At 40.1% G+C, this 57,671-nt stretch carries 53 protein-coding genes and 2 pseudogenes (1 of these 55 running past the window's edge); 41 read left to right on the plus strand and 14 right to left on the minus strand.

What is annotated here, in order from left to right; genetic code table 11:
- Nucleotides 1–77: 77 nt before the first annotated feature.
- Nucleotides 78–431 carry an IS66 family insertion sequence element accessory protein TnpB gene (gene tnpB / locus DBR39_RS24610; protein WP_123865847.1) on the minus strand — a complete coding sequence of 118 codons (354 nt, stop codon included), beginning with the start codon at nucleotides 429–431 and terminating at the stop codon, nucleotides 78–80.
- A gap of 3 nt (nucleotides 432–434) precedes the next feature.
- Nucleotides 435–671, minus strand: coding sequence for an IS66 family insertion sequence element accessory protein TnpA (gene tnpA, locus DBR39_RS24615; protein WP_410494263.1), 237 nt, complete (start codon nucleotides 669–671; stop codon nucleotides 435–437).
- 288 nt (nucleotides 672–959) lie between these two features.
- Between tnpA and DBR39_RS18245 the strand changes: the two genes are divergently transcribed.
- Entirely contained in the window at nucleotides 960–1,586 is a 627-nt protein-coding gene (locus DBR39_RS18245) for a putative quinol monooxygenase (protein ID WP_124535528.1), read from the plus strand.
- Between the two features lie 76 nt (nucleotides 1,587–1,662).
- Nucleotides 1,663–2,526: a helix-turn-helix domain-containing protein gene (locus DBR39_RS18250; RefSeq protein WP_123865845.1), complete on the plus strand. Its 864-nt coding sequence runs from the start codon at nucleotides 1,663–1,665 to the stop codon at nucleotides 2,524–2,526.
- Nucleotides 2,527–2,530: 4 nt separating this feature from the next.
- Here the strand turns inward: DBR39_RS18250 and DBR39_RS24620 are convergent, their stop codons facing one another.
- The 4 genes from DBR39_RS24620 to DBR39_RS18275 form a co-directional block, all read right to left on the minus strand.
- Nucleotides 2,531–2,842: an IS110 family transposase gene (locus DBR39_RS24620; RefSeq protein WP_124535531.1), complete on the minus strand. Its 312-nt coding sequence runs from the start codon at nucleotides 2,840–2,842 to the stop codon at nucleotides 2,531–2,533.
- The gene (tnpB, locus tag DBR39_RS18260; RefSeq protein WP_124535533.1) at nucleotides 2,800–3,102 is read right to left on the minus strand and encodes an IS66 family insertion sequence element accessory protein TnpB; all 303 of its coding nucleotides are present in this window, start codon (nucleotides 3,100–3,102) and stop codon (nucleotides 2,800–2,802) included. The genes DBR39_RS24620 and tnpB (DBR39_RS18260) overlap by 43 nt, the downstream gene beginning before the upstream one ends.
- Before the next feature lie 313 nt (nucleotides 3,103–3,415).
- Nucleotides 3,416–3,700, minus strand: a complete 285-nt coding sequence (locus DBR39_RS18270) for a DUF6602 domain-containing protein (protein ID WP_123865842.1) — start codon at nucleotides 3,698–3,700, stop codon at nucleotides 3,416–3,418.
- Nucleotides 3,701–4,324: 624 nt separating this feature from the next.
- Nucleotides 4,325–4,927, minus strand: a complete 603-nt coding sequence (locus DBR39_RS18275) for a Crp/Fnr family transcriptional regulator (protein WP_228447866.1) — start codon at nucleotides 4,925–4,927, stop codon at nucleotides 4,325–4,327.
- A gap of 482 nt (nucleotides 4,928–5,409) precedes the next feature.
- Between DBR39_RS18275 and DBR39_RS18280 the strand changes: the two genes are divergently transcribed.
- The 6 genes from DBR39_RS18280 (at nucleotide 5,410) to DBR39_RS18305 (ending at nucleotide 16,281) form a co-directional block, all read left to right on the plus strand.
- Nucleotides 5,410–6,252, plus strand: a complete 843-nt coding sequence (locus DBR39_RS18280; protein WP_123865840.1) for an RteC domain-containing protein — start codon at nucleotides 5,410–5,412, stop codon at nucleotides 6,250–6,252.
- A gap of 239 nt (nucleotides 6,253–6,491) precedes the next feature.
- Entirely contained in the window at nucleotides 6,492–6,791 is a 300-nt protein-coding gene (locus DBR39_RS18285; protein WP_061084772.1) for a helix-turn-helix domain-containing protein, read from the plus strand.
- A gap of 71 nt (nucleotides 6,792–6,862) precedes the next feature.
- A complete protein-coding gene (locus DBR39_RS18290) occupies nucleotides 6,863–8,248 on the plus strand; it encodes a DUF4099 domain-containing protein (RefSeq protein ID WP_123865839.1) in 1,386 nt (461 codons plus the stop codon).
- A gap of 5 nt (nucleotides 8,249–8,253) precedes the next feature.
- On the plus strand, nucleotides 8,254–10,338 hold the full coding sequence (locus tag DBR39_RS18295; RefSeq protein ID WP_124535537.1) for a type IA DNA topoisomerase: 2,085 nt from the start codon (nucleotides 8,254–8,256) through the stop codon (nucleotides 10,336–10,338).
- 176 nt (nucleotides 10,339–10,514) lie between these two features.
- Nucleotides 10,515–10,952 (plus strand): DUF1896 domain-containing protein, encoded by a 438-nt coding sequence (locus tag DBR39_RS18300; RefSeq protein WP_123865838.1) that lies wholly within the window; start codon nucleotides 10,515–10,517, stop codon nucleotides 10,950–10,952.
- Nucleotides 10,939–16,281 (plus strand): N-6 DNA methylase, encoded by a 5,343-nt coding sequence (locus DBR39_RS18305; RefSeq protein WP_124535539.1) that lies wholly within the window; start codon nucleotides 10,939–10,941, stop codon nucleotides 16,279–16,281. Before DBR39_RS18300 ends, DBR39_RS18305 begins: the two co-directional genes overlap by 14 nt.
- A 50-nt stretch (nucleotides 16,282–16,331) precedes the next feature.
- Here the strand turns inward: DBR39_RS18305 and DBR39_RS18310 are convergent, their stop codons facing one another.
- A complete protein-coding gene (locus DBR39_RS18310; protein ID WP_123865836.1) occupies nucleotides 16,332–17,033 on the minus strand; it encodes a hypothetical protein in 702 nt (233 codons plus the stop codon).
- 279 nt (nucleotides 17,034–17,312) lie between these two features.
- Nucleotides 17,313–19,292, minus strand: coding sequence for a conjugal transfer protein MobC (gene mobC, locus DBR39_RS18315; protein WP_027374796.1), 1,980 nt, complete (start codon nucleotides 19,290–19,292; stop codon nucleotides 17,313–17,315).
- A 181-nt stretch (nucleotides 19,293–19,473) separates the two neighbouring features.
- Between mobC and DBR39_RS18320 the strand changes: the two genes are divergently transcribed.
- Together DBR39_RS18320 and DBR39_RS18325 are read left to right on the plus strand one after the other, a co-directional pair.
- Nucleotides 19,474–19,728, plus strand: a complete 255-nt coding sequence (locus tag DBR39_RS18320; RefSeq protein WP_027374797.1) for a hypothetical protein — start codon at nucleotides 19,474–19,476, stop codon at nucleotides 19,726–19,728.
- A gap of 199 nt (nucleotides 19,729–19,927) precedes the next feature.
- Nucleotides 19,928–20,614: a hypothetical protein gene (locus tag DBR39_RS18325; protein WP_027374798.1), complete on the plus strand. Its 687-nt coding sequence runs from the start codon at nucleotides 19,928–19,930 to the stop codon at nucleotides 20,612–20,614.
- A gap of 183 nt (nucleotides 20,615–20,797) precedes the next feature.
- Here DBR39_RS18325 and mobB read toward each other — a convergent pair whose 3' ends face one another.
- A complete protein-coding gene (gene mobB, locus DBR39_RS18330) occupies nucleotides 20,798–22,069 on the minus strand; it encodes a conjugal transfer protein MobB (protein WP_027374799.1) in 1,272 nt (423 codons plus the stop codon).
- The gene (mobA, locus tag DBR39_RS18335) at nucleotides 22,066–22,494 is read right to left on the minus strand and encodes a conjugal transfer protein MobA (RefSeq protein WP_027374800.1); all 429 of its coding nucleotides are present in this window, start codon (nucleotides 22,492–22,494) and stop codon (nucleotides 22,066–22,068) included. The genes mobB and mobA overlap by 4 nt, the downstream gene beginning before the upstream one ends.
- A 711-nt stretch (nucleotides 22,495–23,205) precedes the next feature.
- Here mobA and DBR39_RS18340 point away from each other — a divergent pair.
- The 7 genes from DBR39_RS18340 (at nucleotide 23,206) to DBR39_RS18370 (ending at nucleotide 27,903) form a co-directional block, all read left to right on the plus strand.
- Nucleotides 23,206–23,973, plus strand: coding sequence for a P-loop NTPase (locus tag DBR39_RS18340; RefSeq protein WP_027374801.1), 768 nt, complete (start codon nucleotides 23,206–23,208; stop codon nucleotides 23,971–23,973).
- A 1-nt stretch (nucleotide 23,974) separates the two neighbouring features.
- The gene (locus DBR39_RS18345) at nucleotides 23,975–24,382 is read left to right on the plus strand and encodes a DUF3408 domain-containing protein (protein ID WP_027374802.1); all 408 of its coding nucleotides are present in this window, start codon (nucleotides 23,975–23,977) and stop codon (nucleotides 24,380–24,382) included.
- 1 nt (nucleotide 24,383) lies between these two features.
- Complete coding sequence (locus DBR39_RS18350; protein WP_051585161.1) at nucleotides 24,384–24,680, plus strand: DUF3408 domain-containing protein; 297 nt, start codon at nucleotides 24,384–24,386, stop codon at nucleotides 24,678–24,680.
- Between the two features lie 217 nt (nucleotides 24,681–24,897).
- Entirely contained in the window at nucleotides 24,898–25,299 is a 402-nt protein-coding gene (locus tag DBR39_RS18355) for a hypothetical protein (RefSeq protein WP_124535541.1), read from the plus strand.
- Between the two features lie 46 nt (nucleotides 25,300–25,345).
- Nucleotides 25,346–25,747: a hypothetical protein gene (locus tag DBR39_RS18360; RefSeq protein WP_027374804.1), complete on the plus strand. Its 402-nt coding sequence runs from the start codon at nucleotides 25,346–25,348 to the stop codon at nucleotides 25,745–25,747.
- A gap of 28 nt (nucleotides 25,748–25,775) precedes the next feature.
- On the plus strand, nucleotides 25,776–26,981 hold the full coding sequence (locus DBR39_RS18365; RefSeq protein ID WP_124535543.1) for a hypothetical protein: 1,206 nt from the start codon (nucleotides 25,776–25,778) through the stop codon (nucleotides 26,979–26,981).
- A 127-nt stretch (nucleotides 26,982–27,108) separates the two neighbouring features.
- On the plus strand, nucleotides 27,109–27,903 hold the full coding sequence (locus DBR39_RS18370) for a hypothetical protein (protein ID WP_124535545.1): 795 nt from the start codon (nucleotides 27,109–27,111) through the stop codon (nucleotides 27,901–27,903).
- A 119-nt stretch (nucleotides 27,904–28,022) separates the two neighbouring features.
- Here the strand turns inward: DBR39_RS18370 and DBR39_RS18375 are convergent, their stop codons facing one another.
- Complete coding sequence (locus DBR39_RS18375; RefSeq protein ID WP_123865829.1) at nucleotides 28,023–29,603, minus strand: Na+/H+ antiporter; 1,581 nt, start codon at nucleotides 29,601–29,603, stop codon at nucleotides 28,023–28,025.
- 181 nt (nucleotides 29,604–29,784) lie between these two features.
- Nucleotides 29,785–31,725: an excinuclease ABC subunit UvrB gene (gene uvrB / locus DBR39_RS18380; protein ID WP_228447871.1), complete on the minus strand. Its 1,941-nt coding sequence runs from the start codon at nucleotides 31,723–31,725 to the stop codon at nucleotides 29,785–29,787.
- Nucleotides 31,726–32,151: 426 nt separating this feature from the next.
- On the opposite strand from uvrB, the gene hxlB reads away from it, so the two are divergent.
- The 12 genes from hxlB to DBR39_RS18445 all read left to right on the plus strand — a co-directional run bounded on the left by hxlB (nucleotide 32,152) and on the right by DBR39_RS18445 (nucleotide 46,149).
- Nucleotides 32,152–32,715, plus strand: a complete 564-nt coding sequence (gene hxlB, locus DBR39_RS18385; RefSeq protein WP_070564632.1) for a 6-phospho-3-hexuloisomerase — start codon at nucleotides 32,152–32,154, stop codon at nucleotides 32,713–32,715.
- A 38-nt stretch (nucleotides 32,716–32,753) separates the two neighbouring features.
- A complete protein-coding gene (gene hxlA / locus DBR39_RS18390) occupies nucleotides 32,754–33,383 on the plus strand; it encodes a 3-hexulose-6-phosphate synthase (protein WP_027374807.1) in 630 nt (209 codons plus the stop codon).
- A gap of 131 nt (nucleotides 33,384–33,514) precedes the next feature.
- Nucleotides 33,515–34,912 carry an NADP-dependent phosphogluconate dehydrogenase gene (gndA, locus tag DBR39_RS18395; RefSeq protein ID WP_124535547.1) on the plus strand — a complete coding sequence of 466 codons (1,398 nt, stop codon included), beginning with the start codon at nucleotides 33,515–33,517 and terminating at the stop codon, nucleotides 34,910–34,912.
- Between the two features lie 11 nt (nucleotides 34,913–34,923).
- Nucleotides 34,924–36,444 (plus strand): glucose-6-phosphate dehydrogenase, encoded by a 1,521-nt coding sequence (gene zwf, locus DBR39_RS18400; protein WP_070564624.1) that lies wholly within the window; start codon nucleotides 34,924–34,926, stop codon nucleotides 36,442–36,444.
- Nucleotides 36,437–37,165 (plus strand): 6-phosphogluconolactonase, encoded by a 729-nt coding sequence (gene pgl / locus DBR39_RS18405; RefSeq protein WP_027374810.1) that lies wholly within the window; start codon nucleotides 36,437–36,439, stop codon nucleotides 37,163–37,165. Before zwf ends, pgl begins: the two co-directional genes overlap by 8 nt.
- A gap of 14 nt (nucleotides 37,166–37,179) precedes the next feature.
- The gene (locus DBR39_RS18410; protein WP_034722848.1) at nucleotides 37,180–38,055 is read left to right on the plus strand and encodes an AraC family transcriptional regulator; all 876 of its coding nucleotides are present in this window, start codon (nucleotides 37,180–37,182) and stop codon (nucleotides 38,053–38,055) included.
- Between the two features lie 63 nt (nucleotides 38,056–38,118).
- A complete protein-coding gene (gene pgi, locus DBR39_RS18415; protein WP_124535549.1) occupies nucleotides 38,119–39,765 on the plus strand; it encodes a glucose-6-phosphate isomerase in 1,647 nt (548 codons plus the stop codon).
- Between the two features lie 290 nt (nucleotides 39,766–40,055).
- Complete coding sequence (locus DBR39_RS18420; protein WP_027374813.1) at nucleotides 40,056–41,207, plus strand: iron-containing alcohol dehydrogenase; 1,152 nt, start codon at nucleotides 40,056–40,058, stop codon at nucleotides 41,205–41,207.
- A gap of 148 nt (nucleotides 41,208–41,355) precedes the next feature.
- Nucleotides 41,356–42,249 carry a bestrophin family protein gene (locus tag DBR39_RS18425; protein WP_124535551.1) on the plus strand — a complete coding sequence of 298 codons (894 nt, stop codon included), beginning with the start codon at nucleotides 41,356–41,358 and terminating at the stop codon, nucleotides 42,247–42,249.
- Nucleotides 42,250–42,266: 17 nt separating this feature from the next.
- Nucleotides 42,267–44,831 (plus strand): excinuclease ABC subunit UvrA, encoded by a 2,565-nt coding sequence (gene uvrA / locus DBR39_RS18430; RefSeq protein WP_112376461.1) that lies wholly within the window; start codon nucleotides 42,267–42,269, stop codon nucleotides 44,829–44,831.
- Nucleotides 44,832–44,874: 43 nt separating this feature from the next.
- The gene (locus tag DBR39_RS24625; protein ID WP_172957744.1) at nucleotides 44,875–45,006 is read left to right on the plus strand and encodes a PQ-loop domain-containing transporter; all 132 of its coding nucleotides are present in this window, start codon (nucleotides 44,875–44,877) and stop codon (nucleotides 45,004–45,006) included.
- A 411-nt stretch (nucleotides 45,007–45,417) separates the two neighbouring features.
- Nucleotides 45,418–46,149: a helix-turn-helix domain-containing protein gene (locus DBR39_RS18445; protein ID WP_124535553.1), complete on the plus strand. Its 732-nt coding sequence runs from the start codon at nucleotides 45,418–45,420 to the stop codon at nucleotides 46,147–46,149.
- Nucleotides 46,150–46,264: 115 nt separating this feature from the next.
- Here DBR39_RS18445 and DBR39_RS24525 read toward each other — a convergent pair whose 3' ends face one another.
- Together DBR39_RS24525 and DBR39_RS24530 are read right to left on the minus strand one after the other, a co-directional pair.
- The gene (locus DBR39_RS24525; RefSeq protein ID WP_262697080.1) at nucleotides 46,265–46,918 is read right to left on the minus strand and encodes a zinc-binding dehydrogenase; all 654 of its coding nucleotides are present in this window, start codon (nucleotides 46,916–46,918) and stop codon (nucleotides 46,265–46,267) included.
- A gap of 105 nt (nucleotides 46,919–47,023) precedes the next feature.
- Nucleotides 47,024–47,464, minus strand: a pseudogene (locus DBR39_RS24530) (alcohol dehydrogenase catalytic domain-containing protein); the annotation flags it as partial.
- A 564-nt stretch (nucleotides 47,465–48,028) separates the two neighbouring features.
- Between DBR39_RS24530 and DBR39_RS18455 the strand changes: the two are divergent.
- From DBR39_RS18455 to DBR39_RS18510, 12 genes and pseudogenes are all read left to right on the plus strand, one after another.
- Entirely contained in the window at nucleotides 48,029–48,337 is a 309-nt protein-coding gene (locus DBR39_RS18455) for a DUF4134 domain-containing protein (RefSeq protein WP_002981486.1), read from the plus strand.
- Nucleotides 48,338–48,378: 41 nt separating this feature from the next.
- Nucleotides 48,379–49,203: a DNA adenine methylase gene (locus tag DBR39_RS18460; protein ID WP_027374818.1), complete on the plus strand. Its 825-nt coding sequence runs from the start codon at nucleotides 48,379–48,381 to the stop codon at nucleotides 49,201–49,203.
- A 1-nt stretch (nucleotide 49,204) separates the two neighbouring features.
- Nucleotides 49,205–49,561, plus strand: a complete 357-nt coding sequence (locus DBR39_RS18465; protein ID WP_034722851.1) for a DUF4133 domain-containing protein — start codon at nucleotides 49,205–49,207, stop codon at nucleotides 49,559–49,561.
- A gap of 8 nt (nucleotides 49,562–49,569) precedes the next feature.
- Nucleotides 49,570–52,145, plus strand: a pseudogene (locus DBR39_RS18470) (TraG family conjugative transposon ATPase).
- Nucleotides 52,146–52,166: 21 nt separating this feature from the next.
- The gene (locus DBR39_RS18475) at nucleotides 52,167–52,799 is read left to right on the plus strand and encodes a DUF4141 domain-containing protein (RefSeq protein ID WP_027374821.1); all 633 of its coding nucleotides are present in this window, start codon (nucleotides 52,167–52,169) and stop codon (nucleotides 52,797–52,799) included.
- Nucleotides 52,800–52,814: 15 nt separating this feature from the next.
- Nucleotides 52,815–53,840: a conjugative transposon protein TraJ gene (gene traJ / locus DBR39_RS18480; RefSeq protein ID WP_027374822.1), complete on the plus strand. Its 1,026-nt coding sequence runs from the start codon at nucleotides 52,815–52,817 to the stop codon at nucleotides 53,838–53,840.
- A 2-nt stretch (nucleotides 53,841–53,842) separates the two neighbouring features.
- On the plus strand, nucleotides 53,843–54,466 hold the full coding sequence (gene traK / locus DBR39_RS18485; RefSeq protein ID WP_123865814.1) for a conjugative transposon protein TraK: 624 nt from the start codon (nucleotides 53,843–53,845) through the stop codon (nucleotides 54,464–54,466).
- 55 nt (nucleotides 54,467–54,521) lie between these two features.
- The gene (locus tag DBR39_RS18490) at nucleotides 54,522–54,803 is read left to right on the plus strand and encodes a hypothetical protein (RefSeq protein WP_002981471.1); all 282 of its coding nucleotides are present in this window, start codon (nucleotides 54,522–54,524) and stop codon (nucleotides 54,801–54,803) included.
- Complete coding sequence (gene traM / locus DBR39_RS18495) at nucleotides 54,784–56,118, plus strand: conjugative transposon protein TraM (protein ID WP_027374824.1); 1,335 nt, start codon at nucleotides 54,784–54,786, stop codon at nucleotides 56,116–56,118. Before DBR39_RS18490 ends, traM begins: the two co-directional genes overlap by 20 nt.
- A 45-nt stretch (nucleotides 56,119–56,163) precedes the next feature.
- Nucleotides 56,164–57,024 carry a conjugative transposon protein TraN gene (gene traN / locus DBR39_RS18500; protein ID WP_262697078.1) on the plus strand — a complete coding sequence of 287 codons (861 nt, stop codon included), beginning with the start codon at nucleotides 56,164–56,166 and terminating at the stop codon, nucleotides 57,022–57,024.
- Nucleotides 57,025–57,098: 74 nt separating this feature from the next.
- Nucleotides 57,099–57,593: a conjugal transfer protein TraO gene (locus DBR39_RS18505; RefSeq protein WP_228447868.1), complete on the plus strand. Its 495-nt coding sequence runs from the start codon at nucleotides 57,099–57,101 to the stop codon at nucleotides 57,591–57,593.
- Nucleotides 57,594–57,608: 15 nt separating this feature from the next.
- Nucleotides 57,609–57,671: the start of a DUF3872 domain-containing protein gene (locus DBR39_RS18510; protein ID WP_027374827.1), read on the plus strand. The gene runs 414 nt beyond the window's last position; 63 of the gene's 477 nt are visible here — the first part of the coding sequence; it begins with the start codon at nucleotides 57,609–57,611; its stop codon lies beyond the right edge, outside the window.

Raw genomic sequence — 57,671 nt, forward strand, 5'->3', positions numbered from 1 at the left:
AAAACCCAATGCGCAAGGGGGACTGTATTATAGTTAATTTATAGACGAAAGATACGGATTTTTCTGCACTCCTGCAATCAAAAAGACTGTTTCCCGGGCAAAGAATAACGTTTTTTCTGTATGCTTTTCACAACCGGGACGCCCTCTACGAGCAACACCAGATCGCTCCACGACAGCTCACCTTTTTTAAGTGCAGATGTACCAAAAGTACACTGTTCCAACCGTTTGTAATAGAGTACAAAGCCTCCGCGTTCGCAGTGCAGCAGTTTGGTATGCGTACGGCTACGGTTCAGGAACACGAACACCTCGCCACTGGTCGGCTGGCGTTGCATCACCGAAACAACCAAGCCGCAAAGCCCATCGAATGATTTTCGCATATCGCAATGGCCCTCGTAAAGATAGAAACGGTGCGAGGAACCTAAAGAGAACATCGGCTACAGGCGGATTAGTTGAGCGATTAAAGCCAGATTAGCCTCTACGCGAAGACGAACGCCTGTGGGGTAGATAATCTCTATCTGTTCCCCTTTCACAGCTGATCCGGAGGGCATCTCAATAAAACCTCTGTTACCGGCTTCCTGTTCCTTGGACTTGGCGACCCAGTAACCCAAGGTCGCAACGTTGATCCCGTACAATAAGCCAAATGCCTTTTGGTCAATCCGCTCGCTTTCCAATCCTCAACCAGCGAAAGCATCCTCTCTCTTTTTTCTTCTGTGCTCATGACACAAAGATCCGCCTCGTATTCAGAATAAGCAATATGCACTTGGTCCGGCGGATACTGGAAAATTGTCCATGCTTAAGTCTCTTATCTCCATTCCAAGGCCCCTTATTTAGTTCCATATTTGCAGTGTAACAAAAATAAGTCAAAAATGAAATGCAAAAGTTTAATCAAATTAAGTAGCCTAGTTCTAATTCTAGGGATAACAATTCAAGCATTTTCTCAATCTAAAAAAAGTAATATTATGGACAATACAAAAAATGAAAAAATCGGATTATTAGTAATCATGAAAGCGAAAGAAGGTAAGGAGCAAGAAGTGAAAGAGTTTCTTCTAGGTGGTTTATCATTGGTAAATGCAGAGCCAAAAACTGAATCTTGGTTTGCATTTCAAATAGATGAACAAACTTTCGGAATTTATGACACATTTGAAGCTGAAGAAGGCAGACAGGCACACTTAAAAGGAGAAGTGGCAAAAGCCTTATTGGCCAATGCAGGAGATCTTTTAGAAGGTTTTGATGCTAGCAGAGACATTAAGGCCGTTGATGTTCAAGCAAGTAATCATAAAGTGGGTAATCAGAATAAGGGATTGTTGGTGATTATGAAAGCCAAAGAAGGAAAGACATCTGCAGTGGAGGATTTCTTACAAGCGGGCAAGTCATTGGTAAGTTCTGAGCCTGCAACTTTATCATGGTATGCTTTTAAAATTAATGAAGAAACATATGCCATTTTCGATACGTTTGCAGATGACGCTGGCAGAGATGCTCATTTGACAGGGAAAGTAGCAGCAGCGTTGATGGAGAATGCGCCTGTAATTTTGGAAGGCTTTGATGCTTCAGCAATTCAGAAAATTAACATTCTAGCTTCAAAATAAATATTTGATTTAAGAAAGGAGTGCTTTTGGTACTCCTTTTTTTTTAAATTTGAATGAGCTAAAAAATAAAATTAGTATGGCCCAAATAATTATAGACAAACAAAACGGGGAACTTGCGTTTAGATTAGAAGAGTTGAACGACCTAAGCCAGTTTGATCATTTACAAAGAAGAAATTATTATTCTATCGTTTTGTTATGTGGAATTAGCTATGAACTAAGCGTTGATTTTCAAAGCTTTGAATTGCAAGGAAATCAAATGATTTGTTTGGCTCCGTATCAACCTTTCATGATACGTTCTGAAGAAAAGTGCCAGGGTTATTTATTGAATTTTCATCCCGATTTTTTTTGTACATATAGACATCAAAACGAAATAGAGACAGAGGGATTCCTTTTTAATAATTTCCATGGTTTACCCTATTTTACTGTAGACGAACAAAGCCTATTTCTTAATTTGATTGATCAAATTTCGAAAGAGATGGACAAAGAATCAATCGCTCAACATGAAGTTCTTGTGGCATTTTTAAAAGTGTTTTTAATAGAAGCGGTCAGAAATAAGAAACAATTTGATCAACAATTAACTCCCAGATTGTCAGATTCAAAAATAGAAATTTTACAAAATTTAGTCGATGCAATTGAGAGTAATTATTGCAAATTCCATTCTCCCCAAGAATACGCAGATGAACTATGTGTAAGTCCTAAAACTTTAGCAAGTATCGTCAAGAAATATCTCAATCAAACGACTTCATCCTTAATTTCAAATAGAATCATTATTGAGGCGAAACGACAACTTTATCTAACTTCTAAACCAGTGAAACAAGTTGCTGCTTTTTTAGGTTTTGACGATGAATTCTATTTCAGTCGTTTTTTTAAAAAGAAGGTAGGAGTATCGCCTGATATTTATCGTAAGACAGTTGGTTTTGCTAAACTAGAGTCAAATTAATTGCTCAACTGATCCGCCTGTAGCCGATGTTGTGCCTGTTTGTAATGATGTACTCTGCAATGCGATAGGCGTCTTTGGCGTCGCTTTCATCTCTTTGGATACCTATAGGCCTCTTGATTTCCAATGGGTTGAGCAGATAAAAAGTGTATCCTTGCTCACTAAGCAACTTAACAAGACAGGTACCATAATGCCCGGTATGTTCTAATGCAAATAGGCTATCTCTTGATATTGAAAGCTCACTTAACCACTTTTTTATCGCCTTTTCATGGCTTTCTATCTGTATCCGCCCTCTACGAGCAACAGCAGATCGCTCCACGACAGCTCACCTTTTTTAAGTGCAGATGTACCAAAAGTACCCTGTTCCAACCGTTTGTAATAGAGTACAAAGCCTCCGCGTTCCCAGTGCAGCAGTTTGATATGCGTACGGCTACGGTTCAGGAACACGAACACCTCGCCACTGGTCGGCTGGCGTTGCATCACCGAAACAACCAAGCCACAAAGCCCATCGAATGATTTTCTCATATCGCAATGGCCCTCGTAAAGATAGAAACGGTGAGAAGATCCTAATGAAAACATGGTACTACAATCGGATAAGCTGCGATATCAGAGAAAGATCGCGCGGTACTTTCAGCCTCACCCCTGTAGGGTAGATAATCTCTCTTTGTTCCCCTTTCACAGCTGATCCGGAGGGCATCTCAATAAAACCTCTGCTACCGGTTTCTTGTTCCTTGGACTTGGCGACCCCGTAACCCAAGGTCGCAACGTTGATCCCGTACAATAGGCCAAATGCTTTGGGTCAATCCGCTCGCTTTCCAATCCTCAACCAGCGAAAGCATCCTCTCTCTTTTTTCTGCTGTGCTCATGACACAAAGATGGCCCCGTATTCAGACTAAGCAATATGCACTTGGTCGGGCGGATACAAATTTTCAGCATTTGGTACTCCAGGCGAAATGATGTAACCGGCTGTAACACCATACCGCTTTGGTAAAAATTTGGTGAGCCATTTGCGGAATGCTGATTCTGCTACGTTACCGTGACCTGTATTTACCTGCCGTTTATTGGAATGCTCCTTTGCATTATCATATGCGGAAAGCATTTCATCCCTTGCTATAAGAAATTGTTTCCAACCTTGATTAGGAATTTGGCTTTTTAGTGGAGAATTATCATGTGCCATTTCTAAATATTATGCTATCTAAATTACAAATTTTGTTTCTTGAATTTGAAAAATCTTGTGTACCTCTTGTATGGCATGTTTTTAATTCTTGGTAGTATATAAGGAATTTATAGAGTTGGCAAAGGACCAACTCTATATTTTGTTTTATCTTCAAAAATTGTGGATCATATTTCAATTGTTTATCCATATATTTTTAAATTTTTGCAAATTGCTTATTAGGTTCGGGTGTAGTTGAGATTAACAGATTTGTGGGGCATTACTGTTTTGAATTTTCTCCTCTACGGGGATTGAGCAACTAAGGTGGTGGTCGTTTACGTCTTTTTTTCATCTTCTTTAATTTTAGTTTAAGATTTTGGTTTGGGTAAGTGAACAGGTATAACGTATTTCTCGCATCTCACAAGTTAGCTGTCCAACTTTCATGTTACTAATTTGATAAATAGTTTTAAGTGAATTCGTTAGAATAAATATTTGGAGGATAAAAAATAATATCCGTTCTGTTTTTAGAAATAATTGCTATACTACAAAAGTCACAAACTAGATCGGCCTGTGATAGTTAACCTAACCTATCTTTTCCTAGAGTGTACTAAAAAAAATTTAGCGAACAAAATTAATGTTCTAAATATGTTAAAGTACCGTTTTTGAACGAATTCTGCTTAATGTAGACTGCGTTATTCCGAGGTACGAAGAAATCATACCTAAAGGGACGCGGGCAACGATATTCGGGTATTTTCTTATTAAATGCTGATAGCGTTCTGTTGCACTAAAAACACGTAATTCATTGGCCTTCTCTTCTGCTTTTATATAATAGGTCTCAGTAAGAATTCTTCCGATATAATTGAATTCGGGAAACTGCTGATAGAGCTGCATCAGCTTCTCATGGCTAAGTACAAGAAAACTTGTTTCTTCTATAGCTTCCAAAACTTCAAAAGATCGTTTCTGACTGAAAAAGCTATATACAGAAATTGCTAGATCCCCTTCAAAGAGTAGCCAAGACGTCATATCCTTTCCAAAACTGTCAAGGTAGTAGGAGCGTACTAAACCTTTGACAACAAAGAAAAGTGACTTCTGGATTTCATCGATATTAAGTAGAATATGCTTCTTGTTTACTTTTTGCAAATATGTATTTAAGAATAAAGCGTCTCGGAGTTCTGGCGACATGGAATGAATACTATCAAGAAACTTTAAAAGAGTTTCTTTTGCTGAATTTTCTTCCAATGTACTTACCATATTTTTCATTTACACTTTGTAGAAGTTGGATTGGTGGTTATTAATGATAAAGGTAATTTACGATTAAAATTTCAATTAAACCTGATTTTTTTTTGCTTTTTGTCAAAAAAAATGGTGAGAAATAGTATTTAATTTGTTATTATGAAAACCACACTGCAATTTTTGACCTATGAAAAAGATCTGTTAGAAAAAGTACACTGTATTTCTAGAATTAATACAAATACGCTATATGTATTTCTTTATAGTATTATTATTTTTTATTGTAATACCTAAAACTTATCTGCCAAATTAAGCAACTTCTGTTATGTACTCAAATCTTAGTTAGATGCGAGCGGATAATAATTAACTTACTGCGAATAATTAAACCCCTTCATAATCAATGATTAAGAAATAAATTATAGTGTATATTTATTTTTGTTTTATCTCAACACAGCGGGATATATTTTAAAGTGTGGGGCATAATCACTTTAAAAAACAATCATATGAAACAGGCATATAAAAACATTTTATTAACTATTGAAAAGGAAGAGATAAATATATCAAGGAGCACAAAAAGTGCAATTGATGAAGCTTTTCACATGGTTTCATTTCTTGATAAAACTCTATCTGAATTAAAAGCACAAATCAATCAGATAGGTTTTGAAAGTATTTTGGACGAAATTACTTTCTTTAAAAGAGTAAAGCCCGAAATTCTGGGCAGGCTTATGTTTTACAATAAGGTAGTAAAAATTGAAGCATATAGCCCTTTAAATTCGGAATTGACCGAAGCTTACTATACGGAGCAGCTTAAGTTACTCAACAAGGAATATAAAAAAAATATAGCTTCTTCGGATTTCTACAGTTATTACCGTACCGGTAGGTCAGACAAAGATGAGTTCTATTATAGACTAGGAAATATAAACTACTTTGATGGAGTAGATAGCTTCTTCTTTGAGGTTGACAGGGATTTCTCGACTTACTACGATTATAAGGTCGCGCAGATCAAGGCTTACGATCTTTATCATTCTTACCTTTCGGGAAAATTTGGCAGAGTTGAACCTACAAATAACGATGATTTCGATATCAGTGAAGATGCCGAATTTTCTTGGACTGATTCAAAGAATGCTCTTATTGAGCTTATTTATGCGCTTCACATTTCAAGAAGTGTTTCAAATGGCCGTGTTGGAATTCGAAAGATCAGCCAGCTTTTTGAGGATATATTCGAGGTAAGTCTCGGTGACATTCATCATGCGTTTTACCAGATGAAATTTAGAGCAGGTCAAAGAGCTCGCTTTTTACATTCGCTAAAGTACAATCTTGAACAATATATGGACAATGATTTATAGATTGAAAGAGAATTAATATATAAAAAGGGTAATCCAACGGGTTATCCTTCTTTTTTTTACCCATACCTAGTCATATCTTACCCATGTAGATGTTTCTAATCCACTCTCCCAGGGAACAGTCACACAAAGAAAGCCTGCAAAAAAAACTATTTCTGACTAGCATATGGGTATGTGCACTGTTAGATTTTGCCGGAAAAACAAGGCCAATTTTGGCTCTGTAAACCAAACAGCATAAGGCTATGAATATTGACAGAGTTGAATTTTTGAATTGGATGGAACGAATCATGAAAAGATTCGACGTCCTTGCCGGTGATATCGAAAATAGAGAGAAAAAAAGGCTCAGCATCGACGGCGAAGAATTATTGGACAACCAGGACGTTCTGCAAATGTTAAAGATAACCTACCGTTGTCTGCAACGCTATCGTACCATTGGTAAGATCAAATACTTTACAATAAGCGGAAAAGTTTTCTACAAGAGTTCTGACGTCCACCAGTTTATCCGTGACAGTTACCATGGCGGAAAGTTTACGCCTATGTAGGAAAGTAAAAGAGAGCGGAATTCCTTCTTAGAATCCTTCCAATAATTTCAATCACTTAAAGACTTTCTATTATGAACGAACAAACTATTTCTAAAGAAAACCAGCCGCAGCAAGTACTTGAATCTCTTTCCGATATTCTTTTAGTACTTGATAAAAAAAAGAATCGTATCGAGGCGGTAAAGGGTGTGGATGAGGATGGGAATCTGCAAACCTCTACACCTAAGAAGTCAAATCTTCTGGATTTTATGCGTGTGGATAAGGGGGACGCTATAAGCAATTTTTTTTCGAACTTCTGGCGCCGGCTCAATGATCCATTATCATTCCGGTTTTTCAGGTCACCTGAAATTAATCTGGATGAAGTTGCTAAGAAGCTACAGAAAGCCATTGACAATCCCACTCCCGAGGGTAATAAGCTTCTTGATGCGCTTGAAATCAAATATGACAATAAGTTAAATAATAAAAATATGGAAACAAATCAAACATCGGAGGGCACAGCACCTACAACAGAGAGTAGACCTCAAAAGTACAATGCCCAGGAGATCGACTGGACATCACTTGAAAAACTGAATTTAAATCGTGAACTGCTTGAAAAAAACGGACAACTTGAGAAACTGCTGAAAGGATATAAATCTGATGGGATTTACCGAATTGAAGGGAATTTTGATGGTGTTGTGATGAAAGGAGATGCACGTCTCTCATTACGTAAAGTACAGGACAAAGTTGTCGTGATGGCTCATGGAGTCCGAGTGGAACCAGATCTTAAAAATCAGTTTTATGGCCATTCTTTTACAGCTGAAGATCGGGATAATTTAAAGAAAACAGGAAACATGGGGCGCGTTGCGGAACTTACAAATTATTCCGACGGCTCGAAGGTGAAGGCTCTCATCAGTATTGACAAATTAACCAATGAGGTTGTGTCCTTTCCAGTAGATCTGATCAAGATCAGTGAAAAATTTGGTGGTGTGAAACTCAGTCCGGAGCAAAAAACTGAACTGCTGGAGGGTAAACAGGTCCTTGTGGAAGGTATGGTAAACTCGAAAACGGGAGAAGTCTTCAATCAGCATCTACAATATAACGCCGACGCGAAAAAACTTGTTTTTGTCGGACAGGGGGAGAGCCAACAGCAGGCGCAGGTTGAGGGCATCCCTGATGAATTTAGAGGTAAAGTTTTGGATGAAAAGGAAAAGAAGCTTTTGCAGGATGGTGAAGTGATCCATGTGAAAGATATTGTCAATAAAGAAGGCACAAAACTTTACTCGGGCTATGTCTGGCAAAATAAAGAGAGCGGAAGATTAGAATTCGATTTTGATCATCCCAATCAGGAGAAATCTCAAAAACAGACAGAGATACAGAAACAGGGGCAGGGGCAAGAAAAAGAGGGGACTTCTACGAATAAAAATGCGGTTCAGAACGGTACTGTGAAGAAGGAAAATACCAGAAAACAAAAAATGAATTGATCTTGATGAAAGCAATTATTGCGGAAAAGCCCTCAGTAGCTTATGAGCTTGCACGTATTGTAGGTGCAACAGATAAAAAAGACGGATATTGTGAAGGCGGAGGTTTTCTGGTAACCTGGGCGCTGGGACATCTGGTAGGTCTTGCTATGCCGGAAGATTATGGGATTAAGGGATTCAATAGGGAGTCCCTTCCCATTATTCCATCAAGATTCAAATTAATAGGAAGAAAAATAAAGTCGGGTAAAGGCCTTATTGATGATGAGGGATCAAAACGGCAGCTTGCAGTAGTTGAGTCTGTATTTAAGCGGTGCGAAAGTATAATCGTGGCGACTGATGCAGGGCGTGAGGGCGAAGTTATCTTCCGGTTTATCTATCAATACCTCGGCTGCACAAAGCCCTTTGAACGGCTTTGGATTAACAGCCTTACCGAAAAGGCGATCATCGATGGATTCAAAAATCTCTTGCCGGGAAGCGATTTCAATGGTCTTTATCTGGCCGGTAAGCAGCGGTCTGAATGCGATTGGCTTGTTGGAATAAATGCTACGCAGGCGCTGACCGTTGCCTTAGGTGATGGACTTTTTTCTCTTGGAAGGGTACAGACGCCCACTCTTGCACTAATTTGTCAGCGTTTTCTAGCGTGTGAATCATTTGAGGTTAAAAACTATTTTCAGCTTGAACTTTCTTCTATAAAAGAAGGTACTCGTATTAAGAGTCTTTCGACAGATAAGTTTGAAGATAGAGAAAAAGCTGAATCAGTAAGGAGGACCTTGGAACGTGTCGGAGTGGCAGAAGTAAAACAGGTAGAACAGAAAGCTGGCACAAGTCAAGCGCCACTGCTATTTGATCTGACAGGACTGCAGAAAGAGGCGAATAATAAGCTCGGTTATTCTGCTCAGCGAACCCTGGAAATTGCCCAGCAGCTTTACGAAAAGAAATTTATAACCTATCCTAGAACGGGATCCAAATATATTCCCGAAGATGTCTGGCCCGAAATACCTGCACTGATTCTAGCCTTAGGTTCACGATCTTCCTGCAAAGATTCTCTTGCCAATATCAAGTGGGAACGCTACAACAGACACATTGTAAATGATGTTAAAGTCACAGACCATCATGGTATCCTGATTACGGAAAATATTCCGACCCGATTGAACGCTGATGAGGATGCTCTCTATGATATGATCGCCAGGCGCGTGCTTGAAGCTGTTTCGCCTACATGCCATAAAGAAATCACAGATGTGAAATTTGGTATTCTCCATTATGATTTCAATTTGAAGGTTGTCAAAATTGTTTCTGCAGGATGGAAAGTTGTTAACGGTGATTTTGATGAGGAAGGTGATGATCTGGTTACTGATTTTCCCTATCTGCAAGTAGGAATACAGGTTAAAATAGACAGTTTAGAGGTACTTTCAAAGAAGACCAAGCCTCCAACACTATACACGGACGCCGATTTGCTTCTTAAGATGGAAAATATTGGCGCTACGGTAGAAAATGAACAGGAGCGCAAGATGCTCAAAGGCTTAGGTATTGGAACGCCGGCAACAAGGGCTGCCGTGATTGAAACCTTAATTGACCGCGGGTACGTCAGAAGAGAAAGCAAGGCTATTGTCCCTACAGATAAGGGAATGCTTGTTTACGAAATTGTAGCCGATAAGAAAATTGCTGACGCGGCAATGACTGCGCAGTGGGAAATTGCATTTGAGAAAATCGAAAATGGAGAACTGGATGCTGGGATTTTTCATACTGAGGTAGAGCTGATGGTACAGCAGGTTACCAATGAGCTGCTGAATATTAAAAGAAAATCAGCGAATACCGTTCATCTCAACTGCCCAAAATGCAGCTCCTCAGTAATTCTCGGAGAAAAAATAATCAGATGTACAGATCAGAAATGTGGCTGGAAATTATTCCGGAACATTTGCGGTGTCCAGTTGCAATACAAAGAAATTGAAGCGCTTTTAACAAAACGGCGGACACCTTTAATAAAAAAAATGGTGGGTAGAAATAAGAAACCATTTAGTGCTTATATCTTACTGGACGGATCTGGTTCGACCACTTTTGAATTTGAAGAAAAAAAGAAACATAAATACAAATAGTTCATGATGTGATTTGGTTAGTGAAGCCTGGAGCCTTAAATGGTTCCGGGTTTCTTTTTTTTTATAAGGTTTTAGGAATATCGATGCAAGAATAGGAACGGATAGGACACAATGCCAACAGTGCAGCTCAACCAAGCTAGGTTTACCGCTATAAAACTTATAAAAATTATAGCGATATGAAAAAGCATAACCAGGACTATTCCTATTACAAATTAAAGTTGCAGGATCACATTGATTCAAGTTTTCCAGAAAGATCTGCTGATATAAATTTTATTGAACAGCGCGCCAGGTGGGCAGCAAACGCATACGATGGCGCATTTAGGGCAGGCAATCCTATTAACGAATGTAATGAGATCGCTAACGGTATTCTTTATGAGGGATTGCACTTTTCTAAATTTGATTCTCTGTTTGAGGTGCTGTCCTACGAATTTTCTGATGTTTTTGATGAACTCGATTATCGCGATTTTGCACTGAAGATCCTTCCAAAATGCCAGGAATGCTTTGAGCATTATGAATTGACTGATGATTTCGCCTATACAACTGATTACGATCTGCTGTATACGGAGCTAACAGGTTTTATTGCTATTTGGATTGAGCAAAATGGTATTCGATAAGAAACGCCATTTACGGCAGAACATTGATGCCATCAGAACAAGTTTCAGTATTGAAAAGGAGGGGCGGGAAGCAACTGAGCACGAAAAACTGCTGCTACGTAATTTTGCGGGATTTGGAGGCTTGAAATTTATCTTAAATCCCGTCTCATTACCGGATGACATCAATGGCTGGAAGGCTACTGATCGGCCTTATTTTGCGATGACGCAGGAATTATTTACGCTCATCAGAGAAAATACAGAAGATCAAAGTAAGTATGCCGACTATGTGGCAAAAATTAAGGGTTCTATCCTAGATGCATTTTACACACCGAAAGAGATTACCGGCAGCATAGCAAAGGCAATACTGGAAACGGGATTAGATATTGGTAGCATGCTTGAGCCATCGGCCGGTGTAGGAGCTTTTATTGAACCCTTTAGAGAACTGGATCATGTAAAAATTTGTGCTTATGAACAGGACTTAATAACGGGGGAAATCCTGAAAAATTTGTATGGTTCCCATGTTGATATCAGAATAGACAGCTTTGAGAATATTGGCGAAGGAGATACAGGATATGATCTCGTTATCGGTAATATTCCGTTCGGAACCACTTCAATATTTGATCTAACTTATTCAAGGGGTACAGATAAGGCCCGGAAATTTGCTGCACAGAGCGTCCATAATTATTTCTTTTTAAAAGGTACCGATAAACTGCGCGAAGGAGGGTTGCTAGCATTTATAACTTCGCAGGGTGTTCTGAACAGTCCCTCCAACTATCCGATCCGTGAAGCATTGATGCATGAGCACAATCTCGTGGCTGCGCTACGGTTACCGAATAATCTATTTGAAGAAAGTGGCACATCTGTGGGCACAGATCTCATTGTTCTGCAAAAAAATACACAGCCTCGTTCGTTATCTATGCGTGCAAGGGATTTTATGGGGACCACAGAAAATTGCAACCTCTTATTTTATAATCCAAACCACATTATTGCTACAAGTTCTTTTCAGGATACTGATCAATATGGGAAGCCGACAACGGTGCATGTGCATGATGGTGGAGTTGCTGGAATTGCAAAGGATGTTCATCTAACGCTTTCAGAGGCTTTCCTGCAGTATTTCAACCGCGAGCTTTATGATGAACACAGCATGAAAGAGGTTGTTAATAAATTGACATCAGAACGAATTCTAAATACTCCAGTAAGCGTAAATCCTGATGCTAGTAATTCTGAAATAGTGATCCAACTAAGCCTTTTTTCCGATCAGGTTATTGATGACTTATCGGTTAAAAAGGCAAAGAAAAGTAGAAAAAGCACAAGCCAAAGTAAGGTTACAAATTTTCAGCAGCAGTTGTCCTTTTTTGATGCAGATGAAGTCAATACAAGTCATAATAAACCGCGGCGGGCAAGTAGATCGGATCAGAAAGAAAGTGTGCAAAAAAAGCCTCTATCAACAAACTTAACGAAACCTACAGAGGTCGCATCGTTATTCCATGAACTACCAGATGATTCGGTGTTTAAAAATGAGGTAAGAGCCTTTGACGGTGAAGTGAAGCCGTTTTACCGCGAAGATACTATAATTGTTTCGGGTAGCAGTATCGGGAAACTAAAAATTAACCGTCGTGATGGGACCTATATTTTTCATCCACTTGAATTATCCAAAAAGGATCAGGAGCGAATCCAGAGCTATATCAACCTAAGGGATAGCTACCATTCGCTATATGAAATTGAAGCTAAAAGTAGAGCGGAGGATAAAGAGGGGCGCCAGCTTTTAAATAGGACCTATGATGAGTTTATTGGACGGTATGGAACTTTAAATACAGCCGAAAATATTAGATTCATTAAAATGGACTCTTCCGGAAATGAAGTTCCTTTTCTTGAGCGGGTGGTTGGTGGTGTCATCCATAAGGCAGATATTTTTACACATCCAGTTAGTTTCTCCACGGCAGAAGTTGCTGTAAGCAGCGCTTCAGAAGCTTTGTCGGCTTCACTTAATCAAACGGGCTCCGTAGATCTTGCTTTTATGATTCAGGTGAGCGGCCTTTCCGAAAACGAATTACGGAAAGATCTCCAGGGCCAAATTTTCTTGAATCCGTTATCTGGTGAATTGGAAGTATCTCAGAAATTTCTTGCTGGAAATGTTGTTTTAAAAGCGACGCAACTGAATAATTACCTTGCTAACCATCCAGAGGACATGGAAGCCCGGCAGAGTCTGGAAGCGCTTGAAAAAGTCATTCCTGAACCGATTAAATTTGAGGAACTTGATTTTAACCTGGGGGAGCGGTGGATCGGCACAGAAATTTATAACCGTTTCGCAAGCCATCTCTTTGATACCGATGCACGGATTTACTATTCAGAGAGCAGCGATGATTTTTCTGTAAATGCAAAATCCAGCAATATTAGGATTTCAGAAAAATACGGTATTAAATCTGAGAGCCGGACATTTGATGGTTTGAACCTGCTGCGGCATGCTCTTGTTAATACCACTCCGGATATCACCAAGACTGAGTACTTAGCGGATGGGACTCCCATCAAGGTTAAGGATATGGATGCTATCCAGATAGCCAATGGCAAAATTGATGAGATCCGGCATGAATTTACGGATTGGCTTTATCAGCAGGACGATAATTTTAAAAGGGAACTTACCGGAAGATATAACGAGCTTTTTAATTGTCATGTCAGACCATATTATGATGGTAGCCATCAAACATTTCCAGGGCTTGACCGCAGGGCAGTAGGCATAGAGGATCTGTATCAAAGTCAGAAAGATGCTATTTACATGCTTAAAAGTAATAATGGCGGTATCTGTGATCATGAAGTTGGGGGAGGCAAGACACTTATTATGTGTGCAGGAGCGCAGGAAATGAAAAGGTTGGGGCTAGTTCACAAGCCAATGATCATAGCGCTAAAGGCCAATGTTCACGAAATTGCAGAAACCTATCGAAAAGCTTATCCTTTCGCAAAGATATTATACCCCGGTAAAAAGGACTTCACACCCCAGAAAAGGCTTAAGATTTTTGGCGATATCAAGAACAATGATTGGGACTGCATTATCCTCACACATGACCAGTTTGGTATGATCCCCCAATCAACAGAATTGCAGAAAGAGATACTTCAAGCGGAACTGATGTCTGTGGAGCAAAATCTTGACGCACTGCGCAGTCAGGGGAAAGATGTATCTGGTGCAATGATGAAAGGCGTAGAAATCCGGAAGAAAAACTTAGCTGTGAAGCTTAAAACACTGGAGCATGATATCGAAAATCGAAAGGATGATGTCGTCGACTTTAAAATGATGGGTATTGATCATATTTTTGTTGATGAGAGCCATAAATTCAAAAATCTCATGTTCAATACGCGTCATGAGCGCGTAGCTGGATTGGGAAATGTACAAGGCAGCCAAAAGGCACTCAACCTACTTTTTGCCATCCGTACAATTCAGGAAAGAAATGGGAAAGATCTTGGCGCAACTTTTCTTTCTGGAACCACTATTTCAAATTCACTTACAGAGTTATACTGCCTTTTTAAATTTTTAAGACCAAAAGCGCTGGAAAGACAGGGGATTAATTGTTTTGATGCATGGGCTGCTATTTATGCCCGTAAATCGATAGATTATGAATTCTCTGTTGCCAATAATATCGTTCAGAAGGAGCGGTTCAGACATTTTATAAAAGTGCCCGAACTGTCCCAATTTTACAGTGAAATCACCGATTACCGCACTGCGGCTGATATCGGAATTGATAGGCCCATAAAAAATGAGATACTCTACAATATACCGCCGACCCCGGATCAGGAAGTTTTCATTAAAAAGTTGATGGAGTTTGCAAAGAGTGGCAATGCTGAGTTACTTGGTAGAGCTCCACTAACGCCGACAGAGCAGAAAGCAAAGATGTTGATCGCGACAGATTTTGCAAGGAAAATGTCCCTTGATATGCGGCTTATATCTCCGCGGTACACGGACGATCCAGGAAACAAAGCTTCTGTTTGTGCAGCAAATATTGCAAAATATTATAAAAATTTCAATGCGCAAAAAGGCACTCAATTTGTCTTCTCAGACCTCGGCACTTTTAAACCGGGCGAGTGGAACATATACAGCGAGATTAAGCGGAAACTTGTTGAAGATCATGGGATACCGGCAGAGGAGATCCGCTTTATTCAGGAAGCAAAAACGGAGGATCAGCGTAAAGAACTGATCAAAGCTACCAATGAAGGGAAAATTAGGGTCCTCTTTGGATCGACAGAAATGCTCGGAACGGGGGTAAATGCCCAAAAGAGGGCAGTAGCTGTGCATCATCTGGATATTCCATGGCGGCCTTCGGATCTGGAGCAGAGAGACGGTCGGGCTGTACGAAAAGGCAATGAGATTGCTAAATTTTTTGCTGACAATAAGGTCGATGTTTTTATTTATGCTGTAGAAAAATCATTGGATGCTTATAAATTTAATACACTAGCAAATAAGCAGCGTTTTATCGGACAGTTAAAGAGTAATACCATCGCAGTACGGATACTTGATGAAGGGGGAATGGATGAAGTTTCGGGTATGAATTTTTCCGAGAATGTGGCTTTATTGTCAGGTAATACCGATCTATTGGAAAAAGCGAAAGTCGAAAAGAAAATTTCTGTTCTTGAAAGTGAAAAACATGCTTTCTTACGATCAAAATGGAGTTCTAGTTCAAGATTGGAAAGTCTGCAAGAAGAACTTGAAGGGAGAAAGTCCCGGTTAGCAAGGTTAAATGCAGACTGGGAAAACTATCGAAATCGTGTCCAAAAGTCGCAAGACGGAAAAGTTTTGAACCCGATCGTCTTGGATGGCTTGCGCAAGGATCCAGATGTTAAAGAAATTGGTGCAAAGCTGGCTAAACTTGCAGCGGCTTCAAGGACCGGCGGTGATTACCAAGAGATAGGCTCTTTGTATGGCTTTAGAGTGCTTGTAAAAACGGAAATGACACAGAAAGAGAAAGATGAATCTAGCCCTATTCAAAGAGATAACAGGTTCTTCGTCTGTGGTGAAGGAAATATCAAGTATACGCACAATAATGGTATTATGGCAAGCGATCCCGAGCGGGCAAGCTTAAATTTTATTAGTGCCCTTCAAAAACTTCCTGGACTCATTGACGAAGAGAAAAAGAAGATAAATCAGCTAAAAGCTGACCAGATTGTATTAAATGATATTGTGAATGGCAGTTGGAACAAAGAAAAAGTGCTTGCAGCTCTGAAAACTGAACTCGCTGGTGTGGAAAGAAAAATACAGTCATCATTGGACATAAAAGGAGATAATGATCGAGGTCTAGATGTTAAGGCAGAAATCAAAATAGATATTAAAAATTGCCCTAACTTTAAATTTCGAGGACCAACATAATTATGTAGGTGACTAACCGTACTACTAAGCTAGTATTGAGTGAATAAAAGTTACGATTTCCATCTTCTAGTCATTTTTTCAATTTCCTGCTCAGATAATTCAGGTTTCATCACCTTTAATTGGGTGATGTATTGATCAAATAAATCTTGAGGCGGTTTTCTACCGCAACAGTACTTCATCATTTCCTGTTGGGTTTTATCAAAGTCACTTATTGTATTATTATTTTTTTTAACAATTAATTCCTGTATTTCTATCAAGGTTTCGGCTAACTCTTGGGAGTCAACATAAACCGAAACATGGGCCATTTCATATTTTTTTGATTCATTGAACTCTTTTAATTTTATTTTCAGATCGCTTATCTTACTATAAAATTGATAAATGAGATTTATAACTTTTGAAGGCATATAAAGTAGGTTTTTAGATAAATCCCCATGACATCTTGCTACAGAATCTTCAAATTTTGTCAATGCATTATCAATACAGTTATTGTCTATGCAATTTCCAGACAATGCTACATGCAGTTGTTGAACGTCGAATAAAATCTTGGATAAGGAGCTGTAAACTAACCTCTCTTGTACTTTTAAATCATTGAGATCATTATACTTGAATTCAAGCTCCTTTTCTTTATTTTTTTGTTTTAAATTATAATGATTGGTTAGCCATATTAAAACTATTGGCAATAACACTCCGCTAGAGAGTGAAATTAAAATCTCAGGTTTTTCACTGATCAAATTGAGTAGTTTATCGAGCATTTTATTTTTTGATTAATGATTAGCAATAATTTATTTTTGGCACAAAACTTCGTACTTTTTAATTGGTAAAATTTTGAGTACAGCTATGAAAATTCTAACTCATTACAAAGATAACGACTTAATGCTTCTGCTTTAGATAATTTACGATTGTATTAAATTATATGTATTGCAGATTCAAAACGGAGTGACACAATGAGTATTTTGTCGATTAATAAAATATTGCTCTATCTTAGGCTATTGATTAATATTACTCACTTTATTACATTTTTAATATCGCGTTTATCTTATCAAATGTCTTAATTCAGGGTCATTTTGAATTCGCGAAAGTTCAAGTGCAATAATTTTTGAAATATCTAGTTTGACCTGGCGATAATTTTGATCAATTTCTTTGTCCATCCTATCCTCGCCAGTTTCTGATATAAAAGAACGGATCTCTGGAATAGGCTTATAATTTTTATTTTCTAAGGCTACCTTTTCGGTATCTACTACGATTTGGGCATGAAATATCTTTTGCTCTATTTTCTCACCAAAATTGTCAGCAACTGCTCCTACAAACATTCCCTGGGAAAGAGTAGATATTTTAGACGCTGGAATCAAACTGTCTAATTGTGTTGATATCGATGTACTGGTATCATTTCTGTTGATAGATATCGATTGACGTTTTTGGACAATCTTTCCAAACCTTTCTGAAAGTGTTTTGGCTGTTTCACCCACGACCTGGCCTGAGAATATATTTCCGACGGTATTAAGTATTACTTTTGCTTCCTTGTCACCATAATCCCGGACCAATTGAGAAAAATCCTGAAAACCGAGACATACTGCCACTTTATTGCTTCGGGCCGTTGCAATGAGATTATCTAGTCCGCGGAAGTAAATGGTTGGTAGTTCATCAATAATAACTGAGCTTTTAAGTTTTCCTTTCTTATTGATCATTTTCACAATTCGGGAATTGTATAAACCCAATGCTGCTGAATAAATGTTTTGCCTATCGGGATTGTTTCCTACACATAGGATTTTGGGTTCCTTCGGATTATTTATGTCCAATGAAAAATCATCCCCAGACATAACCCAGTAGAGCTGCGGAGAGATCATTCTTGATAGCGGGATCTTAGCGGAGGCAATTTGGCCTTGTAGTTGATCTTGTGCTCCGCCTTCCCAAGCATCAAGAAAGGGACTAAGGTAGTTTTCGAGCTCAGAATAACTTGTTAGTATTGTAAAAATATCAGCATATTTTTTATTAAGTAGTTCGATTGCGTGCGGAAAAGTACAGTATTTTCCATTATCATAGATTTTCAAAAACCAGATAATCGCGGCCAGTAGGATGATTGGTGACTCGACAAAAAAATCTCCCTGTTTCTGAATCCACGTCTTATTGAGGTTTAGCATGATGGTGTAAGATGCTTCGTACGCATCAGAGATGTCGGTCATGAATTTAGGATTTAAGGGATTGCACCGATGGCTTTTGCGTGGATTATCAAAGTTGATCACATAGAAATTGGGTTTTACATCGTACTTGTCACTGTGTTTCAGGAGATGGTTGTAAGCGATTATTGAAAGATCATCAAATTTGAAATCGTAAATGTACATCGAGAATCCTTTTTCGATATGTTGCTTAATATAGTTGTTGACTATAGCGTAGCTCTTACCACTTCCGGGAGTCCCCAGCACGATAGATGCGCGAAAGACGTTCACCACCGATATCCATCCGTCATTCCATTTTCCACGATAATAAAATTTTGTCGGCAGGTTAACGGAAAACTCATTTTCTAAAAGCTTTGTCTCCTGCATGAAGCTTTCGTTTTCATTATTGAAAGGATCATCCATCAATTTGTTTTTAAGCAGCCTACTCATCCATAGTCCTGCAACCATAAGCAGGATAAAGCCTGCAGATGTAGAAAGGATATACAGAACGCCTGATATTTCAAGAAGTGGGAAATTGAGTAAGTATAGAATTGATCCAGGAAATAGACATGTATTGATATTTTTCCACTTAATTTTTTCGTTTTTCACGCCTTTAGTTCCCAAACAGCTCAGTGCCAATAAGATTAGGGCAAATAGTTTGCTGTATGTTGAATTAGTAAATAAACCAGAGGTTTTTTGGAAATTTTTGAGAATTCGCTCGACAATTTCGAGCGTCCATCCCTGTTCAAAGAAAAAGGAGTAACAGAACCAGTAGAAATTCATTAAAACTAGGAGAATGCTTACAGCTCGCATGAAAGCCATAATTTTTGCGAGGCCTCTTAAATCGTCTTCTTGCATATATGAAAAGTTTCACCATAGATATTAGTCCTGACGAACAATTTTTCTGCTAATGCATAAGATGGTATACATTTGCCTATAATTTCCAATAGCTTTAAAATATTGTAAGATTTAGATTAGCCATTAAGTTTTTTATCTGCGATAAAATTCCTATAATTAGACTGAATTTCGGAAGTGGATTATGTTTGATACTATAGGACAATTTGAAGAGCAATTTAATAAACAGGTATTCAGAATCACCTTTAAAAATCGTGATTTTCAAGTCTTATTATTGAAGAGAGATTTGACTAAGAATATGTCGGAATTTCAGATACTCTTGGATGGACTGGTACAGAGACTAAAAAAGGAAAACGGCAAATGGAATTTTGAACATGGTGAAGATCAGGATTTAGCCGAAGATATCTGGCGTCAGATTGCTCTTAGATATAGATTCTAATTTGGCAGTAGCTCTGAAAGGAAAAATAATACCATAATATTTTGCTATATTTGTTTGGAGCTTTACAGAAGCTTGCCACTTGTCATAGCGAAGCTATTTTAGCACTGTATCTAACTTTATATACCACTTTAACAAATTTCTTGTAAGGGGTTTTGGCTGACAGGTGACATCATTTCTATGCAAGATATATTGTTAAAACATGGAAAAAAAAGTAAATGGGCATACTGCTGATTATATTAAGCGTATCGCAAAATCTATTAAAAAAAATCAGAATATTTCTCATCATGAGGCTTTGGAACTTGCCTCAAAACAAAACGGATTTCATAGCTGGAAACATTTTCAGAATTTATTAAATAAATCTGATGTTCCTTCTTTGGTTTATGAGATGACTGAGATAAAGGAGGCAACCGCAAAGACAAAGAATCCCTATCGGAATCTATTGATAGCAGGATTAAATGAACTTCTAAAACAAAACAAAAATCTTTTGCAGTTTGACAAGAATAAGAAGGAAGATGAAGGGTACATTTTTGTTAATTTGTTTGGATTTCAAAGCGTCGTAATATGGAGAGAGATCAGTTTTGGAGAAATATCGTTAGCAGTTTGGTGGAAATATGATCACTCTAGGCATCCTCAAGCTAATCTTACAGGTAATGCTCGAGAAAACTTTCGAGATACCAGCCCTCTTGCAAGTAAAACAGAATACAAAAAATTTGTTGGCGTAGTAGTTCATGGATGGGTTGAAAGAGCAACAGGTAAATATGTTCAAGGTTCAGGTGGTGATTCCATCATTAGGGACTATGTAAGGAGGGGCGAAAAAGCTGAATTAGAAAAGTTGCCGACTGTACAACCAAATGGCTTCCAAGCCGAAGGTCTGTTCTTTGTGTAATATGTTTTCAATTGCTTGCTATTCCTTTTTATAGAAAAAGTATTTCATAGAGATAATTAGGAAGTCCGAATTTAGGACTTCCTTTTTTTTAGTTTTGTAGAAATATACTGCTTTGAATCTGTTATAGAGTAGGATGCCCAAGGTCGTCCAACATATTTTAAGGATTATTTTTGATGTTGCTGCTTATCTTTTGCGCTTTCTCTTTTTTTTCATGTTAAACTCAAATAGATGTTCTTCTGGATCTTCTGTGATCCCATGAAGTAAAAGCTGATCAAGAAGTCCCCAATCACTAAAAACAGATTCGTTATTTATCATAAAGTCGAATAGTGGATGGAGCGAATAGTTAGCTGATCTTGATTGCTTTGAAGTGTCTTTTTTTTGTGAATCATCTATATATTCTACTACTATAGGACTTTGGCTACTTGAAAACAACGCATTGAATGAATTTGCCGAAAATTCCTTACCGAGATGAGAGCCATTGAATACGTTGCGCGAATTATGATCTATAAAGCTAATTCCGTATAATCGGCCTTGATCATTTCTTCGGACCACTAGATTGATCCCGTGGTCTATTAAATACTCTTTAAAGTCCTTTTCACTTCGGGTTATACTAATGGCTTGCGCAATGATATTTTTGCTTTTTTCTTTAGTTTCTGCAGCAAGTTCTTTACTTTTTATAAAATGTGTTTGAAGTGCTATGAGGCCTGCTTGTTTGCCGAAAAGGGATGCTTTGAAGGGATTGGTCACCTTTTCTCCATTTTTATCCAATGCGAAATACATTAAACCTTCCTTTACATCACCATTATATTCCTTTTTTAGAGGTTCGACGGCGATATTAAATAGTGATAGCAATGCATTATAACTACCAAGGCTTTGAAAATAATAGTATTTGGATAGGTTTCTCACAACAGCCGAAATTTGGCTTTTAATATTACCTTTAGTATGGTCTACTGGTTGGAAAGTAAGACTTTCATTAAAACTTTTCTTTTCGTCGGCACCTGCTAAATTGTATTTTTTTTCAATATTGCGACAGATTTCCATTGATCTTTTCTTCTCAAAAACATCGGATATTTTGATTCCATTTTTGTCCACTGTTGTTGAAACAATATGGATGTGGCTGCGTTCGATATCATTATGCCTGAATACAACATAAGGTTGATCGCTATAGCCCATTTTTCGCATATATTCCTCTGCAATTCTGACATAATTTTCATCTGATATGATATCAATGGGATCAGGATTTAGCGAGATATGGATTGCCGTCTTCTCTGTTTTTATATTTGCAGCTAAATTGGCCATGAATGAGGATAGTAGCTGCGGAGTCGTATAATCTCCGCTGGGAGTTTCGAACATATTGTTGAGGTGTAAAATTGTACCAGCATTTTGATGAACCTTGGAGAGGTTATAATTTAAAGCACCATATATATTTGATCCGCGACCTATTTTTGCAATCATAGTTTATCTTTTTTAGTGAGATATTCAGCTTCAAACTTTTTGCTGAGCAGTAAAACTTCGCGGCAGATTCCGGCCAGATCTCTAGTCTGCTGTTCAAGCTTTCCGAGATAATGAACGGTTTTTTTATCGCTAAAATTAGTGTGCAGGATCTTTACGATCTGATTGTAATTGACTCCAATTGCACGGAACTGTGCAAAAAATTGCGATAATTTAGTGCAATAATCGACAGCCCCTTGATCTACAATAACTGAATTAATCCTTCTTTGAAAAAGTACGGAAACGATAAACTTCGCTCTATTATCTAGTCCCGACTGCTCAAATAGGCTAAGAAATTTTACATTTTCTTTATCCGTAAGCCTAAAAACGTATCTATGAATCGCTTTTTCAAGTTTAGGTTTTCGACCTCCTTTACCATTTGTTTTCATATCCTTTTTTTTCAGAACTTACTATAAAGTCAAGTATTGTTTTATTGGCTAGCTACAGAAGACCTTTATTTTCCTAAAAATTCATACAAAACAGCTAAAACATTTTAAAGGTAAATCCGACTTCGGAGGATTGCCCAGCCCTCGGCAGAGCAAGTAGTTTTGAGGCACAAAACGAGTTTTGAGTGCCTCAAAACACAACTTGCTCTGTTCTTGGGAACAGATATGAGAAAGAATAGAATAAAGCTCGCATCATAAAGAGCTTTCGGAAACCGTAGGTAAAAAGAGGTAAGGTAATAAAGCTTCTGCTTTACAGCCCCTACAGTTGCCTTCTTTTGCATAGAGCATGTCGGTAAGAACTATGGTCAATTTACCCTCTTACAAAATAAGTAATTGTAAAAAAATAAAAGCATTAGGTTTTAAAACTATAAAAGCATAAAACTATAAAAGCATAAAACTATAAAAGCATAAAACTATAAAAGCGTAAAAGCATAAAACTGGTAAAATATGAGGTCATAAATAGAGGAAGTTTTTTTTCCAGCCTACTATATTTTAAGAAGTACATATGATTTACAAATAAGATATGAGCCTTTATGTAAGGTCTTTTTTAAACCAGTAATACTGACTATACACCTGTTTTACGATGCATCTGTAAACTTAGGGTCTTGCTCTTTGATACAACTGTAAAATTAAAAAGCTATAAAATAATATAATATGGAAAAAAAGAAAGAAACCTTAAAGGTGAGCATTTATGCGCAAAAGGGCGGAGTTGGTAAATCGACAATGACGATTCTTCTTGCGAGTGTTCTACATTATCGTCTTGGATATAATATCGTGGTACTTGATTGCGATTTTCCACAGCACAGCCTTCTTGGTATGCGTGAAAGAGATAAGCGTACCATTATGGATAGTGATTTTCATAAAAGATTGGCAGTTAAACAATTCCATACGATCAATAAGAAAGCTTATCCGATCATAAAGTGTAAGGCGGAGAACGCACTTGAAAAAGCCTTTGACTACTGTGAAAGCAGCTCCGTTCAGCCGGATATTATTTTTTTCGATCTCCCAGGAACTGCCAATACACAGGGCGTTATCGGTGCTTTAAAGGGTATGAACTACATTTTTTCGCCAATTACCGCAGACCGACTGGTCGTTGAGAGTACGTTGGCATTCAGTGAGGTTTTCCTGAAACTTCCCGCACAGAACAAAAATGCCCTTGAACAATCACTTTTTCTATTCTGGAATCAGGTTGATGGCAGGGAAAAGACAGGTCTTTATGATTCTTATCAAACTGTAATAGAGGGATTATCACTGAAGAGCATGGCAACAAGGATCATGGACAGTAAGCGGTTTCGGAAAGAAATTGATGACACAGGAAGCTATGTTTTCAAGTCCACGCTGCTACCTGCCGACTTACAGACTTTGAAAGCTACGCGTGTAGATGAATTTGTCAAAGAATTTTTAAAAATAATTCATATCTGAGATGGCAATAAAGAAAGATCGTAAAGATTTTGAGAAACCCATCATAGATGAGGAGTACCTGATGAACATTATGAGTGGCGATGAGCCTTTACCAGCGGCAAATCCGGAGGAAAGCACCGATAAAGATTTAATTCCCACGGCTAAAGTTGAGAAGTCCAGACCAAGATCCGGTAAAAAAATGGATTATGAAGAACTGTTTCTTGTCAACCGTTTTCCAACCGGAAGGAGTGGAAAGGTTGTATATATCCGATCGGAATATCACGAACGGCTCCTGCGCATCGTTCAGTTGACACGTGAGGACAAAATAACGCTGTATTCTTATATAGACAATATACTGGAAAATCATTTCCGAGAATATGGTGATGAGATTACTGACTATTTCAATAAAAAATTTAAACCCATTTTATAAAATGAAAAAGCAAAATAGAAAGGTTGAAGTTACTGTTAAAGTTCATCAGCAGGTAACTTATGAAAATGTGAGTTATGAATCGCTTTTCCTTTCAGATACTTTGATGGAAAAACGTGGCGATAAGAGCATCTATGTCAGTGGAGAGCATCATACCAGATTATCCAGGATCGCCAATGTGATCGGTGAGGATAAAATACCGTTATATGCGCTGCTGGATAATATATTAAGGCATCATTTCACGCTTTTTGAAGAAATGCTCGTCAGGGAGTTCAAGGACAAATCAAAGCCACTTTTTTAAGATCATGGAAACTTTAATACAGACCGTAATATTGTTCTGCCTAATTGTCGTGATAATACTATTGCTGGTCGATAAGGTTAGGTTCATAAAACCACAGCGGAAAATATTTCGAAAGGTTGAGCAGATAGCTGAACCGGATGTCATAGGTAAGGTCACAATTCCTGAAAAGGAAAAAGCACCCGTCTGGCTTGCCAACAGGAAAAAGTTAATCGGACAAATGTTGTCAAATAAGGCGGATCAGGGCAACGAAGATCCAACAGGAAATGAACGGGAAAAAGAAGATGCCTCCAGTTTTAAGAATGAGGAACCTGACGACACCGAGAATATTCCACCGGATGATGATCGTTTTGGGCAGGCAGTTTCTTTAGATGAACTTACAAAAGTTGGGGACCTGTTGAAGCAGGACAATCTGGATGCAGTCCAGGAAAAAGAAACAAGTGACATCCTCCATAAAATGGAGGGGACGGAGTTTCTTGCGATGATGCAACAGTCCATCGATGGGGCTTCGCAGAAGATTGCCAGGCTTTTGGATAAGAGGTTATCGGAAAAGCATAATGACATTCCGAAAGAGCACCAGAATAATGCCTTGGACAATTTTGATATCGGAGACTTTATCTGACACTGAATTTTTAAGGCATTGTTAAGTAACAATAAAAAAAGCAGCTATGATAGCAAAGGATGATCCCGATTATATGATCGAAGAATACAAAGGCCGGATAATAGCCAGTCATAAAAATAATGTTTCCCAAAAATCAATGAACAATATTATCATCGTTTATGATAAGCTTGATTTTCCCGATTACGGATTTTACATCGGACTTGATGATTCTAAAAGTGCAGGATACAGGAAAATGGAACCGGTTAATATGGATGATGCCAGAAGTTATATTGATTGGTTAGCAGAAGTGACCAATAAAAAAGACCTCCAGCAAGATGCCTCTGTTTCTGTTCCCGTGCCGATTAAAGAAATTGTGGGCCAGATCTTATCTGAGGTCGCTTTGAGAAGGTTGGAAAATAATGAGGCTGAGTCCCCGAGTAAATCCCGGAAAAAGGGTAGAGGGATCTAATTATATATTGTTAAATATTAAAAAAAGTATGGAAGCAAACCTACCTGAAATTGAACTATGCGGTACCAAATTTCAATTTGATATTGATAGATTAATTCTAATTGAAAAAAATGATCCAAATAATCTGTTGTTTTTCAACGAAATGCTTGATCATCTTACCCATTACGAATTTTTTTACAGTAAAATAAATAAAAATATTCTTACGGAAAGATCTTTTGGTCCCGCTGATGATATTTTTAATGAATCCGAAAAAAGTAAGGAAGAATTTGCGCAGTCAACAGTAAAAGTAAGCGTTCCACGAATTGCTGAGATTGATCCGGAAGGTATGATGCGGAAATACGGCTGTAGTGTGGATGACATTAAAAATAAAACTGATTTTGACATCATCGTGGATCAGGAGGTCCTCAGACGAAGGGTATCTGGTGAACGCGTAAAAATTGATATTGCGGGTATAGTTTATGAAATAGATGCCATTGCTAATTCACTTCGACCACTGAACGGCGATTTGGATAGTATCAAATTAACAGCGTATCGGTATGATTATTTTATTGATGATGAAAGTTGCTATTACTTATACTGCAATACGAATGACGGCCGTATCGTCGATCTGCTTCGAGACCAAACGGTCGAAAATTCAATAGAGTTTAAAGTTCCGGATCTTACAAACTTAGATCCAATTGCAGTTATCAATAATTTTCATTTCCTCACAGATCTTGAACTATATTACCAGGATCTTAAAATGTTTCATATTGCCGAACCGTCACATCAGCAGATCAATGGTGCCGCTTTGCTAAACAGTGATTTTACGGTTAAAAATCCAGATCTGAAGACCTTGATCCAGATCTCAGAAAATGATCCTGATTTTACTCTGCAAGAATACCGAAATTATATTATTGCGAGTAGCAATGACACTGGCTATCCTGGTAAAGACCTGACCATAATCTATGAAAAAAACAACGAACCGTATAATGCACAGGTGATCATCCCTTTATCTGAACATTCAGCCAGCAATATGAAGCAGTCAGGTGTAGATGAAGCAATGAAACATATTGACTGTTTTGTCGATAAAGCCAATAATATATCCAGTAATTCTATATTGAGCAGGCTTCTTCCAATTAATAAATATCTTGAACTGTACCATTCGCAAGATCAAATAGAAGCTAAAAAATTATTGATCAAAAATGAAAAATCAGCAATAGAGAATCCCAAGAAAAGAAAGCGGCCAAAATTTTGAAATTTTGGAATTGGATAGGAAAATTCAGGAAAAATGGTACCTCAATGTTCTGCAATTCACCAAAAGTTAGCTCTACGGAAGAATTTAGCTCAGCAATTAAATTAATAAAAATAATAAAAGCTGAGTTATGGAAAAAGAACTACCGATCTATACAGATCCAGATTACGGAATCGAGTTTATTGTTGATGTGGAGAAATTCGAATTTCGGGAAAGGGCCAACCCCGAAAACCGTTACACATTAGAAGATATGATCGATCTGGAGGAAGAAGGATATCGCTTTGATCATTTCGACAAGACGAGTAGACAGAATTTAACTATAACTCCTCCACAGTTTGTAACGCTTGCCCCTAGGGAGATGGCAGAAAAGTATAATAAGGCTGTTGAGGAAATTCTTTTGCTGACCGATTTTGAGCTCATGGTCGATCAGGAGGCACTGACAAGAAGAATTAAACATGGAGAACTTCCAACGGTTGAAATTGGAGGGCACATCTTTTATGCTGATGCAAGGATTGATCTTTTAAGGCCTAAAGATGTTCTATCAACAATGGGTATAAGTTTTGATGATCTGGAGGATTGGTATGTGGAGGATAAAAATGTCTATGCCTTTCCTTACGATCCCAAAAATTTTGAAATAGGAGATCGAGAATGGGATAAAATACTAGACTACCCCATAGATTTAATTTTTGTTGAAATTCCTTATTCAAGAACCCTTGATCCGGTGGGCTGGAACCGAAGAAATGGATGGGAGGAAATGGAAGGTTTGAAAGAAACAGGCCTCAGACTTGACTTTAAGGCTGAGTTGGTGTCGTGGAATAAATCTGGAATTGATGAAATTATCTCGGAAAATAGACTTAAACAGCCGATCAGAGAAGCAGTTAAAGACAATGAAAGGAAAGAACATAAGAAAAGGCGGAAATTATAGGAACGAGGTTATTACTTTACTCGAAAAGTTAAAAACTTGAATGACAATTAATGCAGGAATCAGTGCCTTACTGATTCCTGCAATTAAAAGATCAATAAATATTCAACTATACTACAATTCTAGAAAGATGAATATTGTAGTCTTTCTTCTTCAAGATCAAGACGCATCAGATGTTTTTTTATTATATCCTCATCCAGATCTTTGTATTCTGCATTTTTTTTTAGCAGCCATCGTCTTTGAAATTCCAAAAGATCTATATAGAGATTTTTGGACGGAGCAGTTCGGCATACATTTTCGACATCATTATATTTTTTCTCCCACTTTGCTACCATGTTCATGACATGGGGATAATCCTGGATTTTATCACCGTATTTGTCCTGGAGGTAATGGACAGTTTCCGCTGTCATTTCCTTAAAAAGACTGGCGCTGATCTGTTCTTCGGACATTTCGTTTTCTTCGGAAGGTAAGTTCAGTTTTTTAATGAGAAGGGGGAGAGTTAATCCCTGAACAACAAGAGTTAATAGGATGACTACAAAAGTGACAAATAAAATGAGGCTTCTTTCCGGGAAAAGCTGACCGTTATCCATATAAACCGGAATAGAAAGTGCTGCAGCTAAAGAAACCACTCCGCGCATCCCTGACCAGCCAAAGAAAACCGGGAATTGCCATCCGTGGTTCTGGGCAGCTGCGACCGTCGTAAATTTTCTTGCAATGAATGTCGCAATTACGGCGGCATAAGAAGAGATAAACCGGATAAGTATTACAACGCCGGTAATCAAGACACCATATCCGATAGCTTTTGAAATGCTTACATTTTCAAGCTCTGCAATAATCTGGGGAAGGTCAAGACCGATCATCATGAAGACTGTACCGTTTAGTATAAAGCCCAGGCAGTTCCACACACTTATTGTCCGTAATCTGGAAGAACTGCTCAAAAACTTATGCTGGTTATAGGACAGAAACAGTCCTCCCGATACAACAGACAATACACCGGAAGCGTGAGTTTCTTCAGCCGCAAGGTACATAATGTAGGGAGCAATGAGCGTTAAAATGGTATCTATATTAACATCTGTATCCAGTTTTTTATGTACTTCCATAAAGATTTTTCCTGTCAGAATACCAATTCCCACGCCACCGATCACCATCCAGAAAAAGCTTCCCAAAGCTTCATACCAAACAAAATGTCCGGTCATTACTGCGGCTATGGCAAAATGAAATATGATCAATGACGAGGCATCATTCAGTAGGCTTTCGCCCTCCAGAATAGCGGCGGAACTTTTGGGTATTTTCACATTTTTAAGAATTGCCCCCGCACTTACGGCATCCGGCGGCGATACAATTCCACCCAATAAAAAACCCAGGGCCAGGGTAAAACCGGGAATAAAATACCAAGCGGTAACTCCAACTGCGAAGGCAGTGAAGAATACAACCAAAAAGGCAAAACTGCTGATAATCCTGCGCCATTTCCACAGCTCTTTCCATGAAATGTTCCATGCTGATTCGTAGAGCAGGGGAGGTAGGAATATAATGAAAATTAGCTCGGGATCAATTGTTATAACCGGGACACTGGGAATGAAGCTAACAGCTAATCCTGCCAATACTAGTAAAATAGGATAAGCGATCCTGATCTTTCTTGCCAGAATAATCAAAAGAGTAATCAATACTGCAAGGATCAGATAAAAAATAAATTTTTCTTCCATTTTGCAAAAATAATATTCCTAAACTTGATGGTGTAGAAGGATCCTACAACTAATTCAACACTATATAGAATTGCACATNNATGTGCAATTCTATATAGTGCAGCGTTATTGCATCTTTGTATGATATATTTAGCGGGATCTAAGCCCCTCAGTATCGTTAAAAACTATCGGATGCGAATACTTAGATATAGATGAACTGTCTATAGAGACCGTCTAATTTAAGGCGGATTTCATCTGTCAGTTTTTCATCATGATCGTCTGATGCAGCAACAAGCTGACGTTCCAGTTCAGTTATCCTTTCGCAGAGCTCCTCAAGATTCTGACAAAATGCTTCTGTGTGGGTGAAGTTTTTTCCTTCGCGGGGTTCCTCCGCATTTGGTCTACGGCTGGAGGAAACGGGACAAACATGATTTTCTTCGTTGAAAGCAATTTGGCGTTTTCGGCGACTTTCGGTTTCGTCAATAGCTGCCTTCATTGCCGGGGTGATCTTGTCGGCATACATAATAGCTTTTCCGTTGACATTACGTGCTACACGGCCAATCATCTGTATAAGTGCACTTGCTGACCGCAGAAATCCAGCCCTGTCAGCATCAAGTATTGCAATCAGTGAAGCCTCCGGAATGTCGAGCCCCTCCCGCAACAGACTGATACCTATCAGGATGTCGAATTCTCCGGCTCTGAGATCATTGAGAATTTCAGTTCTTTCTAAGGTCTTAAAATCCGAGTGTAGATATCTCACGCGGAAACCTTCGCTCTGGATATAGCCACTGAGTTCTTCGGCGGCGGCTTTTGTCAGCGTGGTGATCAAAACACGGTTGCCCGAATCCACACATTTTTTTATTTCGCCCAGCAGATCGTCAATATCATTTGCTGATGGCCGTACCTCCACAATGGGATCGAGGAGTCCAGTGGGTCTGACAACCTGTTCAACAACGCGGTCCTCTGAAACTTTCAGCTCATAATTACCGGGGGTGGCCGAAACAAAGATAGTCTGCGGTTTGATCTTCTCAAATTCTTCAAAACTAAGGGGATGGTTGTTTTTTGATGAAGGAAGTTTAAAACCATAATCTATCAGGGTATCTTTACGCGCCTGATCGCCCTTGTACATTGCCGAAATCTGCGGAATCATAACGTGTGATTCATCTATAAACAGCAGGCCATCCTTCGGTAAATAATCCAGAAGGGTAACAGGCGGCAGTTTGGGATCACGGCCACTAAAAAAGCTTGCGTAGTTCTCCATACCAGAACAGTATCCGGCAGTACGGAGCATTTCCACATCATCGGTAATACGCTGGTAAAGACGGTCAGCTTCTTCTAGTCTATTTTCGTTGTTGAGCTGTGCAACACGCTCATCAAGTTCGGTCATAATCTGGTCCGCTGCTGCTGTTGCCTGTATTTTTGAAGGTGCAAATAGAGTTTTGGGCGAAACTGAATACGCTGTTATATCTTCAAGCTCTTTGCCTGAAGCGGCATCAATAAACTTTAGTGAAGTGATCATCCCGTAACTAAGAACGATTTGTATGGCCCTGTATTCTGAATCAGCGGGAAAAATTTTTATGATATCTCCTTCGATCCGGTAGTTACCACGTTTCAGGGCACGCTCCGTACGGCTGTACTGTAAATGTGCCAGGCCCTGCTCCAGCTGGTCTATCTGAACTGTCATTCCCAGCGACAGGCGAACCTGTAATGCGCTATAATCGCTGGGTGCTCCAAGCCCATAAATGGACGAAACCGATGCGACAACAATAGTATCCCTGCGTTCAATAAGGGATTTTGTGGTGGAAAGGCGGAGTCTTTCCAAATGTTCGTTAATGGAAGAATCTTTTTCAACGAAACGGTCACTGCCGGGCAGATACATCTCAGGCTGAAAATAATCATAATATGAGACGAAAAACTCAACAGCATTCTCTGGAAAAAATTGCTTCATTTCATCATATAGCTGAGCAGTCAAGGTCTTGTTAGGTGCAAGAATCAAGGTCGGACGCTTTAGCTGGTGGATAATGTTTGCCATTGTAAAGGTCTTTCTTGAACCTGTGATACCTTTGAGTGTCTGGTGGGTAGCTCCAGATTCAATTCCCGAAACAAGTCTTGCGATAGCATCCGGCTGGTCTCCTGCGGGAATATACTATGAGTGTAATATAAAAAGGCCTTTTGACATAAGTTTCCTGTTAGTTAGTTGTAACACAAATATAATTAAAAAACTGATTCACGGTTTGCCGGTGTTCCGGGAAAATCAATGTTTCATTGATCCGTAAACTAAAGCTCTGGAATTTAATGTTTGACTACTAGACATAAAATAGTTTGGTAAGACCATAATGTGCGTCGGACTGTTATTGATCAGGCACAGTTATCTTTTTTCTGAGTTCAGCGACACCACTCCCTATACAATACAGTATTATTAAAATATAACCCGCTCTTTTACAGTGGTCAAGAAGGTCGCAAATGTATATTATATAATGTTATATGTATAATATCATGCGTCTCAGGCAACATACCTTTGTATTATCAAATCAGAAGATCTGATGATAAAATATCCTTACTACAGAAAATGGAAGAGAATAGTTCAATAAATAATTTAAATATAATCCTGGATGAAATTAAAGCGATTTCATCAGTGCTGAATCCGGTATCGCTACAGACACTGGAAGACAATTTAAAGAAAGCGGACCGTATATTTTTTGCAGGTGCCGGACGTACAGGCTTAGCACTGAAGATGGCTGCCATGAGATTTATGCATCTAGGCTTAAATGTATATGTTGTGGGTGAAACAACTACGCCCGCAATCTTAGAGAACGATCTTCTGCTGGTAGGCTCCGGTTCTGGAAGCACGCCGACACTTGTAATCGCCGCTGAAAAGGCAAAAAAACAACATGCAACTGTAATAGGCATTACAGCGGATTCGAATAGCAAAATTGCTAGCCTTTCAGACCATGTGGTGCTTGTTAATGCGGCGGTGAAGACGGACTTTGGAGAATCAGCGTCCCGTCAGTATGCTGGAAGTCTCTTTGAACAGTCTGTCCTTTGGGTCCTTGATGCTGTATTTATGACACTGTGGAGAGATTCAGGCCTGACAAAAGAGGAGCTCTGGCCGAAACATGCCAATCTTGAATAACGAGAAATACAATTAAATAAATATTAAAATTTTATATTATGACTAAGTTACAAGTAGCGATTGACTTATTGACTACAGAAGCAGCCCTTGATTTGGCTGCAAAAGTATCACCTTATGTGGATATCATCGAGCTGGGAACACCTTTAATCAAAGCTGAAGGTCTAAAAGTGATCACCGCAATGAAATCCGCGCATCCTGATAAATTGGTCTTTGCGGATCTGAAAACAGCTGATACAGGTGCATTAGAAGCAGAAATGGCATTCAATGCAGGTGCGGATCTGGTAACCGTAATGGGTGCTGTTGATGATTCCACGATCAAAGGTGCAGTAGAAGCTGCAAAAAAAGCCGGTAAACAAGTAGTAGTTGATACGATCGGCGTAAAAGACCGTGTACAACGTGCCAAAGAAGTTACAGCCTTTGGTGTGGCATTTGTTGAGTTGCATGCCGGCCTTGATGAACAGGCTCAGCCGGGTTATAACGTGCAAAAACTTATCGGTGAGGGCCGTGAGGCACAGGTTCCTTTTTCGATTGCCGGTGGTGTAAATCTTGACACGATTAAAGATGTCGTGGCTGCTGGTGCAGCAGTAGCTGTTGCCGGAGGAGCCATCTATGGTGCCCAGGATCCAGCTGCAGCAGCTAAAGCCCTGAAAGAAGCCATCACAGCATAAATCAGAAAGTCGGACTATCCTTCGAAGTCTTCTCTGTACTAACAGGGAAGACTTTATACTGCAAATCTAATCTGCTCAACTTTTAACTGTAGTGAAGAATGATATAAATAGAATATTTAAAGATTTAGAAAATGAAGACATATAATTTTGGTATAGTAGGCCTGGGTGTGATGGGCCGAAATTTATTGCTCAATATGGCGGATCATGGATTTGCTGTGGCCGGGCTGGATATGGATCAGGAGAAGGCCGGTTCATTGCAGAATGAAGCACAGAAAGACCATCAGATTTTTGCAACCGTTGATCCGGAATCCTTTGTTAAATCTCTGGAAAGCCCGAGAGCAATAATGCTCCTTGTTCCTGCGGGTGCTTCTGTTGACGGGGCAATAGGAACTTTACTTCCCTTGCTGGATGAGGGCGATATAATAATCGATGGGGGCAATACCTATTTTTCTGATACCGACAGGAGGTATCAGGAGCTTTCGTCAAAGGGAATCCACTTTTTTGGTATGGGAATCTCAGGTGGTGAGAGCGGGGCCAGAAGGGGGCCGAGTATGATGCCCGGAGGTGATAAGGTAGCTTATGAGCGATTACGCCCCATTTTTGAAGCAATTGCTGCAAAAGTTGATGATGCACCATGCGTTGAATTTTTGGGTAACGGCTCAGCGGGCAACTATGTGAAGATGGTTCATAACGGTATAGAATATGGAATTATGCAGCTTATTGCAGAGACCTATGATATAATGAAGAATGTCTATCATCTGGAGCATGAAGTGATACAGGAATCATTTGAACAGTGGAATAGGGAAGAACTGAATTCCTTTCTCATTGAAATTACCGGAGCTATTCTAAAGCGAAAAGAAGAGAATACTTTCCTGGTGGATCTGATTTCAGACTGGGCTAAATCCAAAGGGACAGGTAAATGGACATCTCAAAATGCAATGGATCTTCAGGTACCCGTGCCTGTGATCGACGCTGCTGTCAATATGCGGGACATGTCTAAATATAAATTGGAAAGGATTAAGGCATCGAAACTGCTGACCTGGCAAAATACGTCAAAAGTTGATCCTGTTGATCTAGAACATCTGAAGGCCGGTCTTTATTTCGCCATTATTAGCACATACGCACAGGGGCTTGCCCAGCTTAGGATGGCATCTGATACCTATGGTTATGGACTGAATCTGGAGACCGTGTGTAAAATCTGGCGCGGGGGCTGTATCATCCGTGCGACACTTCTGGAAGACTTCCGAAAGGCGTTCGCTTTACAGCCGGATCTTGCAAATATTCTGCTTGACAGGGAGATTGCTGCCAAGTTAAATGCATCACAGGCAGGTATCCGGTCCATCATTCGGGATGCCATTCAGAATGGTACACCTGTTTCGGCATGGATGAATGCACTGTCATATTTCGATGCTTACCGTGCAGAAAATTTGCCTACGAACCTTATTCAGGCACAACGGGATTTTTTTGGAGCGCATACTTATGAAAGAACTGATAAGGAAGGCGTATACCATACCCATTGGGAATCTTAAAATTAAATAAAATGAAAAATAATGATAAAAAGCCAACCTCTATCGTAGTTTTTGGGGCAACAGGAGATTTGGCGAAAAGAAAATTATTTCCTGCATTTTTCAATCTGTTCCTGGAGGGTTGGTTTCCCGAGGAATTTGAAGTTCTTTCACTGGGAAGAACGGAACAGACACAGGAAGAATTCAGGAATTATATCCTTGAAAATATCAGGACATTTTCAAGAATCCAAAAATTCTCCCAGGAACAATGGAATAATTTCAGTGAGAAAATTAAATTTATCAGATTTGATATAACACAGGAGGAATCTTTTATCCGGTTGAAAAATGAACTTGATACCATTGATGTAAACTTGGGGATCAGATCCAACCGTCTGTTTTACCTTTCGGTAGCACCCAGTTTTATTGAAACGGTATCGAATAGCTTAAAAAATGCAGGTCTGACCGAGAATGTTGATCAGGACAGGATGATCATTGAAAAACCTTTTGGCTATGATAAGGCTTCGGCCGTAGCACTCAATAAGCTCCTTTCGCAGACTTTTAAGGAAGTGCAGATCTACCGAATTGATCATTACCTTGGAAAGGAGAATGTACAGAATATCCTGGCTTTCCGTTTTGGAAATACCATTTTTGAACCATTGTGGAATAATAATTATATCGATTCTGTACAGATTACCGTTGCGGAGACTGTCGGCGTTGAAGACCGGGGCGGATACTATGATGGGTCGGGTGCTCTCCGTGATATGATCCAGAACCATTTGATGCAGATTCTCTGCATGATTGCCATGGAAGCTCCCGCTGCATTTGAATCGTCAGAGATCAGGGACCGTAAAGTAGATGTGCTCAAAAGTGTCAGAAGGATGAATCTTGAGGATATCGGACATTATACGGTAAGAGCACAGTATATCGAGGGAGAGATTGACGGTAAAAAGAAACCTGGCTATTTGGAAGAACCCGGAGTGAATCCAAACTCAAATACCGAAACATATGTTGCGATGAAGTTTTACATTGACAATGAACGCTGGCGCGGGGTACCGTTCTATATGCGGACGGGCAAGCGCATGCAGGAAAAAAAATCTTCCATCGTGATCAGTTTCAAAGACGTCCCGTGCACGACATTTCGAGATGATCTGAATATTCTGTTCCCCAATAAACTGGTGATCAATATCCAGCCAGAAATGGACGTCAGGCTGTCGTTCATGACCAAAAAACCAGGTCTGGACATGAAGCTGAAACCGGCTGAAATGGTATTCGACTATTTTGAATGTTCATCGGAAACTCCTGAAGCTTATGAAACCTTACTCTTGGATGCTCTTGACGGGGATTCTACTCTTTTTATGCGTTCGGATCAGGTGGAGGAGGCCTGGGATGTTATCTCTAATATTCAGGCCGCCTGGGAAAGCGGAAATTCGCCAAAGATGGACACGTATGCTGCTGGAAGTGCGGGGCCTGCAGCTGCGGATGATTTATTGAAGAGACAGGGGCATCACTGGTTATCTACTTCTGCCGAAAAATTTAAAAAGGAACAAGATGCTTAATATATTTGCGACCACAGAAGAAATTTTCAAAGAAGCTGCAGCGGTTTTTATCAGTTCTGCAAATGAAGCGATTAGGCAGAAAGGATATTTTGCTGTTGCACTGACGGGCGGATCTTCACCGGAAGGCCTGTATAGGTTATTATCGGAAGATCAGTATAAAAACCAGATCGACTGGGCCAAAGTACTGATCTTCTGGGGAGATGAAAGGTGGGTGCCACTTGACAATGACCTGAGCAATGCCAGGATGTCCTATGAGCAGCTCTTGGACAGAGTGCCTGTTCGGCCGGTCAATGTCTTTCCCATGTACCGGGACGGTATAACAGCAGAGGATTTTGCTGCTGTATATAATGTATTATTAAAAGAAATGCTGGGAAGTGATGGCAGAATGGATCTCATCCTTCTTGGAATGGGACAAGATGGGCATACTGCCTCGTTGTTTCCGGGAACCGAGGCGTTGGATGAAACAGAAAATTGGGTCACTGCGTATTATCTGGAACAGCAGCAGATGTACAGGATTACACTGACGGCCCCTTTTCTTAACAGGGCACGAAAACTACTCGTGATCTCTTTTGGAGAAACGAAGGCGGAAGCTCTCAAAGAGGTTATCGAGGGACCTTATAACCCCAGAATATACCCGGCACAATTGCTTGCGCCATCTCAGGGAGAATTATTATTTTTGGTAGACAAAAAAGCAGCAAAATATTTGCACGGCAATATTTAATATAAAAAATAAATATGATCACACATCATCTGAAAGATATTCAGCATAATTCTGAAAGGGCAATCACGCCCTTTCATATTTTTGAATTGGACAGGAATGCACTGGAGGAATATAGGGAACCGCATACAAAAGACCATTTTTGTCTATTATTTGTTAAAAAAGGCAAAATGAAAATGCAGGTAGAGGACCGTCGGTACGATGTGACGGAAAATAACATCTGTGTTATATTTCCTGGACAGCTATCATCAAAAGAACAGATCAGCAGCAACTTTGAGGGCAAGATGATCCTGTTTGATGAAGTGCTGTTCTGTTCGGATATCCTTAAAAATGAGCTGAGTATTTACAATCACAACATTTCTGTCAAACTCAATCATATTGAACTGCCCGTAGCGGAGACCAAGGAAGTAGAGTTGCTGTTGGATCAGATAGAAAAACTATACCATGACCTAACATCGGTAAAGAAAGAACAGGCACGGTTTTACATCAAGATAACGTTACTTAAGCTGGTCGAGTTTGTCCACACGAAGTGGGACAAGAATAAACTGACCAATGAAAATACAAAACTCTATGGGAAATTTTTAGAATTACTGGAGCGGTATTACAAGACAGAACGTACAGTAAGCTGGTATGCGGAAAAATTGCTGATTTCACCCAAAAAATTAAATGAGATCACCAAGAAAACCGCGGGGCTGACCTCGATCGAAACCATCCACGCAAGGATCATGAATGAGATCAAGCAGCTGTTGCTGCTCTCCAGCTATTCCCATAAAGAAATTGCTTTCGAACTTGGCTTCAACTCACCCGCTGCACTTAATAAGTTTGTTAAGGCTAAGCTTGATGAAACACCCACGGACCTGCAGCAGCAATTGGCGCAAATGTATAAGACATAGGTATAAGTTGGTTGCGTGACCGCCGGAGAATTGAACTAGGTTTGTAACATAAATCTTAAGCATATGTTACCAACGGTTAATTTAAAAGATACAGCGGCTTTTCAGAAGCTTACGGCACATTTCCAGATGATAAAAGATGTGCAGATCCGCAATTTGTTTATAGAAGATCCCCATCGCTTCTCCACGTTTTCAGTGCAATGGGGCGATGTACTGTTTGATTATTCAAAAAACAGAATTACTGGAGAGACGCTGAACCTTTTGCTGGAGCTGGCAAAAGAGGTGAAACTAGACCAGGCGATTGATAAAATGTTCGCTGGAGACAAGATCAATGCAACGGAGGGCAGGCCTGTTCTGCATACAGCACTGCGCCAGCCAAAAAATGCGGTAGTTACTGTTGATGGAGTGAATATCATACCCCAGGTTCATGAAGTACTGGACCAGATGAAAAATTTCACACAGGATGTACTTTCGGGAAGCTGGACCGGATATACGGGAAAGGCGATAACTGATGTTGTCAATATCGGGATCGGTGGGTCAGATCTCGGCCCCGTCATGGTAACGGAGGCTTTAAAAGCATATAAAACGCCTCTGAATCTGCATTTTGTATCGAATGTCGATGGTACGCACATTTCTGAGGTCTTTAAGCATGTTAATCCTGAAACTACACTTTTTCTTATTGCTTCCAAAACATTTACCACCCAGGAAACCATGGCCAATGCCCATAGTGCGCGTTCTTGGCTGCTTGAGGCGGGGGCTGAAATAAAAGATATCGAAAAACATTTTGTTGCGCTGAGTACGAATGAAGCTGAGGTGGAAAAGTTCGGAATCAATACGCGTAATATGTTTGTGTTCTGGGACTGGGTAGGGGGCAGATATTCATTATGGTCCTCAATAGGACTATCCATCAGTCTTGGAATAGGATATGATAATTTCCAGGCGTTATTGGAGGGTGCCCGTGAGGCCGACGAGCATTTTCAGCATGTTCCCTTTGAAAAGAACATTCCGGTAATCATGGCTCTTTTGGGGATCTGGTATATCAATTTTTATGGTGCTGAGACCTTGGGTATTTTTGCGTATGATCAATACCTGCACCGTTTTGCGGCCTATTTTCAACAGGGGGATATGGAGAGCAATGGTAAATATATCGACCGTAACGGTCATGTAGTTGATTATCAGACAGGACCTATAGTCTGGGGCGAACCCGGTACCAATGGACAACATGCGTTTTATCAGTTACTTCATCAGGGGACTAAGCTGATACCTTCGGATTTCATCGCGCCTGCTCAGAGTTTAAATCCGCTGGGAGAACATCATAAAATACTATTGTCCAATTTTTTTGCGCAGACCGAAGCACTGATGAACGGAAAGTCAGCGGAGGAAGTGATAACCGAATTGCAGGGATCAGGAAAATCGGCTGATGAAATCGAGCAGCAGCGTAAATACAAGGTATTTCAGGGAAACCGTCCGACAAATTCATTTTTGCTGAAAAAGATAACGCCAAAATCATTGGGTAAACTGATCGCTCTTTATGAACATAAAATTTTTGTGCAAGGAGTCATCTGGAACATTTTCAGCTTTGATCAATGGGGTGTTGAACTTGGTAAACAATTAGCTAATGCTATCTTACCTGAACTTCAGGAGGATCACCAGGTTCAGGGCCACGACTCATCTACCAATGGGTTGATCAATCAATATAAGTCCTGGCGCTGATTCAGGATAGGTTTTACTCCGAGTATAAAAAGCAGAAGTAATAAACTTCTGCTTTTTATACTTAATACAGTACGCTATATGCTGTATGTCAGTGATTAAATGTATAAAAATGAATGTTGTGCTCAGTGTAAAGTATTTGATTTTGAATAGAATAATGGTTGTTGTCTGCCTTTTTGTTTTAATTTCAGTTGTTTATTCATAAGGGAGCAAATGTATATCATATAATATTCAATGTATAACATCAGCGTCTGTCATTGCAGTACTTTTGTATAAGAAATTTAAAATAAAATATGAGCAAGTTATTTGTTGCCAGCGAAGTATTTCACGGAGCTGGAAGTTTATCAGAATTAAAGAACCTTTCAGGAAAGAAAGCGATCATTGTAACTGGTGGACAATCAATGAAAAGAAGTGGGACCTTAGATAGAGCACTTTCCTATTTAAACGAAGCAGGACTTGAAACTGCTGTTTTTGACGGTGTTGAAGAAGATCCGTCTTCGGAAACAAGTCTTAAGGGAGCTGCAGTGATGCGTGATTTTGAACCGGACTGGATTGTTGGTCTTGGGGGCTGTTCTGCAATCGATGCGGCAAAAATGATGTGGGTCTTCTATGAATATCCCGATGCCGATTTTGAGGCAATGACAAAACCTTTCACTGTTCCGACATTACGCCAGAAGGCTAAATTTGTAGCGATCCCTTCTACAAGTGGTACCGGAACAGAAACAACAGGTCTGGCGGTTATCACTGATAGAGAAAAAGGGGTGAAGTATCCGATCGTTTCTTACGAGCTAACTCCGGATATTGCAATTGTAGATGGAGAAATATGTGCTTCAATGCCGGCTCACATCACATCAAATACGGGGCTGGATGCTTTGACACATTGTGTGGAAGCCTATGTGTCGAATATTGAAGACAACTATGCAGATGTACTGGCAAAAGGAGGTCTGGAAATTGTTTTTCAGAATCTGGAAGAAGCGGTGAATAATCCGGGCAATATCAAGGCTCGTCAAAACATGCACGATGCTTCATTTATGGGAGGTTTAGCTTTTAATAATGCATGGTTGGGTATTGTACACTCATTATCGCATCAAGTTGGTGCCCTTTATGGTATTCCCCATGGTGCAGCCAACGCGATATTCCTTCCAAATGTGATCCGTTACAATCAGACAGCAACAAACAGATACCCTGATCTGGCCAAAATTGTTGGCAGGACATCAGCAGAGGAGCTGGCTCAGGAAATTGAGAAACTTAGAGCGTCCGTCAACAACATAGGTTCACTTAAAGCATTCGGTATTTCCCGTGAAGACTGGGAGAAAAATCTGGATTTCATCAGCAAAAATGCTTTAGAAGATCCATGTACAGGTTTCAATCCGCGTAAACCGACTTTACAGGACTTAAAAGATCTTTACAATGCTTCTTTTGAAGGCGATATCTATCAGAATTAAACAAGTTTGATGAAGAAAGTGGTTTACCCTTTAATTTAGGGTGGATCACTTTCCTCCATTTGATATTTTGGAGCTATATTTATTAAATTGGAATCGGAAATTCTTATTTTGAATTGTATAGTAATAATAATGTTAAATAGAAAGTCCCATGATAATAAACCGCAGAGTTCCATTTAAATTTCTATTAAATGAAATTAAGGTACAATTGTTTACAGTTGCCCTTCTGGGGGTTACTTTTGGTCTATTACCATATTATTTACCAGATTATGCGCCGGATATTTCCATTCAGATAGCGACAACATTGGGTATTGCGATCTCGATTCTGTTATCGTATAAAATCAACCAGTCCTATAACCGGTGGTGGGAAGCCCGTACCATCTGGGGAGCAATCGTAAATGACAGCCGTTCTCTGATCCTGCAGCTCCAGCTTTATGTGAAAACTGAAAACGTAGATGTGGCTAAAATTTCCCATTATCAGATTGGCTGGTGCAGAGCCTTAGAAAGATCATTGAGGCGGCAGGAAATTTGGCCTGTTCTGGAAGATTTGCTCAGCGAAGAGGAAATTAAAAAGCTCCGAGAACATTCAAATGTTCCCCTTGCGATCAGTCAATTACAGAATGGATGCTTGAAAAAACTTTACGATGAAAACCTGCTGAATGAATTTGCTCTGCTTCAGATAGAAAAAACATTAAATGATCTGGTAGCATCGATGGGGAGGCCAGAGCGGATTAAAAATACCGTTTTTCCACCCACATTTGGGCAGATATTGCATGCCGCCATCTATTTGTTTGCCGTTTTTCTGAGTCTGTCATCCTCGTTCCACTTAAACATTGTGCTGCAGGTTGTCATTCTTATTTCGGTTTCGATGATGTTTTTTTTCTTGGAAATGCTAGCGCATAGGCTTCAGGATCCTTTCAGCAACAGCCCTACGGATACGCCTATGACCGCACTTTCACGAACGATAAAGATCAATATCCGTCAACTATTAAATGAGAAGGAAATCCCAGATCCAATTGAGCCGCAGGGACTTTATCTTATGTAACCTTAAAGCATTATTTTATGAAAATTTTTGGTAAAAATACAGAAGGCTCTAATAAGAGAGACCTTTCAGATCAAAGTCCAAGCGAACAGAATTCCGAGGGTTTTGTACGTGTCAGGGGAGCCAAGGAACACAATCTAAAAGATGTTGATGTCGATATTCCCAGAAATAAGCTTGTCGTGTTTACGGGGATATCGGGTTCGGGTAAATCTTCTCTTGCATTCGGTACGATCTATGCGGAAGCACAGCGAAGATATCTGGAATCAGTATCACCCTATGCAAGACGTTTATTTAATCAAATGAATGTTCCGGAAGTCAGTGCCATTCATGGACTGCCCCCGGCTGTTGCCCTGCAACAGAGCAGGGGAGGAACTACCGTCCGCTCTACAGTGGGAAGCGTAACGACTATTTCCAATTTATTGCGGATGTTATATTCCCGGGCAGGGGATTATCCGCCAAAACAGTCTATCATCTATGCAGAAGGATTTTCTCCAAATACGCCGGAAGGAGCATGTCCTGTATGCCATGGTATCGGACGCATCTACGATGTCACAGAAAAATCGATGGTACCGGATGATTCCCTGACAATACGTGAACGGGCTGTGGCTGCCTGGCCTTCGGCTTGGCAAGGGCAAAATCTCCGGGAAATTTTGATGACTTTAGGATTTGATGTCGATAAGCCGTGGAAGGATCTGCCGAAAAAAGACCGGGACTGGATCCTGTTTACCGATGAAACACCTACAGTACCCGTTTATTCAGGGCTGTCTGCAGCGGAGGTAAACCGGGCAGTGAAAATGAAATTGCCGCCAAGTTATATGGGAACTTTTACCGGTGCCAAACGCTATGTTCTGCAAACATTTGCAAATACCAACAGTCAGATGATGAAGAGACGGGTATCACAGTATATGCTGAATACGGAATGTTCGGAATGTCACGGAAAGAGATTAAAAAAAGAATCTTTGGCTGTAAAATTTGAGGGATTCGACATCGCTGATCTATCCAATCAGTCGTTATCTCAGTTGATGGCCATTTTTACCCCATATGCGGAGGGTAGATTTTTATCTAAAGATAAGGATAAACATCCCGAGAAAGCGATCGTTGCCCAAAATATTGCGATAGATCTCGTTGCCCGGCTAAAAATCATGATTGATCTCGGTCTGGGGTATCTTTCGCTGGAGCGGAGCACGCCAAGTATTTCCCCCGGCGAGTTACAGCGGTTAAGGCTGGCGACACAGGTACACTCAAATCTGTTTGGCGTAATTTACGTTCTGGATGAACCCTCTGCGGGTCTTCATCCTGCAGATACAGAAGCCTTGTTGGCAGTTTTGATAAAATTGAAAGATGCGGGCAATTCAATGTTTATCGTAGAGCATGAGGTTGATATTATCCGACATTGTGACTGGGTTGTGGATGTTGGGCCACAGGCGGGAGCCAATGGCGGGGAAATATTATATAGCGGTCCCCTGAAAGGACTACAATCTGTAGAACGGTCGGTAACCCGTCATTATATTGATCCGGTTCCTGTTACCAAAGAGGTTGTCAGGACAGCTGAACACTGGCTTCGTGCGAAGAATGTCACTAGAAATAATATCCAAAACCTGGACGTGTCAATTCCCTTGGGCGTTCTCACCAGTATTACTGGTACTTCAGGATCAGGTAAAAGCAGTCTGGTAAGTCAGGCGCTGGTAGACCTGATATCGGATTATTTGGGACAGGATATGGAGGAAAGTAGTGATGAACAACCTGAACTATCACAGGAAACCAATATTCATACTTCAGGTGTTATCACAGTCGGCATGGAACACATCAAACGGCTGGTACGAGTTGACCAAAAGCCAATTGGCAGAACACCACGTTCAAATCTGGCAACCTATACGGGGCTTTTTGACAGGGTAAGGCAATTATTTGCTGAAACTGAGCTAGCCAAAAAAAGGAAGTATGATGTGGGACGTTTTTCTTTTAATGTAGCCAAAGGACGATGTGCACACTGCAAAGGAGAAGGATTTGTTATGGTAGAACTGTTATTCCTTCCCAGTGTCTATACACCATGTCCGACCTGTAAGGGAACCCGGTATAATGACAAAACACTGGAAGTAAAGTATGACGATAAAAATATTGCCGAAGTTTTGGACATGACTGTGGATCAGGCCTGGGATTTTTTCAGCAGCGACAGGTCTTTAAGCCAAAGTCTTGAAGTCCTCAGACAGGTCGGTTTGGGTTATATACGTCTTGGACAGCCGGCCACAGAATTATCCGGGGGAGAAGCACAGCGTATCAAATTGGCATCGGAACTGCAGCGTACGCAAAAAGGGAAAACCTTGTACGTTTTGGACGAACCAACGACAGGACTGCATCCGTCTGATGTGGAAAAGTTGATAGGTCAGCTGAATTTTTTGGTTGATGCCGGAAATACCGTGATTACGGTTGAACATGATATGCATGTTGTGGCTTCCAGTGACTGGGTGATAGATCTGGGACCCGGTGCGGGTAAAGATGGCGGAAAGATTATTGCTGAAGGAGCTCCCAGGGATGTAGCTAAGAATAAGCAAAGCAAAACAGCTAAATATTTGGCTGCCTATGTTTAAAAAATGAGAATTAAAGCACGAAATGTCCGCTATTAACAAAATTATGAATACAGACTTAATTGGACTCATTGCAGGTGTCTTAACTTCATTTGCAATGATGCCCCAATTGATAAAGGTGATAAGAACCAGAAATGCGGATGACATTTCAATCCTAACACTTATTGTTTTACTTTGAGGCCTTTCCCTCTGGGTCTGGTATGGTTTCATGAAAGAAGATTGGCAGATCATCCTATCGAATGCCTTTGCCGTTATGGTTAATTTATCCCTCTTGGTTTTCTGTATTACTTCCAGAAAATGATTTAACAGGTGCAGATCCGAAATGTATGGCATCCTGCTATCAAATCTGGCGGCTGCAAAAATTGAGATTAAGCAAATTTTATTTGGTCAATAGTAAATATATAAAGACTTAAGTATGAAATCTTATCGGATAACTCCCGTAAATTTAAGCGACAGTTCTAAATTAGATTCCAGACTGGAGCACCGGAGGACTTTTAATCTTCCGAACTGTGAGCTCAACATATTTGAAACATTTCATAAAAGTGACAATGTAATACTTTCATAGAGTGGCGGATTGGTGGTTTCAAGTATGATGAGAGGTAAAAAAGTGATGTCCGTGGATGGTCAGGAGGCATTTGACTTTTTGCCCGGTCAAAGTGTGATCCTTCCTGACGGACTAACCATGAATGTAGGTTTTCCAGATGCAGATGAAAATCGTCCCGTACAATGTATCACTCTTACACTGGACTGGGATACTGTTCACAAAAATCTTGGCTATTTAAATGAGAGATATTCAAATCATCAGGCACCTTTTGAATGGAAACTTGATTTTTCGCATCAGCATTTCGAGAATAGCATGGAGCTGGTAACAAGTCTCAACAAACTTGTTAACCTTAGTATGGAGGAAGGTTTTGCAAAAGAGGCAATTGCGGACCTATCTCTTAAAGTGCTTCTATTGCGGCTTCTTCAGACCCAAAACCGTTTGTCAGTGAACAGCAATCAATCAATGTATGACAATCGAATTCAACCGGCAATCAATTACGTGCATAAGCACCTTACGGAAAAAATAACTGTTGAAAAATTGGCAAGAGAATGCTGTTTGAGCCAATCATCTTTTTATCAATATTTTAAAAATATACTGGGCATAACTCCACTGGAATTTGTTCTGCGCACGCGCATAGACCATGCAAAAAAAATAATGGCTGACAGTTCCGTTACTGTGACCGAAGCCTGTTATGCATCAGGTTTTAATAATGTGAATCATTTCATTAAAATTTTTAAAAGACTTGAGGGGCTTTCTCCGGGCCAATATAGACACTGATTAACGTAGATTGCTCGTTTAATATGTATGTAATTGGTTAAGCCGAGAAATTAAAAAAAGGTGGGACATTTATTCGATGTTCCACCTTTACTTTTTATTTTCGCTCTACGTGAGTTTACGAACGGTTTTTTATCATGCCATGTGGATCGATAATAAACTTTTTGCTTGAACCATCCGAAAAGTCTTTATAGGCTTGTGGTGCTTCGTCAAGGCTGATAACCTGCGGGTTCATGATCGTTTTCATTGAGATACGGCCCCATAGGATAGCCTGCATAATTTGATAATTGTAACGTCCAATTGGAGCCATTCCCGTTTGAATATGCAATGACTTAAGCCAACCTTTTCCCCAGTCGACAGTCAGTTTACCGTGCTTAGCGTTCTCATCACGTCCTCCTGGGTCAGAAGGAGTATAGATACCTGGAATCCCCATACCTCCGCTTGCGCGGACAACATCGAAAAGATCATTGATAACTGCATTGGGATTTTCTTTTTTGTAGTCTTCATCACCATGTCCATGTGCCTCATAACCTACGGCATCCACACCTGCATCCACTTCCGGTACTCCCAGAATCTGTTCGATCTGTTCTGCTACACTGGCATCAAGGGTAAGATCTACAGTTTCCATTCCCGCCTGTTTGACGAGTTCCAACCGTTCCTTGTTCATATCTCCCACAATAACACAGGAAGCTCCAAGAAGCTTTGCTGATTCTGCAGCACAGCGTCCCACAGGTCCGGCACCAGCAATATAAACGGTTGATCCTGTTGTCACACCAGCAGCGTATGCACCATGGTATCCTGTTGGAAGGATGTCAGATACTAATGTGAGATCTAAAATCTTTTCCAGCGCTTGTTCTCTATCAGGAAACTTAAGGAGCTGAAAGTCAGCATAGGGGATAAGACAATATTCAGATTGGCCACCTAACCAGCCTCCCAGGTCAAACCCATAAGCGCCAACAGGGGCATCCGGATTAACGGTCTCGCAGACGTCGGTATTTCCATTTTTACAGTTTCGACACCGTCCGCAGGAAACGTTGAAAGGCACTGAAACGATGTCACCTACCTTGATGAATTCTACGTCTTTTCCAATTTCTACTACTTCGCCTGTGATTTCATGACCCAATACGTGGCCAACGGGTACTGAGAAACGTCCCCTAAAAATGTGCTGGTCACTGCCACAAATATTTGTGGAGACCACTTTAATGATTACCGCGTGATGAATGTCCTTTCCCTTGGGGTTCTGGAATGTGGGATAGGCAATTTCATTTACTTCTAAGTTCCATGGGCCTTTGTAGACCACTCCTCTGTTACTAGCCATAATGTTTTATTTTGATGGTTTATAAATGTTTGTTTTCCCTCATTCTGTGAGGATTATAAATTAAAATTAAGCAATATTTAGTCTGGTAAAACATGTTGAACTCAGTAACGGAGAATGCTTATTCTAATATCAAGGATCGTTCTATTGCTCTGTGATCCAATTATGATGAGAATAGTAGAAACGTTGCTTTTTAAAGCACTTATAATTTATGGAGCGAGACCTATTTTTGTAAGATTTTAGTATAAAATTTTATCCAATAATGTTCGGGAATAATGACTTACAAGAATTTTATTTTTGGGATAAACCAAATCTGTAATGAATACTAAACGCGAATAAGTAAGATATGAATCAGTAAAAGAAATTACTGGAATCATTTTCAAAAAAATGCATAACCACCAGCTTCTAAGGCCTGACGGTTTTTTTGTTTCCCGGTACTCACATTAGGAAAACAACGGCAAACTTAGTACGTCTGATACCACCTGCCCCCAAATCCGATCCTATCTGCGACACCTTTGTTTCCAAGCCCGCAAAGGCTGGTATTACAAACTTAAAATGTAATGAAACATGAAAAAATCAAGACAAAAAATTCTGCTGGCGTTGCTGTTTATTTCGCTTATCAGCAATGGGGCTTTTGCGCAGGGAAATGGCGCTGCAGGTATTCAGGAGGCCACACAGATGGTTACAAGCTATTTTGATCCCGCCACCAAGCTGATCTACGCGATCGGTGCTGTGGTCGGGCTGATCGGCGGTGTGAAAGTGTACAACAAATTCAGTTCGGGTGACCCCGATACCTCAAAGACAGCGGCAAGCTGGTTCGGCGCATGTATCTTCCTGATCGTTGCAGCGACCATCTTAAGATCATTTTTCCTTTAGGCTAACCCTCTTAAATTTTTTCAATTATGGCAAATAATAAGATGGCCACGCCATTGACCTATTATGGCGGAAAGCAACAGCTTGCGAAGATCATTATTCCCCTTATTCCACCCCATTATACCTATGTAGAGCCGTTTGTGGGAGGAGGCGCAATTTTTTGGTCGAAACCAAGGTCTGAGGTTGAGGTGATCAACGATTACAACCGGGAGCTGATCAACTTCTATGAGATGGTGAAAAATCAGTTTGTTGAACTGGAAAAAATGATAAGGATCACACTACATAGCAGGTCGCTCCATAGTGATGCGCATGTGATCTATAATAATCCCCATCTCTTTGACAGATTACAACGGGCCTGGGCAGTCTGGGTGTTATGTAACCAGTCTTTCAGCGCAAAAATCGGCGATTCATGGGGTTACGATGTACGGGAGCATACCTCTTCCAAAAGATTGAGCAATAAGCGTGCGTCATTCTGTGAAGATTATGCGATACGCCTTCAAAATGTTCAGATCGAAAATACGGATGCCATTAGGATCATCAATTCACGTGATCACGAAAAGGCTTTTCACTACTGTGATCCGCCTTATTTTAACAGTGACTGCGGTCATTACGATGGGTATAGCAAACATGATTTTGAATCTCTGCTATTGTGTCTATCCCATGCGAAGGGAAAGTTTCTTTTGAGCAGCTACCCGAGTGATATCCTGAACAAATTCAGCCGCGATCTTGACTGGCACACTGTCAAAATGCAGAAAGAAGTGCTGGTCGATAAACATTCGGGAAAAGTACCCAAGAAAAAGATCGAAGTACTTACCGCCAACTATGACCTGGATATCGTGCAAGGAACGCTAAACTTTAAATCATACTGAAATGAGGACCTGGAATATAAATAAGGGTATCGGCTGTACAGTTGAATTCAAAGGTTTGAAAGCCCAGTATCTTTTTGGATTTGCCGGTGGGCTATTACTGGTACTTATCCTTGTCATGGTGCTGTATATGGCGGATGTAAATATGTATGTCTGTCTTTCGGTAGGATTTATTTCCGCTTCCCTGAACATCTGGAAAACTTTCAGCCTGAACAACAAATACGGCGAACATGGACTGATGAAATTAGGTGCAAAAAGAAAGCATCCACAATATATCATCACCCGTAAACCCGTGCAATCTTACCTAAATTACCCAGCTGCGAGAGGTAAGAAAAATCAAAATTTTAACACTAAATCTTAATGGTTATCATGAGAAATATCTCTAAAACAACTACGTTGGAAAGCCGTTTTCCCCTCCTTGCAATTGAGAATGATTGCATCATTTCGAAAGAGGGAGACCTTACGGTGTGTTTCCGTCTAAGGCTACCGGAAATTTTTACAGTGGGCACGGATGTGTACGAATCAATTCATTCCTCCTGGAGTAAAGCGATCAAGACTTTGCCGGAATATAGTATCCTGCACAAACAGGACTGGTATCTAAAGGAAAACTATCAGCCGGATCTGGAAAAAAGTGAACATAGTTTTTTATCGCGTTCTTTTCAGCTTCACTTTAATGAGCGGCCGTTTCTGAACCACTACTCCTATATTTTTCTGACGAAAACGACAAAGGCTCGGATGCAGTCCCAGAGTAATTTTAGCAGCTTGTGCAAAGGTAATCTTGTTCCCAAAGAAATAAAGGATAAGGAAGGAATGCGGCGTTTTCTGGAATCGGTGAGCCAGTTCCAGCGTATTATCAATGACAGTGGTCATATAACAATGGATCAGCTGGGTGAAGCTGAAATTCTGGGAAGTGAAGGGAAATCCGGAATCCTTGAACAGTATTTTACATTGTCGCATGAGACCAATCCCGTTTTGCAGGATATGGCTCTGGGAGCAGAAGAAGTCAGAATCGGAAGCAAAAGGATGGTACTTCATACCTTATCCAGTACCGATGATCTTCCCGGTACTGTTTCTGACTGCAATCGGTACGACAGACTTTCAACAGATCGCAGCGACTGTATGTTGTCTTTTGCCAGTCCTATGGGACTGATGCTCAGTTGCGACCATATCTATAACCAGTACCTGTTCATCGATAATAGTTCTGAAAACCTCAAAAAATTTGAGAAGTCAGCCAGAAATATGCATTCACTGGCACGTTATAGCCGGGCAAACCAGATCAATAAGGAATGGATAGAACGTTATCTGAACGAGGCTCATTCCCACGGATCGCCTTCAATCAGGGCGCATTACAATGTCTTCGCATGGAGTGAAGACCGACAGGAGCTACGCAACCTGAAAAATGATGTAGGAAGTGCGCTTGCGCTAATGGAATGCAAGCCCCGCCATAATACCGTAGATGCTGCCACTTTATACTGGGCGGGAATTCCCGGCAATGCCGGCGATTTTCCTTCAGAAGAATCCTTTTACACTTTCATCGAACCGGCACTATGTTTTTTTACGCAGGAAACCAACTATCAGGATTCGCTTTCTCCTTTTGGGATTAAGCTTGCGGACAGGCTGACGGGCAAACCCGTGCACGTCGATATCAGTGACCTACCGATGAAAAAGGGGATTACGACGAATAGAAACCGTTTCATTCTAGGTCCAAGCGGGGGCTGGCGGGCTATTCTTAATTGAGTAGCCCGCCAGCCCACTCAATAAATGGAAGTGGAAAATCATTCTTTACCAATCATATGGTGAGACAGTATTATGAACAGGGAACTCATGTGCTTTTGGTAGATACAGGTAATTCCTATCAGGGGCTTTGCGAACTGATCAAAGGGAAGACAAAAGGAAAAGACGGTGTTTATTTCACCTACACCGAGGACAACCCAATCTCATTCAATCCGTTCTTTACCGAAGACAATGTCTTTGACATCGAGAAAAGAGAAAGCATTAAGACCTTGATCCTGACCTTATGGAAAAGGGACGACGAAGCTCCCAAACGTAGTGAGGAAGTGGCACTGTCCAATGCAGTCGCAGGATATATCGAAAGGATTAAAAACAGTAATGAAATACCATGTTTTAACGGATTCTACGAATACGTGAAAGGCGACTACAAAAAAGTCCTTTTGGATAAGGAAGTACGGGAGAAGGATTTTGATCTGGCGAACTTTTTAAATGTGCTGGAACCCTATTATAAAGGCGGTGAATACGACTACTTACTAAACTCAGAAAAAGAGCTTGATTTGCTTAATAAGCGATTTATTGTTTTTGAAATTGATGCGATCAAAGATCACAAAATCCTGTTTCCGGTAGTTACGATCATCATCATGGAGGTCTTTATCAATAAGATGCGGCGGTTAAAAGGAATCCGTAAAATGATACTTATAGAGGAGGCGTGGAAGGCCATAGCGAAAGAAGGAATGGCTGAATATATTCGTTATTTATTTAAGACCGTCAGGAAATTTTTTGGTGAAGCTATCGTGGTGACTCAGGAAGTGGATGATATCATACAGTCTCCGATAGTCAAGGAAACAATTATCAATAACAGTGACTGCAAGATCTTACTCGACCAGCGGAAATACGCTAACAAATTTGACGACATCCAAAAAATGCTCGGACTTACGGAACGCGAAAAATCGCAGATACTTTCGATCAATCAGGACAATGATCCAAAGCGCAAATATAAGGAAGTATGGATCGGACTTGGAGGAACGCATTCGGCGGTCTACGCGACAGAAGTGAGCGAGCAGGAGTATCTGGCATACACCACGGAGGAATCGGAGAAAATGGAAGTGATGGATCTATCCCACGAAATGGGCGGCGATGTGGAAGCTGCCATCAAAAAGATTTCGCTTCGGAAAATCAAAGGGCTTTCGGCCACAGACAATGCAAAAAATTAAATAATCCTAAAATTTTAAAGAATGAAAAATTTATTAATGACCGTGCTGATGTCATTATTACTTGTCATCACACAAAAGGCAAATGCACAATGGGTAGTTACTGATCCAACCAATCTGGCTTCAGGAATATTGAACTCCGCCAATGAAATAGTACAAACCTCAAGTACAGTAAGCAATGTGGTCAAGAACTTCAATGAAGTTAAGAAAGTTTATGAACAGGGTAAAGAGTACTACGACAAGCTGAAGGCAGTCAATAACCTGGTTAAAGATGCAAGAAAAGTTCAGCAGACCGTTTTACTGGTCGGGGATGTAAGCAACTTATACGTCAACAATTTTGGGAAAATGCTGAACGATAAGAATTTTTCTACTGCCGAGCTGGTAGCGATAGGAAACGGTTATTCCGCGTTGCTTAACGAGAGTACTGAACTGCTGAAAGAACTTAAGCAGATTGTCAGTTCAAGCAGCTTATCATTGAATGATAAGGAGCGTATGGAGATTATCGACCGAGTGTATAAAGAGGTTAAAGAATACCATAGCCTTGTAAGATATTACACCAATAAAAATATCTCTGTGAGCATCCTACGAGCTAAAAAGCAGAATGACACGAAGCGCGTCATGGACTTATATGGCACAGCTAATCAAAAATATTGGTAACAAATTCTGACAGTTATGGAATTTAACAACTTACATGAGATCCTAAGAGGTCTCTATGATGAAATGATGCCCCTTTCTGAAACGATGGCTGTTGTAGCAAAAGGCGTGGCGGGTCTGGGCGCACTGTTCTATGTGGCGCTAAAGGTTTGGCAGGCATTAAGTAGGGCAGAGCCAATTGATGTTTTTCCACTGTTAAGACCATTTGCGATAGGCATGTGCATTATGTTTTTCCCTACAATCGTTCTAGGGACAATTAACGGAGTACTTAGTCCAATTGTTAAGGGAACTCATTCAATGTTGGAAGGGCAGGTACTGGATCTCAATACCTTGCAACAGCAAAAAGATGTACTGGAAAAGGAAGCGATGCTACGGAATCCTGCAACAGCTTATTTGGTATCGGACGAGGAGTTTGACAAAAAGCTTGATGATCTGGGATGGTCATTTGATGATATCGCAACGATGGTCAGTATGTATAGGGATCAGGCAGTCTACAATATCAAGCAGGAAATCAAAAAAGAATTAAGGGAAATCCTAGAACTACTGTTTCAGGCTGCGGCGCTGGTGGTTGATACGATCCGGACTTTCTTTTTAATCGTTCTTTCGATACTGGGGCCGATTGCATTTGCCATATCTGTCTGGGATGGATTTCAGAGCACTCTTACCCAGTGGCTCAGCAGATACATAAGTGTTTATCTTTGGCTTCCTGTGGCCGATCTTTTCAGTGCCATGCTTGCGAAAATAAACGCGATGAGTGTACAACGGGATATAGAACTATTAAGTGATCCCTCATTTGTTCCAGATCCCGAGAATAGTGTTTACCTGATTTTTATGATCATAGGAATTGTTGGATACTTTACCATTCCAACTGTTACCAGTTGGATTATTCAGGCTGGCGGTGCCGGAAACTTTACCCGTAACGTAAGTCAGGCCGCCATGCGCACAGGAAATGTTGGTGCAGCTGCGGCTGGAGCAGCAGTGGGAAATATTGGTGGTCAGCTGCTGGATAATAAAAGTAATGGACAAGGACAAAAAAGCAATTGATTATGGAATTCAGAATGCTAAGAAACATTGAAAATAGTTTCAAACAGATTAGGCTTTACGCGATTGTCTTTGCTGTATTGTGCCTGAGTATAACAGCATTTGTGGTTTGGAAGTCTTATTCTTTCGCTGCATTGCAACGTGAAAAGATTTACGTATTGGACAATGGAAAGTCACTCATGTTGGCACTTTCTCAGGATGCAACAATAAATCGACCTGTTGAAGCCCGTGAGCACGTCAGAAGATTTCATGAGCTATTCTTTACGCTGGCCCCTGATAAGGCTGCCATTGAAAGTAATATGAAACGAGCTTTTGATCTTGCTGACAAAAGTGCCTTTGATTACTATCGTGATCTGTCCGAAAAAGGTTATTATAATCGGATCATATCAGGAAATGTGCAGCAACGTGTAGAAGTAGACAGTGTGATCTGTGATTTTAATTCGTACCCATATTCTGTAACTACCTATGCTAAACAGTTCATCATACGATCGAGTAATCTTACCCGAAGAAGTCTTGTCACTTCGTGTAATCTGCTTAACAGTGTGCGATCTGATACCAATCCACAGGGCTTCCAGATCTTAAAATTTTCAGTCCTTACCAATAAAGATGAGGAAGTGATAGAGCGGTAGAGAAAATTAATTCTCTCCATAAAAGGGGGAGGCGTTATGGTTCAAAATTTAGAAAATGAAAAATATTAGAACAACAATTGATAATGAGCTTGAGAAGCTCGATCTAAGATGGCGGAATTTACCCGTCCGCAAACAGATCAGATATGTACTTTATCTATTCGCATTCTACCTGCTTATGGGCGTAGGTGTGCTGGTCAAGGTATTTTATGATCTGGGAAAAGGGGATAAAATCGATATAAGCCATATTGAGGTGCCCGCAGTAATTCATAATGAATCTTCTTTGAAAGATTCTGTTAGAAATCCTAAAACTATACACAATGGAAGAGAAAGAGAATAAGAGGATCAGTTTAATTGTGGATGAAGATTCTACAGAAAATCCGGAAAGTAGTTCCTCAAAAAATGATAAGCTTAAAAAGCCCATCATCTTTGGCCTGATGGCCATTGTTTTCATCGCCTGTCTTTACTTAATATTTAAGCCTAAAAATAGTGGTGGGGAAAATAAAGACAAAGGTTTAAAAAATGCCGTGCCCGAGGCAACGGATAAAGGACTGCAGGCCGATAAACAAAAAGCATATGAAAAAGAGATGGTTGAGGAAAGGGAAGCCGCAAAGCGTAATTCCCTGATGTCTTTGTCAGATTATTGGAGTGGTGCAGACACATCGGTTAACGGTGAAGCTCCAGTTTCGAAGATTATTGCAGGAAACTCTGGGGGATATGGGATCGGCGGTGCACAGAATAGTTCGTTGAGCAGTTATCAGAATGCACAGCAAACTCTGGGCTCTTTTTACAGGGATGATGACCGTGAGAAATTGGCGCTGCGCAAACAGGTAGATGAACTCAAAGATAGGCTTTCAGAAAAAGATGTCCCGCAGGCACCTACCTATAAGGATCAGCTCGCATTAATGGAAAAATCATATGAAATGGCTTCGCGCTATCTTCCGTCAGCAAATGCGGTACCCGCGAGCACTACGGTCAATGTTGGTCAGAATTTGGATTCAACTCCAGTTAAAAAAAATGCTTTACCAGGCAGTAAAGGGAAAACCGAAAGTTTGAAGGGTGTTAAAAAAAGCGTTGTCTCAGCCCTGTATAGGGAAGAGGACGCATCGGAGATTTTAAACGGGATCGCAGAGCGTAACATGGGCTTTATAACGCCCGGACAGGTTACCCAGAGCGATATTGTCAGCAACAGTATACATGCAATGGTGATGGAAACAAAAACATTATCAGGCGATGGGTCACTAAAGTTGAGGCTATCCGAAAATGCAACCATTGGCGGACATCATGTTCCCAAAGGAACCGAACTGGTTGCCGATACCAAATTTCAGGGAAACAGGCTGCAGCTAAAGATCAGCTCAGTTGAAGTATCCGGAAATATAATTCCCGTTGAAATTCTTGTTTACGGCACGGACGGTCAGCTCGGGTTACTTGTCCCACGAACAGATGAGATCAATGCAGCAGGAGAAATCGCGGCTAACATGAGCCAGAGTTCAGGAATGAATATTTCGATGTCACGTTCTGCGGGCCAGCAGGTTGCCAGTGATCTGAGCCGGGGCCTGATACAGGGAGTTTCCGGCTTTTTTTCTAAGAAGCTAAGAGCTGTTAAGGTTACAGTGAGATCAGGGCATCCGGTACTGCTGTTGACAAAAAAGTAATATAACAACAATAATAATACTATGATATCAATCAAAAATATACTTATGATCCTGCTTTTTGTATCACTGTTCATCAAGACCTTTGGACAACAGTCTCTTGAAGCGGGAAGGGTCGAACCTTATAGGCTGGAAGTTACCTATAATAAAACCTGTCACCTGATTTTTCCGGTAGCGATCAGGTACACAGACCTGGGATCGAATTATCTGATTGCGGAAAAAGCTGAGGATGCGCAGAACGTCCTGCGTATAAAGGCCGCGGTTAAGGACTTTGCAGAGGAAACCAATTTTAGCGTGATCACAGAGGATGGGCAATTTTATAGCTTTAATGTTATTTATAATGCTGATCCTTATACGTTGAGTTATGATCTAAAGAAAATGAAAACTGATGTTGAGCGTGAGGAGGGAAGAAACGTTCAGTTTGAAGAGCTCGGTTTTAATCTTCCATCTTTAACAGAAGTTGTACTGAAAACGATCTATCAACAGAATAAAAGATATGTACGGCATATCGCTGCCAGATCCTATGGCATTCAGTCAATTCTTAAGGGAATATATGTCCACAATGGAAAGTTTTATTTTCATCTAGAAATGAAGAACAGATCTAATGTGCCTTTTGTCGTTGATTTCTGTACATATAAAATAGTGGATAAACAGATTGCGAAAAGAACAGTGTCTCAGGAAAAACAATTAGTTCCTATAAGGCAATATCCCGGTCTTGAAGTAATCTCGGATAATTCAATTGCTGGCAACGTCATACTTCTGGATCAGTTCACAATCACCGATGACCAGGTGCTCAGAATTGAAATTTTTGAAAGGAATGGCGCAAGGAACCAGGTTTTGGAAATTGAAAATTCGGATCTGGTTGCCGCAAAACCCATATCTGAAATGAAGATTAAAGTCACTCAGTAAAGCAGCGAATTATGAAAAAATATATCATCTTTTTGGTACTGGCCATTTTGAGTATAAAATTACATGCTCAGAGAATGGTGTTTAAGCAGAAATCTTTGGAAATTAATACGGGACTTCTAAATACAGAAAGGGTAGGCAAAGATTTCTATTTAAATCTGACACTCAACAGTTTTGCAAAACATGGCAACTACTGGATCTGGGGACTGGAATATCAACGAAAGACCATAGATTACAAAAATTGGGAAATCCCTTTGGAGGACTTTCTGGGAGAGATAGGGTATAGTAAGAAGCTTCTATCGGATGCAAGGAAAGTTATTACGCTAAACGGAGGTGTAACAGCAGTTGCAGGCTATGAATCTGTCAATAGGGGCGACAGCATACTTTTTGATGGCGGCCTTCTAAAAAACAAAAATGGATTTGTTTTTGGGACGGGCGGCCGATTGTCGCTCGAGACGTATCTTTCAGACCGAATCGTATTTATGCTGCAAGGTCGTATAAGGGTTTTATGGGGAACCGATCTTGAGCGGTTTAGACCATCGACGGGCATAGGCTTACGTTTTAACTTTTAAAAATCAGAGAATAAAATGAAATATATATTTAATACGATGAAAATGTCGATAGGTTCGGCTTTTCTAGGCTTTATTGCC

It is taken from the genome of Chryseobacterium sp. KBW03, from assembly GCF_003852415.1.
GTDB classification, from domain to species: domain Bacteria; phylum Bacteroidota; class Bacteroidia; order Flavobacteriales; family Weeksellaceae; genus Chryseobacterium; species Chryseobacterium viscerum.

What these genes read in the sequence shown, in the direction of transcription:
- tnpB (WP_123865847.1), bottom strand. Translation starts at nt 431, where the DNA reads ATGTTCTCTTTAGGTTCCTCGCACCGTTTCTATCTTTACGAGGGCCAT.
- DBR39_RS18245 (WP_124535528.1), top strand. Translation starts at nt 960, where the DNA reads ATGGACAATACAAAAAATGAAAAAATCGGATTATTAGTAATCATGAAA.
- DBR39_RS18250 (WP_123865845.1), top strand. Translation starts at nt 1,663, where the DNA reads ATGGCCCAAATAATTATAGACAAACAAAACGGGGAACTTGCGTTTAGA.
- tnpB (WP_124535533.1), bottom strand. Translation starts at nt 3,102, where the DNA reads ATGTTTTCATTAGGATCTTCTCACCGTTTCTATCTTTACGAGGGCCAT.
- DBR39_RS18270 (WP_123865842.1), bottom strand. Translation starts at nt 3,700, where the DNA reads ATGGCACATGATAATTCTCCACTAAAAAGCCAAATTCCTAATCAAGGT.
- DBR39_RS18275 (WP_228447866.1), bottom strand. Translation starts at nt 4,927, where the DNA reads ATGGTAAGTACATTGGAAGAAAATTCAGCAAAAGAAACTCTTTTAAAG.
- DBR39_RS18280 (WP_123865840.1), top strand. Translation starts at nt 5,410, where the DNA reads ATGAAACAGGCATATAAAAACATTTTATTAACTATTGAAAAGGAAGAG.
- DBR39_RS18285 (WP_061084772.1), top strand. Translation starts at nt 6,492, where the DNA reads ATGAATATTGACAGAGTTGAATTTTTGAATTGGATGGAACGAATCATG.
- DBR39_RS18290 (WP_123865839.1), top strand. Translation starts at nt 6,863, where the DNA reads ATGAACGAACAAACTATTTCTAAAGAAAACCAGCCGCAGCAAGTACTT.
- DBR39_RS18295 (WP_124535537.1), top strand. Translation starts at nt 8,254, where the DNA reads ATGAAAGCAATTATTGCGGAAAAGCCCTCAGTAGCTTATGAGCTTGCA.
- DBR39_RS18300 (WP_123865838.1), top strand. Translation starts at nt 10,515, where the DNA reads ATGAAAAAGCATAACCAGGACTATTCCTATTACAAATTAAAGTTGCAG.
- DBR39_RS18305 (WP_124535539.1), top strand. Translation starts at nt 10,939, where the DNA reads ATGGTATTCGATAAGAAACGCCATTTACGGCAGAACATTGATGCCATC.
- DBR39_RS18310 (WP_123865836.1), bottom strand. Translation starts at nt 17,033, where the DNA reads ATGCTCGATAAACTACTCAATTTGATCAGTGAAAAACCTGAGATTTTA.
- mobC (WP_027374796.1), bottom strand. Translation starts at nt 19,292, where the DNA reads ATGCAAGAAGACGATTTAAGAGGCCTCGCAAAAATTATGGCTTTCATG.
- DBR39_RS18320 (WP_027374797.1), top strand. Translation starts at nt 19,474, where the DNA reads ATGTTTGATACTATAGGACAATTTGAAGAGCAATTTAATAAACAGGTA.
- DBR39_RS18325 (WP_027374798.1), top strand. Translation starts at nt 19,928, where the DNA reads ATGGAAAAAAAAGTAAATGGGCATACTGCTGATTATATTAAGCGTATC.
- mobB (WP_027374799.1), bottom strand. Translation starts at nt 22,069, where the DNA reads ATGATTGCAAAAATAGGTCGCGGATCAAATATATATGGTGCTTTAAAT.
- mobA (WP_027374800.1), bottom strand. Translation starts at nt 22,494, where the DNA reads ATGAAAACAAATGGTAAAGGAGGTCGAAAACCTAAACTTGAAAAAGCG.
- DBR39_RS18340 (WP_027374801.1), top strand. Translation starts at nt 23,206, where the DNA reads ATGGAAAAAAAGAAAGAAACCTTAAAGGTGAGCATTTATGCGCAAAAG.
- DBR39_RS18345 (WP_027374802.1), top strand. Translation starts at nt 23,975, where the DNA reads ATGGCAATAAAGAAAGATCGTAAAGATTTTGAGAAACCCATCATAGAT.
- DBR39_RS18350 (WP_051585161.1), top strand. Translation starts at nt 24,384, where the DNA reads ATGAAAAAGCAAAATAGAAAGGTTGAAGTTACTGTTAAAGTTCATCAG.
- DBR39_RS18355 (WP_124535541.1), top strand. Translation starts at nt 24,898, where the DNA reads ATGTTGTCAAATAAGGCGGATCAGGGCAACGAAGATCCAACAGGAAAT.
- DBR39_RS18360 (WP_027374804.1), top strand. Translation starts at nt 25,346, where the DNA reads ATGATAGCAAAGGATGATCCCGATTATATGATCGAAGAATACAAAGGC.
- DBR39_RS18365 (WP_124535543.1), top strand. Translation starts at nt 25,776, where the DNA reads ATGGAAGCAAACCTACCTGAAATTGAACTATGCGGTACCAAATTTCAA.
- DBR39_RS18370 (WP_124535545.1), top strand. Translation starts at nt 27,109, where the DNA reads ATGGAAAAAGAACTACCGATCTATACAGATCCAGATTACGGAATCGAG.
- DBR39_RS18375 (WP_123865829.1), bottom strand. Translation starts at nt 29,603, where the DNA reads ATGGAAGAAAAATTTATTTTTTATCTGATCCTTGCAGTATTGATTACT.
- hxlB (WP_070564632.1), top strand. Translation starts at nt 32,152, where the DNA reads ATGGAAGAGAATAGTTCAATAAATAATTTAAATATAATCCTGGATGAA.
- hxlA (WP_027374807.1), top strand. Translation starts at nt 32,754, where the DNA reads ATGACTAAGTTACAAGTAGCGATTGACTTATTGACTACAGAAGCAGCC.
- gndA (WP_124535547.1), top strand. Translation starts at nt 33,515, where the DNA reads ATGAAGACATATAATTTTGGTATAGTAGGCCTGGGTGTGATGGGCCGA.
- zwf (WP_070564624.1), top strand. Translation starts at nt 34,924, where the DNA reads ATGAAAAATAATGATAAAAAGCCAACCTCTATCGTAGTTTTTGGGGCA.
- pgl (WP_027374810.1), top strand. Translation starts at nt 36,437, where the DNA reads ATGCTTAATATATTTGCGACCACAGAAGAAATTTTCAAAGAAGCTGCA.
- DBR39_RS18410 (WP_034722848.1), top strand. Translation starts at nt 37,180, where the DNA reads ATGATCACACATCATCTGAAAGATATTCAGCATAATTCTGAAAGGGCA.
- pgi (WP_124535549.1), top strand. Translation starts at nt 38,119, where the DNA reads ATGTTACCAACGGTTAATTTAAAAGATACAGCGGCTTTTCAGAAGCTT.
- DBR39_RS18420 (WP_027374813.1), top strand. Translation starts at nt 40,056, where the DNA reads ATGAGCAAGTTATTTGTTGCCAGCGAAGTATTTCACGGAGCTGGAAGT.
- DBR39_RS18425 (WP_124535551.1), top strand. Translation starts at nt 41,356, where the DNA reads ATGATAATAAACCGCAGAGTTCCATTTAAATTTCTATTAAATGAAATT.
- uvrA (WP_112376461.1), top strand. Translation starts at nt 42,267, where the DNA reads ATGAAAATTTTTGGTAAAAATACAGAAGGCTCTAATAAGAGAGACCTT.
- DBR39_RS24625 (WP_172957744.1), top strand. Translation starts at nt 44,875, where the DNA reads ATGAATACAGACTTAATTGGACTCATTGCAGGTGTCTTAACTTCATTT.
- DBR39_RS18445 (WP_124535553.1), top strand. Translation starts at nt 45,418, where the DNA reads ATGATGAGAGGTAAAAAAGTGATGTCCGTGGATGGTCAGGAGGCATTT.
- DBR39_RS18455 (WP_002981486.1), top strand. Translation starts at nt 48,029, where the DNA reads ATGAAAAAATCAAGACAAAAAATTCTGCTGGCGTTGCTGTTTATTTCG.
- DBR39_RS18460 (WP_027374818.1), top strand. Translation starts at nt 48,379, where the DNA reads ATGGCCACGCCATTGACCTATTATGGCGGAAAGCAACAGCTTGCGAAG.
- DBR39_RS18465 (WP_034722851.1), top strand. Translation starts at nt 49,205, where the DNA reads ATGAGGACCTGGAATATAAATAAGGGTATCGGCTGTACAGTTGAATTC.
- DBR39_RS18475 (WP_027374821.1), top strand. Translation starts at nt 52,167, where the DNA reads ATGAAAAATTTATTAATGACCGTGCTGATGTCATTATTACTTGTCATC.
- traJ (WP_027374822.1), top strand. Translation starts at nt 52,815, where the DNA reads ATGGAATTTAACAACTTACATGAGATCCTAAGAGGTCTCTATGATGAA.
- traK (WP_123865814.1), top strand. Translation starts at nt 53,843, where the DNA reads ATGGAATTCAGAATGCTAAGAAACATTGAAAATAGTTTCAAACAGATT.
- DBR39_RS18490 (WP_002981471.1), top strand. Translation starts at nt 54,522, where the DNA reads ATGAAAAATATTAGAACAACAATTGATAATGAGCTTGAGAAGCTCGAT.
- traM (WP_027374824.1), top strand. Translation starts at nt 54,784, where the DNA reads ATGGAAGAGAAAGAGAATAAGAGGATCAGTTTAATTGTGGATGAAGAT.
- traN (WP_262697078.1), top strand. Translation starts at nt 56,164, where the DNA reads ATGATCCTGCTTTTTGTATCACTGTTCATCAAGACCTTTGGACAACAG.
- DBR39_RS18505 (WP_228447868.1), top strand. Translation starts at nt 57,099, where the DNA reads ATGGTGTTTAAGCAGAAATCTTTGGAAATTAATACGGGACTTCTAAAT.